Genomic DNA, 56525 nt, shown 5'->3' with positions numbered 1-56525 from the left:
CTTTACCGTTGCCGCGTGCATGGCACCGTTGTTATTCCTTATCCCCATCATCGGCCCGGTTGTTGCGATCGCCGATGCGACCACCTTTGGCATTCTAGCCACCAAGGTGAAGAAACAGATGGAAGATCTGCGCAATACGGTTTCCGGCCTGGAGGAGGACGAACAAAAGAAAGCAGCCTTGGTCCTCGTCCTCGGTAATTTCAATAAGTCAATTAATGATGTCGAGACTGACGGCACCGAATTCCTCAACGCGGTCAGCACTCTTGCAGGCGGTTGGGCCGAGTTCGAATCACAGATCAACCTGCGACTGCAAAGCCTAACGGTACAAGACGTCCAGGACTGGAGCGCCTTTATGGACAAAATCAACTTCAAGATTGCTGTCTCTGGTTGGAGTTTGATCGCGTCCAAGGCCGAAACATTCTACCAGGCAGGGTTGGTCACCTTCACTACCAAAGCAAGCATTGAAGGTTGATGCCAACCGCACGCAGGCCGATCCAAACAGGCAATCCAACTGAGCGGGGGTGATGAGTCATGACGAGCTGGCAACCTAGCTGGAACAATTTGAACGCCATTGCTGCGGCGTTCCTGGAATCCACGCCGCTGGCGGCCTCTATTATTTCGGTTACGCCGCCGGGCAGCTATGTCGCGACGGGCTTGCAACTCGACCTAGGCACGATTCTGAGCACGGCGCCGGCGAGCAATGTCTTGGTGGTCGCCGTCGACACGCTAACCGTTCCTGCGGGCACTACACGGATTTCTGCCACCGGCGTCGTCATCTTTGCCCGCTCGGTACAAGTCGCCGGCGGCGGTTCATCATCGCTGAACGTGAGCGATGCTGGCGCGTCATTGCAATTGATGACCGCGGAGATCATCGGTAGCTTATCGGTCACTCTTGGCACTAGCGCGGCGGTACCATTCGTACTTGGCGGGGTGAAATCGCCGCAAATCCTCACGCTCGATGCGTCCGCCCCGATGACGCTGGCGATCAAGGCCGATAGCGTGAGCGTCGCCGACATCATGCATTCGCCTTGGTGCCTGCTTTCCCTGCAATTGACTAGTGCTATTGCTGGCGTGCTCGCGGATCAGTTGGGTGCCGGGCCAAATGCGCTTGCGGATCTGATGCTGCGCTGGGTCACGGCCAACGGTGCCGCCCTGCTCGCCAACCAAGCCAGCTTCCCGGCCCTCGATTGGGCCGACATCGCGTCGATGATGGCCAGCGCGGCGGCGTTGCTGGTGTCGACACAGACCGTGGCGTCAGGTGCGGTCTATGTGCCGATCTTGTCCACGGACCTGTATCAGGTGCAAGTGAACAGCATTCTTGGTCTGGCCCAGATCTACGACTCCCAAATAGACGCTTTGCAATCCCGGCAAAATGTTGAGCGCGATCTGGCGCAATTTGGTGCAACGCTCGGCGCCATTAACCAGCAGTCTGCTGGGCCGTTGCTCACGCGGCTACAGAGTCTGGCGAACGAAACGGGGATGCTGGAGATGCAACTGTTGGATGCGGCGGTTCAGCTACAACAGATCACAGCGACATTGCCCGGACTACAACAGGCGCTCACTGACGCAATTAATGATCAGTTTCAACGAGAGCTAGTGTCAACCGCGATCAGTACAATGTTCACCCTCGCCAGCCTCTATGTCGGCGGCGCCGCCTCGATTCTCGGCGATCCCGAAGTTTTGGCTGGAAGCAGTACGGCGATTATGAAAGCGGCGCTCGAAATCACGAAAAGCATCATAGACACCGCCAGTGTGCCGGTGCAAGCGGCCATCGCCGATGGTGTACAGGCTGCAGCTCAGGCGCCGTCTAGCACGGCCTCCGTCACAGCCCTACAAGGCGGGCAAGTGCTTGCCGCGTCGGTTGCGAGCTTTGGCGGCGCGATGAATGCCCTTTACGAGGTCGTTGGCACGGCAATTGCCAACGCGCCTGCCGAGATAGTGTACGCGCCGGACTTTGCCAGTAAACTCGCGGCAGCCCCCAATCTCAGCAGTTTTAGCACGGGTGGCCTTGATCCAGTAACGTATTGGAATGTCGTCGTGATCCAGACCGAGGCGGCTGTGCAGCCCCACATGGATCTCCCTGAGGTCGCCGCCTATCTGACCGCGGTTAAGCTCGTGGCGACTTATGGCGCTGCCGTCGGCGACTTGCAAATGAAGTTGCTAGACCTATTTACCGATGGCGTCTCAACCTTCGCCCAATTGCAAACAGTTTATCAAGCGAAAGCTGAATGGGGGCATCTTGAAAGCATGCTGACGCAACAGGATCAACAACTGCAAGCGGCGATCGGCATGCTGCAGCGTGGCTATCTTGACGTCAAGCGCTCCTTGGTTTCGGCGGTAGACAATTACCGGGCAGCTTTCTTTTATCAGTGGTTGCAGCATTCCAATATTTCTGTCGACGTCAGCATGGACTACGTGGTGCTCGCTCAGCAGGCGCAACTGTCAATCGACAGTCTCGTTAATGTGCTATCGGGCAACCCCAGCAAGCCCTTACGGCCGCGCCAGGATTTTAACGGTATCAGCTACACTGTCGTGCGGGATGACATCCCGCTGTTCATCGAAGACAACGGCATCGGACAAGCACAATGGTCAATCACCGCTGGCGATGCGTGGCTCTCCGCTCAGTTAGGGGGCAACACTGCGCTCTATCTTGACGAGGTTACGTTCATCCTTGAGGGCGCCACGCAGGTCGGCGAGGTCGAACTCCAGGTAGCAACGTCCGGCCGTTATGAAAGTATGATCGAAAATAGCAATTTGCGTTTTGTCTCTCAGGCTGTATTGATGAGCAACTTTTACAATCCCGGCACGCCACCGCAATTTATCAGTAGTTGGAAATTTGCTGATACCGCTGCCTATATGATGCCGACGCCATACACCAATTGGACCTTAACGGTTCAGCGGGGCGATTGGCAGAACGTCACTGCAATCACGATGACCATGTCTGGCAAGTTCCTGCCGAATACAACTGGAAAGCTGGCCGTTGCATCATAAAGGACTGACATGCGCATCGTAACGCCGCTGCCACAGAGGATCGCGACATGGGCGGCTTGACGAAAGCTGTTTATCAGAGCTTCTCATTCCACTGTCTGGATTAGGGGCACGAGGCCTCATTGAGGTCAGCGGAAAGTACTAGCAAGGTGTGTCGGCGAGCTGAGTAACATTGCTTATTGTCATTTTGGTACCTATTTGTCTCCTGTGGAACAGGTCTTAATTTGGCATCGTAATCCTCCGTGGTGATTCCAGCGTAGTCGCATGAGATCTTGAAGAAACAGAGGGGCTGGGTGGGCAGTAAGTCAGGGATATCGCAAAAAAACCGTTCCGCAACCCAAAACGGGCGCCTTGAATCCCGTGGGATGCAGACCTTTAAAAATCAGTAGCTTGCGGAACGGTAAAGCTGCTAAGCTATTGAAATAGCTAATTTTGTGGATGGATTGCAAATCCACCTACGCCGGTTCGATTCCGACCTCGGCCTCCACTATAAATAGCTCCGTAGATCACTGATTTACGGAGCTTTTTTATTTTCGGTAGGCAGCAAGATTTTGTCTTGAATTTGACGTCAGCGAACTTGCTTAGAGGAGAAGGGCTGTATATATTTCTTCCCTTGCTACACCGCACCAAAAAGGATTGATCGTTAATTTGATCGTTCTTGACGGCTTCACCGCGCTACCGCCCGAATGGCGAAACTGGTAGACGCATGGGACTTAAAATCCCCCGCTCGTAAGGGCGTGCCGGTTCGATTCCGGCTTCGGGCACCATGAATATCAAGGGCTTGCATGACATATCTCATGCAAGCCCTTAGTTCTTTTTTCCGCAATCAAAAAATCTTTTCCGCAATTCGTGACCGTCAGTCACTTCGTAGGGGTTACCTTCATCCCCTTTCGCATTCGGATGTACTGTTCTGTCATCCCGACGGTTGTATGCCCAAGCTGGTCCCGAGCTTCTCGGATGCTCCCTGTTGACTCCTCCTTATCCGTTGCCGCTTTTGCTCTTAGGTCACGCATCTGAAATTCTGCTTTTGGAATCCCGGCTGCTTCCCTCGCGTCATCGAACCTTTTTCTGAGCATGCTGGTCGTCATCGGCTGCCCAGAGTCGATTACTACCAGGCGTGTTGATCTGATTTTGTGTCCAGCCTTTCGCGCCATGATTCGATCGATTACGATTTTGAGCTCACCAATAATCTCGATCCTTCGTTTAGCCCCAGTCTTGCCTTGCTGGACGGAAAGCTTCCCGTCTTTTATGTCTCGCTCATCCATCTTCAATGTGTCTGCGACCCTCTGACCTGTCAGATAGAACAGGTCCAAAGCATCTCTCAATGGTTGATCGGCATGCTGATAGGCTCTGGCAAGTACGTCGTCTTCGACATATATGTCGCGACCGGTTTCTTTATTGCCCTTCACGCCTGAGCAAGGATTTGCCAGAGATGTATAGCCATTCTCGCGAGCAAAGTTCCAGATGGAACTGAGTAACGCTTTCTCCCGATTCGCACGAATAGGGGCTGTCTTACCGCGATGACGAAGGTACTGGCTGACATGTTTCGGTTCGATAGCTTCTAGAGGAGCAGGTGGGTCGTTGAAGAACAGAAGAAGGTTTTTCAGTTCGCGCGCGTTGTCCTTCTGGGTGGCATGGGCTTTCGTGGGAACCACCTCATTCATATAAAGCTCGGCTACGTAAGCAAAGGTAAGTACGGTTTGTGTCAGAGCTTGAGAGACGCGGCTTTTTTCGAGCTTTGCGTACTCTAAGATGGCTAGGCCGTAATCTGTACCCAGCGGGATTTCCTTGCGTGGTTTCCCGCCAGTGTCATAAAGGTAATAGGTGGTGTTGCCGCGTTTTCTCTCGCGCAGGCGAGGAATGCTCCCCGGCTTTGTTGGTCTTCGTCCCATTTATCCCACCAAGCGTGGCTGCCACGTCGGAGTTTCTGGCGCGTTTGTAGTTACTCCTGTTAGCGCCGAGGCAATCACGCAAGGCCAGCCATTTCGCTTGATGGTGTGACGAATGCCATTGCGCTTCAGTACAGTAATTTGACCGGCTTTAGTTTTGGCTCCGGTCAACTCGCAGACCTGCTCATGGCTAAGAAATTGAATGTTCATGCTGCCTCCTTGCTAGGAAATACAGAGCGCTTCGAATGCGCTTGCGGTGCGACGTTGCTGCCCTCGATTCCTGGTTGCAGCTGCGCAGCCATTGCATGCGCCTGTTCGCGCAGGGACCGAGCATCACGCTCGAGCTTCTTGCCGGTACGAAAGGCGCTGAAGGTCTCGGCGGAGATCCGCAGCAACTCGCTGATGGCGACCAGCGTCTGGTGCTCGACCGGGCCGAATAGCGGACCTGCTTCAAGCCGTTTGCAGGTTTGTGCCAGGCGCGTGTGATCGGCGCGGATGAACTGTAGGGAGGCCTGCAGTTCGCGGATAGTTTTGGCGCTTGCTGCGCGTTGGTTATCTTCACCTTCGCGCAGGCCAGTCTCCAGGCCATCGCTGCGGCCCATGATGTAACCGCCCCAGAGCAGCAGTGCGGCCAGAACTATCAGGATGACGAGTGCACCGATTTGTATTGGGGTCATCATGTGGTGTGCTCCAGGGATTGTCGTTGGCTGGTGGTGACAGCCGTCAGTGGTGTGGGGGCAGCATGGCGTTGACCGTCCTGCTGTCGCTGCATGTCTTCATCGGCCTTGTAGGCGCGGATGTCGATCAGCGAGGCGACGTGGCGGATGTGCGCGTACTTCAGCGCCTTGCGGCTGGTGTCCAGTGTGGTGATCGGAAGCTGGATCCGGCCGCTGTTGATCTCCGTCACGAACGACTGCTCGTTGAGGTTGCGAAAGTACTGTTCTCGCACCTTTTCCAAAGGAATCAGGACGTCACCGAAGATGCGATACAGCAGTTCGACGGTGGCCGATTCGGGCGCCGGATGCAGGCGAAGCGGATTCTGTGCAGCGTTACTCATGGCCTTGTCGAGCCTCCTTGCGTTGTTGTCGTGCCGGGTGGTTCCAGGCGTTCAGGCAGTGGCGTTTAGTCAGCTCGCGCAGATGTTCGGGCACTTCGAGGAGCGCGGCGTTGCGCTCCTCGCGTGTGCGCATGGCAACGATCTGGCGGGCGTACTCCCTAGGCCACGTCACGGCGGTCTGCCGGGATGGCAGGAAGATCGATGTCCAACTGCTCGGCCAGCCAGCGGATGCCGGCTTGCTTGACCCGGGTCGACTGGCTGTATTGCAGGCCGTACTTCTCGTCATACCAGGGGCTGTCCTTGACCCGCAGGTACGCTTTGTCGCGCTTCGGGTCCGCCGGCAGGTTTCCCTTGAGCAAACCTTTTTCCCGCATGAGAGCGATCAGTTTGGGGCGAGTGAGGCCGAGTTGAGCGGCTGTTTGGGCTAGGGTGCGTTCCATAAACCGATCCTCAAGCAGCATGCGCAGCAGGAGTGGCCGCTGCAGCAAGGTGGTTGATGGACTCAATGATCCTTGCGTAGATCTCGGTATCGGGGTCGTACAGGGTGAAGCAGCGCGTATGCGGGCTCTTGTTGCCGATGCTCAAGATAGCGGTGACGCCGCGGCGTGAATGGGTGCGATGCAGCGCCACATGCAGGGGAAGTTCGAAACCCATGTCGAGGCTCAGCACGCCGCCGGTGTGCACCAGTTCGAACACGCGCTGCTTGTCCTGGACTTCAAAACGGCCGTATTGACGATCGGCATGCGGGCGATGCACCAGGTCGCTGGAGTTGCTCGCGTCGAACGGACCGTTGGCAATCTCTTCGATGAAGTCGGCGAGTTTGTGGTGCATCTTCTTGTCGTTCTGCAGGGTCAGCGTGTGGCGTTCGCTGCCCAGCTCGACGACAAAAGTGCTTTCCACTGTGCCGCGATCAGCCTTGAGACGGAATGCCAGGCATTCACGCTTCGGCGCTGTGCGCAGCACGTGGTTGAAGGTTTCGGACAGGTTGACCTGGGCGTTGAGCAACTGCAGGGTGCGGTTGTCGATCTTGTACTTGATCATGCCGCGTGCCCTCCACCGTTCGGATCGATAGGAGAGGGCTGGCAGGACTTGGAAACAAGCTTGGGTTTGCTGTTATGAATGACGACCAGACAGCCCGTGGCGAGCTGCAGCTGTTCGATCAGTTTGCGATTGCTGACGCATGCCGGATGGACATGCAAGGTTGCGGTGGTGCGCATAGGTATTGCCTCGCTCTGTGGTAAAGAGTGAGGCAAATATCACGCAGTGTGCTTGTTTGTGTCAACACATAATGTGATTAGAATAGCGCGGCACTGTGTAGAAAGCGTGATGACTTCAGTATTCCGCCTACGAGATGGATTTCCTCCACCTCTTGTTCTGCTATATGAAGAGTTTCGTGGTCGGTATTGACGCTATCCAACCGGTACATTCCGTCGCGGAGATAAATAAACTCTTTGATCATGGCTTTGCCGGAGGACGTTCGAACTATGACCTCGTCACCGCTACTGAAGCGTTTGTTCGGCTCTATAAGCACAAACTCGCCATTCTTGATGCGGGGCATTAGGCTATCGCCCATGACTCTTATGCCATAGGCATCTGGGTCATCGCTATGTATGTTTAGGTAGCCTTCACCTTGACCAGGTGGCGGTTCTATCGTGTCGAAGAAGCCCTCATTCCCCAGCTGTGCGTTTGATAGCACAGGCACCTTTCCATCCTTAGCCCAGCCTACAAGGCTGCTAACAGGTTGGTCTTTGTCTTTCGATCTTCCGTAGTCCCTCACAAGACGGTCTTCAGACCGAATCCGACCTTGAATGGCGTCTGAGTACGACTCGACGTCGGAACGATTTTTTCCTGCTACCAAGTCTGGAAAAGACACTCCCAGTGCTGTCGCTATCTTTTGCAAGTCGTGGAGGTTGGGCTGGCGAGCCCCTTTCTCGTAATTACCTATCCGAGACTGGGATTCCCAGCCGCAAGCGTAAGCAAGGGCTTGTTGGCTCATGCCCTTGGCTTTGCGGTATTGCTTAATACGTGCGCCGAGTGTGTTCATGTGCTTTTTTTACCACGCTATGAAATTATTTATCATCACTTTGCGTGTTGAAATATCTACGATTCGTGATTAAGATGGCTGCGGCTAATTGGAGGGCATCATGAATCTGATCGCTGAACATCGAGAGAAAGCTGGGATCAAGCAAAAGGAACTCGTTGTAGCTCTTGGGTGGACTCAGGCACGTATAAGCAATTACGAAGCAGGACGTCGAATCGCAGGACTTACGGAGTGCAGAGCCATAGTCAGAGCGCTGAATAAGTTAGGAGCGCCGTGCAGTCTTGATGACGTATTTCCTCCGGAAATGGAAGAGTCCCAAGCCGCATAGAAAAAAGGCGACCCAAGGGTCGCCCAGTTCCTCCCGACAGCATCACCACAATGCAGTCGGGTCGCGATGTCAGAAGGCGAGCACACCACATGCCGCCGACTTTCATCGCGTTTCCAAGGCTCGGAAGCCTTGGTGTTGCTGCCGTTCTTACCACAGAGCTGGCAGCTGTTGCGCCAGGGGTGAACAACGGATTGTTCGCCCCAGCACGGTGCCGGTGTTGGTCTTACGAACCTAGCCGGCGTTTGGGCCATACCAAGCCACGCGGCAAATGTATCACCAACGTCTGTCGCGCGGCACTGGCAACTTTTAGGATTAATGCCATGAGCCGAATTGCTCTCAGTTCTCTTGAACGGGCGCAGCGGGAAATCCTGCCGCTCGATTTAGCGCTTTACCATGCCGCTCGTGATTATCCGGGCGGCGCTGCTGCCATCGCGGCCACCACCGGCCGCAACGCGACCACGCTGCAGCACAAACTGTCACCGACCCATCCGAGTCACTCCATCAACATTCAGGAGTTCGGCGAGATCCTCGAACTGACCAAGGATCGCCGCATTCTCGATGCGGTGCATGCGCTGGTCGGTGACACGATCTGGCAGGAACTGGCCGACACCTACACCAACGACATGCCCGAGACCCTCACCACGGGTATTGCCGAATACTTCCGGCAGGTCGCCGATCTGGCCGAGACCTGGGCCAGGAGCATCGGCGACGGCGTCGTCACCGATCAGGAACTGGCAGCGATTCGCCTGCAGGTGTTCCGTGGCATTCAAGGGCTGTTGGGGTTGTTCAACCGCGCCACCTACGTCAACCAGACGACGCGAGGTGCTGACCGTGGCTGACATCGCTGATTTCGCCAACGATCTGGTGCAGGAACGCATCGATCAGGCCATGGCCGCGCGCAGCGCTGCCAAGGCCGAAAGCACTTCCCATTCCTTGTTGTTCTGTGAAGCCTGTGACGATCCGATTCCGGAAGCACGCCGGCTGGCCCAACCCGGTTGCTCGCAGTGCATCAGTTGCCAATCCCTCTCTGAGCGGGGGATTCGTCATGCTCGATGAGGTATTGGGGCAATTCGCCGATTACGGTCTGGAGCCGGCGCAACCGCTGGTGTTCGGCAAGCTGACCCGCTGCAAGACGTCGCAGGACAAGGGCAAGGAAAAGAACGGCTGGTACGTGGTCCACGAGCAGCGCACGGAGAAGGGCGACACGCTGATCTTCGGCGCCTTCGGTGACTGGCGTTCGGGTGAGACGCAGAAGATCAAGGTCAAGGCCGGACGGATGTCGCCGGAAGAGCGTGAAGTGATGCGCGCCCGCCAGGAAGAAGCCAAGCGCCGCGCTGCGGAAATCGCGAATAACGCTGCGCGGCGGGCCGCGAAAAGGGCGCAGGGTTTGTTCGAGCGCATGCCGACCAACGGACGCAGCGACTACCTGGACCGCAAGCAGATCGTTGGCATCAAGGTCCGTTATGCGCCGCGCACCGGCGCCGTGCTGGTGCCGATGAACAATGCTCGTGACCAGATCATGGGTCTGCAGGTGATCTTCCCGAACAAGCAGGAAGACACTGGTCGCGACAAATCCTACTGGCCTTACGGGATGGCGAAGGAGGGCACCTTTCACCTGCTCGGTCCGCATCCGGTGCCGGGCGAACCAGTGCTGGTCTGTGAGGGTTACGCCACCGGCGCCAGCCTGCACATGGCGACGTCGCTTGCCGTGGCCGTGGCCTTTGATGCGGGCAACCTGCTGGCCGTGTGCAAGGTTATGCGCGAACGCTTTGCTGGCTGCCCATTGATCATCTGCCGCGATGACGACTGGAAGACCACCAAGCCCAACGGCGATGCCTGGAACCCCGGTGAAGAGAAGGCCAGCAACGCCGCTTTGATCGTCGGTGCCCAGGTCGTTTCGCCGATCTTTTCGGTCGAGCGTCACGAGAAGTGGACGGACTTCAACGACCTGCACGTCGCCGAAGGTTTGGACGCGGTGCGCCGTCAGGTGCTGGCCGTGGTGCGTCCACCGGCTGCCGGTGGCTGGAAAGATCAGCTCGCCCGCAGTGAGAGCGGCGCCCTGATCGCGCACATGCAGAACGTCGAACTGATCTTGGCCCACGATGAGCGCTGGGCCGGGGTGATCAGCTACAGCGCCTTCAGCTCAAAGATCGTCAAGCTGCGTGCCGCCCCGTATGGCGGTGGTACCGGCGAGTGGGCCGACATCGACGACGTGCGCGTAATGAAGTGGCTTGCGCAGCAGTACAACCTGCGCGTGAAGTCCTCGCACGTGATCGAGGCGGTGAGCGTCGTGGCGCATGACCATGCGTTTCACCCGGTGCGCGAGTACCTGAAAAAACTGGAGTGGGACCGTGTGCCGCGCCTGGAAGCTTGGCTCACCGACGTGATGGGTGTGCCGGCCTGTGATTACACCGCCAAGGTCGGCAAGCGCTGGATGATCTCCGCCGTGGCCCGGGTGATGAAGCCCGGCTGCAAGGCCGACTCGGTGATGATCCTCGAAGGTGCGCAGGGCGCCGGTAAGTCGACCGCCATGAGCGTGCTCGGCGGCGAGTGGTTCATGGACACGCCGTTTGCCCTCGGTGACAAAGACGGCTTTCAGGCGATCCGTGGCAAGTGGATCGTCGAGCTCGGTGAGCTGGACAGCTTCAACAAGGCCGAGAGCACCAAGGCCAAGCAGTTCTTCTCAGCCTCGACCGACACCTACCGCGAAAGCTACGGCCGCAGAACCATGGACGTGCCACGCCAGTGTGTGTTCGTCGGGACCACCAACCAGGACGAATACCTCAAGGACGCCACCGGCAACCGCCGTTACTGGCCGGTGGCCTGCACCAAGGTCGACGTGGCATTGCTGCGTGAGATCCGCGACCAGCTCTGGGCCGAGGCGGTGTTCTGTTACGAGGCAGGCGACCTCTGGTGGGTCACGCCGGATGAAGCCCCGATGTTTGCCGAAGCCCAGGATCAGCGCTTTGTCGTGGACGAATGGGAAGGGCCGATCCTGACCTGGCTGGAAGAGTCACAGATCGGTGAGACCGCCACCGGCAGTGAGGTGATGAGCCAGGCGTTGAAGCTTGACCCCGGACATTGGGGCAAGCCGGAGCAGATGCGCGTCGGGGCGATCATGCATCGCTTGGGCTGGCGACGTTTCCGGCTGGGCGCGTTGACCAAGAGCCGGCAGCGCCCCTGGGCCTATAAGAAACCAGAGGACTGGGGTAGGGCGTCGGTGTTGGAAAAGGATGCGTTCGAGGAGCCGTGCTTCGATGATTAAGGCAATCGATATGGCTCTGAAACAATGGGCGCAGGAACTGCACAGCGACGTCGCTGCTGCCGGCTATTCGGGCGGCAACATGGTCGCGATGATGATGGAAAGCGGTGGTCAGCTCGTGCGCGGCCGACGCGGGAGTAGGGTGCCGCTGGAAGCCTCTCTGGACATCGAGCGGATCCTCAAGAAACGTCTCGACCCCGAGCTGATGGCCGTGGTGCAGGTGCATTACTGTCAGCCAGAGGCGAGCCTGGCTTCGCGTCTGGCGCAGAGCGGCTGCAACCGCAACACCTACTACCAGCGCCTGCATGACGCCCACATCGTGGTCGAGCACTTCCTCTTGGGGGAAGCTGCTTGATCCTGGGCATCCCTCTGGCTTATGCCGTCCCACCGACCTGCGGCCGTCCCACCGCTTTTTGCGGTGGTGGGACGGCCGCAGGCCGCGTCGTTATTGGGCTGTCCCACCGTCCCACGTTTTTCCTATCTCCCACCCGTGTGTGCGTAGCGGGCACAGGTACGCGCGTTCACGCGCACGCGTGCTTTTTAAATTTCTCTCTTTACACGAGAAAGGAGAGATAAAAGTAGGACGGTGGGGCAAGCCCACACTCTGCGGGGCTTTCAGACGTCCCACCTTGTTTTGAAGAAGTGGGACGCATGGGACGCCACCAAAGCAAAAGACATCCGGGATAGATATTCACCGACATTCGCCAGCCGTTCACCGGGCGTAACCCACACATTCACCGGATGGCATTAAAACGGTCTTGCTGCCAGCAGAATCGACCTGTAAAAAGGGGCCATCTTCGATGGGTGCGACCGCAAAGCGTGGCAGGCAACCCACCACTTGACCCGGCCATAGCGCCGGGTCTTTTTGTTTAAGGGGCAGGGCAATGACGAACGAGCAACAGGCGCTGGCAGAGATGCCGATCTGGTTGGTGATTGCCCTGTCCCTGGTCGGTGGCGTGTCGGGCGAGATGTGGCGCGCCGACAAGGATGGGGCACGAGGCTGGGCGTTACTGCGCCGCCTCGCACTTCGGTCCGGTGCCTGCATCGTCTGCGGCGTGTCGGCGATGATGTTGTTGTTCGGCGCGGGCCTGTCGATCTGGACGGCAGGTGCCTTGGGTTGCCTGACTGCGATGGCTGGCGCCGATGTCGCGGTCGGCCTGTACGAGCGCTGGGTCGCCAAGCGACTGGACCTCAGCCAGGCCGAATCGAAGGCATGAGCCAGGTAGGCCGGGCGGGGCGCCGATTTTTCCGGGTCCTCCCCGAGGGCCGCCCCCTATACGGGTTATCGAACTCGCGGATTCTCTCTAGCTGAAACCTGCGCGGGGATGTCCGTCTTTCCAAATGGAAGACGTCACTCAGCACTGATAACGATCACGTATGTGCCGGTTGTAGTAGGAGCCTTTGGATGTGGCCGCCATCAAACCCTGATGCACTGCCGAGGGAACGCCGCAGAAGTCGTAGGAGTGGCCTTGTTCAAAGCGGATTTTCATTCGTCTCGTTGCTGGGTCGTAACCAACAGCGGTCATCGCACTGGAACGCACGGCAATCATTTCCATGACTTCTCTCCCTCTGACAGATCGTCAACTGAGACTAGTCGAGCGAGGCGGATCTGCAGCCCAGGTCACCAAAAAGGCGCCGGGGACCCTGGGGACTTTCAAAGGACACGGGGTCGGAAACCCGCGGGATCGTGTTAGTGGCAGGCTCGCCAGCTTACTGAAATTTCAACCACTGAAATCGTGAAAGGACTCATTGAAAAGCCGCTGAAAAGGAAGGCTCATGAGCATCCCCAACTACCTATCCAAGAGCGCCTTCGCGGCGCGGATTGGCAGATCGCCCAGCTACATCACCTGGCTCAAGGACAACGGCCGTCTGGTGCATTCGCCTAACGGCAAGCTGGTCGACGTCCTGGCCACCGAAACGCTCATTCGCGATACCGCCGACCCAAGCAAGGTTGGCGTCACCGCCCGTCACCATCAAGAACGGCTCCAGCGCGAAGTATACAGCGAGCTGTCACCCCTATCCGAGCCGACTTCCACGGCTGCGCCGCCGCGCATGGATCCCGCCCTGGGCAATCAACCAGACTTCCAGAAAGCCCGCACGCATCGCGAGCACTATATTTAGCGCAAATGGCTGAGATGGAGTTTCGCAAGGCCCAAGGGGAACTGGTGGAAATCAGCGTAGTGCAAAAGGGTGCCTTTCAGGTCGCACGCATGCTCAATGAATCGCTGCTCGGTATGTCGCCGCAACTGGCGTCACAGTTGGCCGCCATGTCGGATGCCTGGCACATAGAACGACACTTGGCCACGGCGTTGCGTCAACGGCTGGGCGAGGCTGCGCAAGTGTCGAGCGAGGACTTCGGCCTCAAAATGGACGTTGATGAGAATGAGGCGCCGTTTCTCGGTCGATAGTCGCAGTTTGCGGTGGCAGCTATCTACCCAAAGTTACTCTTCGCGAAAGACAGCTAACGGCCAAAAGCGGACCCCGCTTATCGGCTGCTCTCACCTGTAGATCTAACCGGTGGACGCTCCTGGTGGGCACTCTCGGGTGTTAGACTCGCACTTTTACCCCTACCTCAAGGTGTTATTGCGTGAATACGGAGAATCATTCCCAGACGGCCGCTTTCCTCTGGTCGATTGCCGACCTGCTGCGCGGGGATTTCAAGCAGTCCCAGTATGGCCGCATCATCCTGCCGTTCACCCTACTGAGACGCATGGAGTGCGTGCTGGCGCCGACCAAGGCTGAAGTCATCAAACAGACCTTCGCCCAGGAAGGACGCCCAGACACCGTACGCGAAATGATTCTGCTGCGCGCCGCTGGCCAGCAGTTCTTCAACGCCTCACCGCTGAACTTGGGCACCCTGTCCGATACCCAGACCGCTGCTGACCTCATGAGCTACGTGCAGTCCTTCAGCAAAGACGCCCGTGAAATCTTCGAGCACTTCCACTTTGAGGACTTCGTCCAGCAGCTGGCCACCGCCAACCTGCTGTATCAGGTGGTGCAGCGCTTTGCTGCCACCGACTTGAGCCCCGATTACATCAGCAACTTCGGTATGGGCATTATCTTCGAGGAGTTGATTCGCAAATTCGCGGAAAGCTCCAACGAAACTGCCGGGGAACACTTCACCCCGCGCGATATCGTGCACCTGACCACCTCGCTGGTGATTACCGGGCAGGACGGAAAACTCGCCCCTAACAGCATCGTCACCATCTACGACCCGACCGCCGGCACCGGCGGCTTCCTTTCCGAAGGCGACGAGTACATTCAGTCGATCAGCGACAAGGTTTCCGTGTCCCTGCACGGCCAAGAGCTGAACCCTGAGTCCTATGCCATCTGCAAAGCCGACATGCTGATCAAGGGCCAGGATGTAGCCAGCATTAAGCTTGGCAACACCCTCTCAGACGACCAACTGGCCGGCACCCGTTTCGACTTCATGCTCAGTAACCCGCCATTCGGCGTGGAGTGGAAGAAGGTGCAGAAGCAGATCACCGAAGAGTACAGCCAAAAAGGCTTCGATGGCCGTTTTGGGCCTGGCCTGCCACGGGTGTCCGACGGCTCGCTGCTGTTCCTGTTGCACCTGGTGAGCAAAATGCGTAGTCCGCGCGATGGTGGCTCGCGCATCGGTATCATCCTCAATGGTTCTCCACTGTTTACTGGTGGAGCCGGTTCGGGCGAGTCGGAGATTCGTCGCTACCTGCTGCAGAACGATCTGGTCGAAGCCATCGTCGCGTTGCCCACCGACATGTTCTACAACACCGGCATCGCCACCTATGTGTGGATTCTATCCAACCACAAAACTACCGAGCGTAAGGGCAAGGTGCAGTTGATCGACGGCAGCCAGCATTTCGCCAAAATGCGCAAATCCCTCGGCAGCAAACGGCAGTACATCACCGACGAGCAAATCAGCGAGCTGGTGCGCCTGTATGGCCGCTTCGAGCAAAGCGTGCAGAGCAAGATCTTCCCCATCGAGGTCTTCGGTTACCGCCGTATCACTGTCGAGCGGCCGCTTCGTCTGAACTTCCAAACCAGTGCCGAGCGCATCGGTAAGGTGTTGGACGAAAAAACTCTGCAAAAGCTCGACTGCGCTGCGCACCAGCAACTGCTAACCGCCCTGCAAGCCATCGATGCCAGCGTATTGCACCGTAACCGCGAGCAGTTCAGCAAGCTGCTGAAAAAAGCCTTGGCAGCGCACAACGTCAATCTCAGCGCGTCAGAGCTGAAAGCCCTGCTTAATGCCCTGAGCGAGCGTGACCCCGAGGCAGATATCTGCACCACTAAGGGCCAACCAGAAGCAGACGCTGGACTGCGCGACAACGAGAACGTACCGCTAGGCGAGTCGGTGTACGACTACTTCCAGCGCGAAGTTATCCCCCATGCGCCGGATGCCTGGATCGACGCCAGCAAAACCGACGTTCAGGACGGCGAGGTCGGCATCGTCGGCTTTGAAATTCCCTTTAACCGCCATTTCTATGTGTTCGAGCCACCACGCCCGTTGGAAGCCATTGATCACGACCTCAAGGTCTGTACCGATCGCATCAAACAGATGATTGAGGAGCTGTCGGCATGACGCTCCCGAGATATCCTGCGTACAAAGACTCCGGGCTCGCATGGTTGGGTAAAATACCCGAGCATTGGAGTGTGAATGCTGCGAAGAGAGGTATTGCTGTACTCACTGACTTCACAGCAAATGGGTCGTTCGCATCTCTTGCGGAGAATGTGGAATACCAATCATCAGGCTACGCTCGGTTGATAAGAATGACCGATCTACGCCAAAACCTTGAAACTGATGGTATATGGATTGACGAGAAAGCCTATAGATATCTTGAAAAGTCTTCGCTTGTAGGTGGCGAGCTACTTATGGCCTCCGTAGGCTCAGTTGGCTTGATTTATCTGATGCCACACGTTGATTACAAGGCATCACTAGCTCCCAACATGTATTTACTGAAAACCAACAATAGCTTGCAATCTAAGTTCCTTTACTGGGTCCTTTTGAGCAAGGGTGGTCAGGGTCAAATCCTCCAAGTTGCGACAACAACAGCTCAGCCGAAACTCAATAAAGATAATGTGAGATCCATCGTTGTTGCTTTTCCAAACATTCGAGAACAAATCCAAATTGCCCGTTTCCTCGACCACGAAACCGCACGCATTGACGCCCTGATCGAGGAGCAACTGCGCCTGATTGAACTGCTCAAGGAAAAGCGGCAGGCCGTGATCTCCCTCGCCGTCACCAAAGGCCTCGACTCCACGGTGCCGATGAAGGACTCCGGGGTTGAGTGGCTGGGTGAGGTGCCGGTACATTGGTCCATATCACCCTTAAAGTTTCTCGTTGACGAAAAGGTGGCTGGTCCATATGGCGCTTCGTTGACAAAGGCCATGTACACGAATTCTGGCTATAGAGTTTATGGCCAACAGCAAGTCATATCAGATGATTTCTCAATAGGTGACTACTACATTTCAGAGGAAAAATTCAATGAAATGCAGCGTTATACGGTGTTCCCAGGAGATGTACTAGTCTCGGTCATGGGGACGATTGGTCGAGTGTCTGTTGTACCTGCTGAAGTTGAAGTTGGAATAATAAATCCCAGACTAGTTCGATATAAATTCTGTCAAAGCAAGATAACTCCTGAATTCGTAAAAATATTGCTAATGAGTTTGAGATATCAGAGTAGGCTGCGAGAAGAATCACAAGGCTCAACAATGGAAGGACTTAATATGGTCATCCTTGGTGATTTGCCTTTAGTGTTGCCTCCGCAAGGCGTGCAGCATACGGTAGTCAATTTTGTTAAAAACTACGACTGTGACTTCAACGCTTTAGTTGATCAGGCTACGTCGGCAGCAGAACTCCTCAAAGAACGCCGCTCCGCCCTTATTTTCGCGGCCGTCACCGGTAAGATCGACGTGCGCGGCTGGCAGCTACCGGCCAGCGCGCAAGCCCGCGAATTAACACAAGAGGCCGTGTAATGGCGGATAGCAAGGAAGCACAGTTCCAGCAGGATATTATTGCCGCGATGGCCGCCCAGGGCTGGTTGGTCGGCACGGCCAGCGGTTACGACCGGCGCACGGCGTTGTACACCGAAGATGTACGGGGATACTTCAAGGAGGCCTGGCCGGAGCGCTGGGACAAGTTCAGTAAGGCCAACCCCAATGCCCCGGAAGATGTGCTGGTGCAGAAGCTGGTGCGCGAGCTGGAGCAGAGCGGCACCCTGGATGTACTGCGCCACGGCTTCAAGCTGCCGGCGGTGAAGGTGGAGCTGTGCAGCTTCCAGCCCGACCATGGGATGAACCCGGATACCCTAAAGCGCTACCAGTGCAACCGCCTGCGCGTGGTGCCGGAAGTGTCCTACTCGCCGCATTTTCGTGAAAGCGATGCTGGAGGGCAGAGCTATAACCCGCGGCTGGATCTGGTGCTGTTCGTCAACGGCATCCCCACTGCCACGCTGGAGCTGAAAAGCGAGTTCAAGCAGTCGGTGGAAAACGCCAAGCGCCAGTACCGCTACGACCGCCCGATCAAAGATCCGCTGACGCGCAAGCCCGAGCCGCTGCTGACGTTCAAGCGCGGCGCCCTGGTGCATTTTGCCGTGAGTCAACACGAGGTGGCCATGACGACCAAGCTGGCGGGCAAGAATACCTTCTTCCTGCCGTTCAACCTCGGCAGCGAAGAAGGCGGTGCTGGCAACCCACAACCTATGGACGACAGCCATTACGCCACCAGTTACCTGTGGCAACGACTGTTCCAGCCCGATGCCTGGCTCAAGGTGTTGGGGCGTTTTCTGCATCTGGACAAGAAAACCAGCGAAGGCTTCGATGGCCAGTTTACCACCAAAGAGTCCATGATTTTCCCGCGCTATCACCAATGGGAAGTGGTCAACACGCTGATCAACACCACTCGCGCCGAAGGACCGGGTAAACGTTACTTGATCCAGCACAGCGCCGGTTCGGGTAAGTCCAACTCCATCGCCTGGACCGCTCACCAGCTTGCTTCGCTGTATGGGGAGGATGGCCAGCGGTTGTTCAACTCGGTGATAGTGGTCACCGACCGCACGGTGCTGGACAACCAGTTGCAGAGCACCATCTACCAGTTCGAGCACGCCCAGGGCGTGGTCAAGCCGATTACCCGTGATATTGGCAACCAGAGTAAATCCGAACAACTGGCCGAGGCGCTGGCCGAGCAGACGCGCATCATCATCGTCACCATCCAGACCTTTCCGGCGCTGTTCGATGCACTGGACAAGTACCCCAAGCTAGCCAGCGGGCGCTATGCAGTGATTGCCGACGAGGCGCATTCCTCACAAACAGGCTCCTCGGCCAGCAAACTCAAAAGCATCCTGGGCAGCGACGCGCCGGACGGGGACGAAGTCAGCGCAGAAGAGTTGCTGGACGCCGCCGTGCAGGCACGCCAGCCGAACGAGCGCATCAGCTACTACGCCTTTACCGCCACGCCCAAGGCCAAGACCCTGGAGCTGTTTGGGCGCCCGGCTGACCCGACGCTGCCGACCAGCTCCAGTAACAAGCCGGAAGCCTTCCACCTGTACTCCATGCGCCAGGCCATCGAGGAGGGTTTCATCCTCGATGTTCTACGCAACTACACCACTTATAGCACCGCTTGGAAGATCGCCCATCCGGAGGGCGCGGACGACGAGGTGGACTCGAAGAAAGCGCGCATGAAGCTGGCACGTTGGGTGCGGCTACACCCGTACAACATCAATCAGAAGGTCGAAGTGATCGTCGAGCACTTCCGCACCAACATCCGCCATCTGCTCAATGGCCAAGCTAAAGCTATGGTGGTGACCAGTAGCCGCCAGGAAGCGGTTCGTTACCAGTTGGCGGTCAAAGCTTATGTGCAACAGATGGGCTACACAGACGTGCATCCACTGGTGGCCTTCTCGGGCAGTGTATTGCCGGATGAGGTGATCCCCGAAGAGGTCACGGAAAACAGCAGCCTACTCAACACCGGCTTGAATGGCCGTGATCTGGCTAAGGCCTTCGACACCCAGGACTTCAACGTGATGATCGCGGCCAACAAGTACCAGACAGGCTTCGACCAACCCAAACTGTCCGCCATGTACGTAGACAAGAAGCTGCAGGGCGTGGATTGCGTGCAGACCCTGTCGAGGCTGAACCGCACCTTCGATGCCAAGGAAACTTTCATCCTCGACTTCTTTAACGAGCCCCAAGACATCCTCGACGCCTTTCTACCGTACTACACCAAAGCCGAGCTGACCGACGTGACCGATCCGCAGATCATCTATGACCTGCAGAAAAAGCTGGATGCTGAGGGGGTTTACCACTGGGCTGAGGTCGAGTCCTTCGCCATCGCCTTCTTCGACCCCAAGGCTGCAGCCAGCAAGCTGAGTTACTACTGCCAGCCGGGCAAGGAGCGCTTTGCCAAGCGTTATGACTTCTCCGTGGAGTCACGCCAGCAAGCGCTGGATTACAAACGCACGGCTGAGGCTAATGGCGATAGTGCTGGTCTGAAAAAGGCCGAGCATGCGCTGAAGGAAGCCGGCGAGCAGGTCGATCAGCTCGACCTGTTCAAGAAAAACCTGCAGAGCTTCGTGCGTCTATACGAGTTCCTATCGCAGATAGTGCCCTTTGAGGACCGCGAACTGGAGCAGTTGTGCGTGTATGCAAAACATCTGTACCCGTTGCTGCGGGTAGATCGCCTGATGGAAGAAGATGTAGACGTGAGCGAGCTGCAATTGACTCATTACCGCCTAAGCAAGCGTGCCGAACATAAGCTACGTCTGAGTGAAGAAAGTGGCGACTACGGGCTTGACCCGGCTACAGCCGTGGGCAGCGGAAAGGCGCATGACCCGGAGAAGAAGCGCCTGTCGGAAATCATCGAGGCGCTGAACGATATCTTCGGCGCCGAAACGAGCGACGATGACCAGCTGCACTTTCTCACCGGTATTGCTCAGCGCATAAGTCGCCAAGAGGATGTAATGGCCCAGGTGAACAACCACACGACCGAGCAGGTGATGCACGGCCTTTTCCCCAAGCGGGTACTAGACACTGTTCTGGACGCCATGACCGACCACGAGAAATTGTCGTTGGAAGTGCTGGATAACGAGACCAAGAGCCGTGCTTTTGCATTGGTGATTTTGAAGATGCTGAAATCGGTGGCAACTCTCGATGAATCCGGCTTGCGCGATACCTGAAACCGTATAAATCACATCAACGAAATACGCGCCGACATCTGCTTTTTGCCGATTTCTACCCGTCGTCACCGGCAGCAATGGGTCGTTCGCGGCCTGTCGCGACAGGCAGAGGATGGCCAGGAGCAGCCATCCTATGCGTGTAGGACATCAGGGACGATTCATCGCTGACGATGTGCCCTGGAGAGAGTGTCCATTACTCAATGGAGCTGCTCAGCGTCCCGATCCAAAAGTACAGGGCGTTCAGGAGGGCTGCGATCATCCCAAGCATCGCTGCTTTTGTGTTCAACACGGCGGCCGCGGTGGTGATCGCAATAGCTTTCGCCTGATCGAGGTTCTGGATCTGGGCCACGTCTTCTTGCCATGTAGCAGAGATGTGCCAAAGCATCGCCGACAGGATCGTAATGATGATGCTGGAGACCACCATGAGCTTCTTCAGGCCAGATATGACCCACGGGTTATCCGCGCAGTAGTTGCGCACGAAACAGATGATGGCGCCAGCAATGTTGGCAGTGGTGCGGAACAGCTTGTACAGCTTCTTCATTCAAGAGCCTTATCAGTGGGTGCGGCGACCGACTTTCAGTCACCTACTTCACTGTTCGGCACGTTCCTCGGATTTATTTACTGCTTTTCTCAAATTTTTTCAGAAAACGCTCCGAGATCGACATCAGCTATCGCAGATCAATGACGTAGCTCGTCCTGCTTGGCCATCGAGATAAGGTGAAAAATGGGACATATCGATATATCAAGCAGACTGGCCGATTCTGGCCGAAAGCACCCTGTCGCGACCGCCCGCTTTGGGTCGATTTCGGCCTGTCACGACTGACCGAAATCGACCCCAAACGGTCACTGGGACTGTGGCCAATGATCCTGAATTTCATACCATGTTGCCTTGGACACCACTTCTATATGTTTCTGCTTGTCGGAAGTGAACGTGGAGTCCAGAGTGCCCATCGCTATCGAGATCCACTCGGCGTACTCACCTTGGCTTCTTGACCAGAATAGCGACGAACCGCACTCGGCGCAGAACTGGCGAAGTACTGATTCAGAGGACTGGTACGACTTGATGCCATCGGCGCCTTGGACAAGATGCAGGTGGCTACGCAACACGCTGCCATAGCTGGCAAACGCCGCTCCATGGCTTTTGCGGCATTGGCTGCAATGGCAGTGAGAAAGGGCTTTTGGTCGTGACTGGATTTCGTATTTGACGGCACCGCAAAGGCAGCTGCCCTGAAAGATGTCGGTCATATTGGACGCCGTTTGATAATCAAGACGGCAATTTAACCGGCGAGCTGTTTCGGTGTCGACCGGTTGAATCCACAGCCGAAAGCGGCCGCTCAAATTGGGAGCGCGGAATCAGCGAAGGCTTGGATCAGAGGCCTTTATTCTTGAGCTTCGCCAAACCTTGTTTAATGTGACCCGCATTCTCTCCGATCGTAAACAACGCACCACGAATATTTTCGCCGACTTCGGTCAGCCGTTGCTCCTCGGATTGAAGCGTCAACTCCATGAGGGCCGTCTCTAAAGCGAGTTGGTTTTGATACATCCTCTCGAGCACGTCAGATAGCGAGTAGTCACCCGGCATTTGCTTCGACTCCTTCGACAAAATCCCAGCATAGATGGAAAAGGCTGGACAACGGCTGGAAACCGGACCTTGAACAATGATGGTAGTGGAGCGTTCCTACGAGCATGGACGAAGGTAATACATCGATGCAGGCCGTGCGCCAATGGCCCTGTCGACATTTTGCCGTTCGGCTCGCGAATTTGCCCTTTCCACGGGACTGGCCGGGATGAACCCAGGGAAGTGGCAAACACTCAAAGAGGCCATGTTAAATTTGCGCGCAGGAGGATTATTAATGACAGATCGACTTACCCATGCGCGTATAAAAGCTCGTGGATCAGGTCCAGCTCTAGTTGCGTAAATTGCACATTGTTGAATTTTCTAATGTGCTCAAGTACTCCTCTGATGGGCACTTGGCGCGAAGGATCCTCAACCATCTCGATCAGGCGGTCGTGCTCAGGATCTTTGCCTTTCAGGTATTTATGAATCAATTCTTTGAGCGATAAGCGGGCCTGCTGGTCGGTCAGCACTTTTATTTCTCCGGCAAAATATTGATTTCATCAACTTTAATGTAAGTGGGATCGCCCGATTTTGGAATAAGTTGACTTGAGCCACCGATACGGTATTCAGGGTACGCCTTGGTGAAAGGCTCAAAATTCGGGCCTGCGCCACCTAACTCGTGCGGTACAGTAACGTTCGGCGTTCTGTCCTTGTAGAGTTGTAGTGTGTCAAATTTCAATCGCAGACGGCCATCACTCCACACGAGAGCCGGATCGGCTGCGAACACTGAGGTGTTCACTTACGATGCGAATACATTAAGCACGTTTGTTGCCGAATTGGAGGCCAAGACTGAGACGAAGAAGAAATTTAAGTATTTCGAAGTGGTGTTGGTCAAACCAATCCAGTAGTTGTACCTGTAAGGACGTCTTATGATTGACGGATCGACAGCACAAAGCCGATTATGCTCTTAAGAAGCTAAAAGACTTACTCTCTTTTCGGTGACTTTTCTTCGTCAGCCAAAAATAAACTCTGCAAGTCACCAGTTAGTGACTGTTGATTTGTGCCGTAAGCAATTGAAAATTCATCATTTGCGCCATCAATTGTACTAACTCCATCGATAACTCCCAAGATATTCGATGTGGTGTCAACCATTGTCTGCCTAATTACCTCAAGGAAAACTTCCTGCTGTTCCTTATGCAACGATTTGAATAGAGCCAATGCACGCTTCCAGTACTCGTTGGTTGCGTTCTCAATGGGTGTGTTAAAAAATAGATCTTTATAAATGGAAATGTTGTCGTCTACGACAGTGGTTTTGAGTCCGGTCACAAAGTCTTTTGGATTCATTTGGTAGTTGCTCCCTTGGAAAAAGCTTCAGGATAAGAGTCTTTGTTTATTTTTATTAATTTCTTTAGCTGTGCGTTTGGTACATCTTTATAAACTCGACGAAGTTAAAAAATATCACGTGCAAGCACCTGTCGTGGGTTCGAAAGTCCCGCTGTTCTTCGGGAGACGATACCATTTGGCCCTTTGGTTGTATGGCCAACCTTAGGAACAAGAATTGACGGTGCCGTTGCTGGATCATAGCCGGAGATCATGTCTTTCATTAGCGCTTTCTGCCCGACGTGATGAGCATCAAGACCCGGTACAGCCATTATAAGGACCTACCGTATATTTACCTGGTACTTCTGGTTTCCCTTCATCTACTTTGGCCGCAGCAGTCGGATCCTCCGCTACGCTTATAGGCGTGTAGTTGGGGCCTCCAGGGTAGTTAGGGGCAGACCACGTTTGTGGATGAGGGCAACGATTGAAATAATGTGCGCTGCCCTCTTTTTAAACTAAATTATTCTCTGTATTCGAAGTTCCCCAAGAAAAAAAATTGCTTGTGTCTAATTGAGTTTGTTAAGGGGGCTCCAGAGAATTTATAGTCGTAAACCAAAGCTAATGTATCTATTTCATGTATGGGTGATGAGATGTTTTTTTGTTTGATGTCAGCAAAAATATCAACGTCATATGAGAAGCCATCAATTGCTTCAGATAATGACTTCGTCAGCTTGACTTTATCGGCTTCAATCGAGTCGTCATCAACAAACCCTAATGAAAAAGCGTTGGTGAATTCGGAGCCAAGAAAGTCTCCGTCTTCGGAATATGCAGGGTTCATTACCTCTCGAAGTGTGGACTCTTCCCAGTTTGTATTTGCAACCCAAATCGAGACGGACTTGATCAACCCCATTTCTAGCTCCTTCAATCTTTGAATCCTGAAGGTAGGGCGTCTGCTCCACCTTCAAGCCTCCGTCCAGCCCATTCATTCAGGCCTTTTCGGAATCCATCATAATTTTTCGATTTATCAATAACTTCAAGTATTTCGTTGTGTGCCTTTGTAGACCCCTTGCCACCATGACGGCCTGCCGGATTTACGAATTTCACATCAGCGATTGCTGATCGTAGCTCATAAATTTGTTCTGCACTGACACCCCAACGCTTGAACGTATCAGCTCGGGAAACCATGTGCCATTCGTGCATTCCGCCTGGATGCCGTAGTCGGGACTTTATGGAGTCCTGATAAGCCTTGTTTGACCAAACCGTGTCGAATTCGTCTGGGGATAATTGGTTAAACCATTTGCTGAATGCCCCATCCTTAACGCTAGGAACGCTACCTCCGGGAACGAGCTCCTCTAATGATTTTGCTTTCGGAGCACAATTAGGGCCGCCCGGGCAGACAACTGGTACTGTCTCCAACCCCAACGGATCCACCCACCCTGTCGGGTTAGGCACGTACCGGTAGTTGTTCAACCCACCCGCAAGCTTGATCGGGTCCGGGGTCAAAAACCGTCCAGTCCCCGGATTGTAGTAGCGATGCCGGTTGTAATGTAAGCCCGTCTCGGCGTCGAAGTACTGGCCCTGGAAGCGTAGCGGGTTGTCGATTTCGGCGATGTCGAGGGTGGCGAGGTTGCCATAGGCGCGATACTTGGCGGACCACATGATCTCGCCGCTGTAGTCGGTGAGTTCCTGCGGGGTGCCGAGGTGGTCGAGTTGGTAGTAGAACGGCTCGGCCTTGAGCGGGCCTTCGCCGTTGAGCATGGCCAAGGGGCGGAAGGTGCCGGGTTCGTAGATGTAGCTGCGATAGCGGTTGTCGGCGCTTTCGGCGATCAATCGTTCGCCTTGCCAGAGGAACTCGGTGGTGTGGCCATCGACGGTTTTTGCGATGCGGCGGCCGAAGGCGTCATATTTGTAAGCTGCATTGCTGCCGCCAGGCAGGCTGGCGCCGATCAGGCGGTGCTGGCAGTCGTAGCGGTACTCGGTGACCAGTTTTTGCCCGGTGCCGCGACGTTCGCGGGTCTGATTGCCGTAGGCGTCGTAGTCGTAATGGCGGTCGCCCTGCATCAGCAGGCGGTTGCCTTTGACGTTGGCCAGGTTGGCGGCGGGCTGATCGCCTTGGCCCAGCAAGTTACCGGCCGGGTCATGGGCGAAGCTTTCCGGGGTGCTGCCGCGCACGTTGATCAGCCTATCGAGCGGGTCGTAGTGGTAGCTGCGATTTCCCTTGCGGCTGTCATCGATGCCCGCAAGGTTGCCGTTGGCGTCGTAGGCGTAGCGGCGCTGGAACAGGTGGCGGTCCTGCTGGCTGACGCTGTGCGCCTGCAACCGGCCTTGTTCGTCGTACTGGTATTGGCTCAGCAGCAGGCCCTGCTGGCGTTGTTGTTCGCGGCCGGCGCTGAACTGGTGGGTGGTCAGGCGCGAGCCGTTGAGGTCGATGCTGCTCAGGCGGCCGCCAGCTTGGTGGCGGTAGTCGAGTGTGCTGCCGTCAGGCAGGCGGCAATGGCTCAACTGGCCGAGCGTGTCGTACTCATAACGCAGGGTGCCCCAGCCTTGATGCTCAGTGATCAGGCGGTCTTGCAGGTCGTATTCGTAGGCGAGCGGCCAGTGACCGTCGTCGACATTTACCAAACGACCGAGGGCATCGTAGCTGTAGTGAACTTCCTCGCCATCGGCCAGGGTTTTCACCAGCAAGCGGCCGGCGGCGTCGCGCTGGTACTCGGTGACCCGTTCGCTGCCGTCGTCACCGAATTCGGTTTTCTTCAGCAACTGGCCGTTGAGGTCGTATTCGTAAGCGGTACGACGCCCGTCGAAGCCGGTTTCCTGCTGGATCAGGCCATTGGCGTAGTAATCGAGGTGGTAGTGCTCGCCACGTTCGTTTTCGATCTCGCTGAGCAACAGCCGCGAGTTGTCGTAGCGATAACGCAGTTGGCTGCCGTCCGGGTTGATGCGGCGGCTGACGAGGTGCAGGTCATCGGCGTATTCGTAGCGGGTGACGCGGCCCAGCTCATCGCGTTCGGCGGTGACCCGACCATAAGAGTTGTAACTGAAGGCCCGGGTGGCGCCGCCGGGCAGGGTGATTTGCGCGAGGCGGTTGGCTTTGTCCCATTGGTAGTGGGTGATGGCGCCGCTTTCTTCCTGACGAGTGATCTGCCGACCGAGTGCGTCGTAGCGGTATTTGCGCTGGCCGCCGTCGGGCAGGCGCTCTTCGAGCAGTTGGCCGAGGTTGTTCCAGCCCAACTGATGACGGCTGCCATCCGGGTGGCGGATTTCCAGCAGGCGGCCCTTGCGGTCGTAGCTGTAGTGAGTAGAGTTGCCGTCTGGGTCGATTTGTTCGGTGATGTCGCCTTGGTCGTTGCGCCAGTATTTCCAGGTCGCCTGACCCCGATTCACCACACGCACAAAACCGTTGTAGTACTCGTAAGTAGTCGGTGCGTCTTCCGGCGGGATGACAGCCACCAGTCGGCCGGCTTCGTTGTACTGGTATTCGGTCACTGCGCCGAGTGGATCTTTCTCTGCAATCAAACGGCCTTTTTCGTCGTAGGCCTTGAGGTGTTCGGCGCCATCCGGGTCGACCTTGGCGACCAGTCGAGCCTGATCGTCGTGGGTATAGACCTCTTCGCTTCCGTCGGCATTGGTGACGGTGACACTGCCCTTGTCATCCCAGACGTAGTGCGCGTCCATCTGCGAGAAACTCGCCCAGTGATGGATGCAGCGTGCCGACTTGCCTTCCTTTTCCCATTCCCAGTAGAAGCTCGCGCCACCGGCCAGTTGCCGTTCGAGGATCACGTTCTGCTCGTTGTAGGCGTAGCGCTCGGCTTCGCCAGCGGCGTTCTTCGCCTCGATCAGACGCCACTGTGCGTCATAGCCATAGGTGACGACGGTCTGGACCGTGCTCCAGGCGTCTTCTAGGTTGTCGGCCGGGCTGAACTGTTGATAGTCGACAGCAACGATGTGCTTGCGGTCGTAACGCAAGAGCAGGGCGCGACCAGCGCCGTTATCGACCCGTTTGATGCGCCCGTGAATGTCGCGGGTGATGTGCAGACGGTTGTCGTAATCGTCGCTGATGGCAATCAGTGTCGCGCCCTTGCTGTTGTAGCGAAAGTGGTAGAACCGGGCGCGTTCACCGGCCTGGGTGAGGATCAGCTCGGAGGGATCGTCACCGAGGAAAATCGCCGCTTCCGATAGGCTGTTGGTAATGGCCGGGCGTTGCACGCTTGGTAGCGGGAACGTGGTGACGCGGTTTTCGTGGTCGGTCCAGACCACCTCGTCGCCTGTGATGTCGACGCGTTGCGCCAAGGCGTGACTCCAGCCGTAGCCGAGGCCGCAATCGATTTCCGCGGCGCTGGTGCGGTAAAGGCGAGTCCACTCGAAAGGCAGCAAACCGTTGAGCTGACCATCGGTCAGGGTCAGCAGTTCTTCACCGGTGACCATCGACACCGGGCAGTTGTTGGTGCAGGTATTCTTGGCGCAGGTGGCGCTTTTCTCGTCGGGGTTTTTCGACTGGGCGGGGGCGTCGTCGACCTTTTCCTTCTTCTCCAGGGTGGTTTTCTTTTCTGTTTTTTTCCGGGCAAAGGCGGAGGCGTTTTTCTCCAACTGCGTAGGGGTATCGGTGGTTTTCGGCACTGGGCCTTTAGCGGTTTTCGCAGTCGCTTCTTCGATCTTTAACGCAGCGGTTTTGGACGCGCTCATCGGTATGCTTTGCGCGCTTGCAACGAGAGGTTTCACCGTCTCGCCGTGCGCTTTGAGCGCATGGCCTTTGCTGACGCTCAGCAATTTTTCGGCGAGTTCCTCCAGCATTTTGACCGCTGTGCCGGATTTGACCTTGGCCAGGGTTTGTGTGCCGACGCGTACTGCCAGGCCAACACCACCGGAAAGGCAAATGCCCAGTACAACGTTGATCAAAAAGGAGCTGCTGATCGCGGTGATCACTTCGACACAGATTTGTGGCGATAGCATGCCGACCCAAGCGATGATCGCCGACACATAGATGAACATCAGGGGTTCATCGCTAAGAATCAGCAGGCCGGTGGCAATGGCTTCCTTGGAGGCGGCGTAGAGTTTGTCCAACTCCTCCTTAGTCAGGTACTGGGCGAGTTTTTTCGCGGACTTGATCGGGTCGGCGAGCAGTTCGAACAGGTTTTTGACGTCGTCCCAGAGACCCAGCAATGCTTTTTCCAGGCTGTCGAGCGCTGACTTTACAAGAATTGCAGATCTGCCCATGCGGTCAACTGCCGAATAGCTGGCCCATTGTGGCTGGAACTTGTCCGACCATTCACTTTTAAGCCAGCCATCGAGGTTGCCGATGACGCCCTGGTAGGAGGCATACAGCGCCTTGACGTTGCTTTCAGAGACGTTCGGGAAAAAAGTGATGCGGTACAGCTGACCCCGTTTGCAACCCTTGATGACTTCAATACCACTGGCGCCGATCGTTGCGGTGACCACGGGACCGACCACGTCGTACCCGATCATCGCTTTCTTGACCGGTTCGAGTTTGACCGGGGTGTTGCCAATGGGCACGAACCGCGCGGCCTCAAACATATGGATCAGTGTGAAATCACCCAGCAAAGGACAGGTGGCGAATGTTTCAACCGCTCCTGTCTTGGTTTTTCGCTCACTGACGCTGACTTCGTTGCCCACCTTGAACGTCTGGTTTACATCCAATGCCCAGCCGGTCCAGAAACTGTCGGCCCAGGCTTTGTAGTCGCTGAGGCAGTTATTGAAATCCTTGAGAATGACACTCACGTCAGGAGTCTTGGCGTCCAGAACCTGAAGGACCAATTTACCGATGGGATCAATCATGACGTGACTTCCTTTGTCAGCTGAGCCGCAAGACGCTCGGCCATATCTTCTGTATTGGGTTGTTGACGGACGAAGCGTTCGACCTTGTGGCGCAGGTTGTCCTCAGGGAGGGCGAAGTACAGTTCCGGGCAGTCCTCTCCCAGCCACTGCATCAGGTTGTCGACGACGGTGGTGTGGTCTTTTTCCGCCAGTGCATCGAGCAGCTTCTGCGGCACTTCCCACCACGGCCACGCCTTGGCCGGCGGCACGCCTCGTACACCGACTTCCAGGCTTTGGCCATTGATCAGGTAGCGCTCAAACACCGGCAGAATTTCACCCGCCCCAGCGCCGAGGCCTTCAAGGATCGGATAGATATGCCGCCCATCCCAAAACCGGAAAAATACTTCAGTCCCATCCGGCATGCGCACCTGGGTCAGGCTGCGCAAGTGTTCGAACACCACGTCCGGTGCACTGCTGGAAACCGCCAGCCAGCCCCAGTCTTCGGCGTCGGTTTCGGCAATCCATTCAAGGAACGCCGAGCCGGGTTTCAGCTCGGCGAGGTACGGCATTACCGGCTGCCAGTCGGCGTAGGGTGTGCCGCCCCAGATCGGGATCAGTTCGGTGGTCGCTTCTTGCTGGTAAAAGTCGTTGAGCGGAGCCGCATCGCTGGCGTTGCTGATGATCAGGTACAAGCGCTCGCCGGTTTGCAGCGGGCGGTTGGCGAGCCAGTTGCGGGGAGTCAGGCGATCAGATGGCACAGGCACCTGCCTTGCACTTTTCGCACTCTTCACAGAACGGCGCGTTGCGCTTGAGGGTGTTGATTTGCGCCGGGGTCAGCACTGCGCCGGCCTTGTCGGCGTCGGCCTGCTTGAGTGCGCCGGGCATCAGTGGTGCCGCGCCGGTTCCGCTGCCGGGGCTGCCACCGCTGTTCATGTTGATGGCCGGGCCGCTGAGGGTCACGCCGCTGGCGTCGATCTTGATGAAGCTGCCGCCGCCCTTGAGGGTCAGTTCGCTGCCGGCTTCGAGCACGACTTTCAGGCCGCTGCTGAGGTGGATTTCCTGACCGGCTTCGATGAACTGGCCGGTGCCGATTTTGATGTGCTGGTTTACGCCGACGGTCAGGTGATCGTTGGCGCGGGTTTCGACTTTGCGGTCGGCGTAGACGGTGTGGTGCTCTTCGGCCTTGAACTCGCTGTAGCTGTTGGCCTCGACGGTGTCGTGGCGCTCGTTGCCGACGCGGATCTTCTGGTCGTGTTCGATGTTTTCATCCCAGTCGCGCTGGGCGTGCAGGAAGATCTGTTCCTGACCTTTCTTGTCTTCGATGCGCAGCTCGTTGTAGCCACCGCCACCGGGTGAGCTGAGGGTTTTGAAGGTGCTGCGGGTCTTGTTGGCCGGCAGGTCGTAGGGGACGACGTTTTCCTTGTGGTACAGGCAGCCGCTGATCAGCGGCTGGTCGGGGTCGCCTTCGAGGAAGGTGACGAGCACTTCCATGCCGATCCGCGGGATGGCGATGCCGCCGTAGTGCGCGCCGGCCCAGGCGGACGAGACGCGTAACCAGCAGCTGGTCTTGTCGTCGGCCTGACCTTCGCGGTCCCAGTGGAATTGCACCTTCACTCGACCGTACTGGTCGCAGTGGATCTCTTCACCTTTGGGGCCGGTGACCACCGCGCTCTGGCTGCCGAGGATGCGCGGCTTTGGGTGTACCAGCGGCGGCCGGTTTGGCACGTCCCACGGCGTGGCCTGAAAGCGGTTGCGGTAACCCTGGTGGAAGTCGTCCTTAAGGTCGGTGGTGTCGCTGGTCACCGACTCTTCGAGCACTTGCGGCTGTTTGCCTTCGTGGAGAATTTCGGTGAGCAGCCAGAGGTCGTTCCACTTGGCTTTGGGGTGCTGACTCAAGGCGAGGAAATGCCCGCTGACCAGCAGCGGCTGATCGCTTTTGCCTTCGGCCAGTTGGTAGTCGCTGCGGTGGCGTTCAAGGCTTCGCTTGGCCAGGTGCTTGCCGCGTTCGCGGTCGATGAAACGGCCTGGGTAGTCGTAGTCTTCGAGGTCCGGTTTGGTGTCCCCACGGGACTCGCTTTCGAGGGTGATGCGCGGTTTTTCGAAGTCGTAGTCGCGACGGGTGGTGCGGCTGGTGCGGGTTTCCAGGCGCAGGTCGAAGCGCTTGATCACCGGGTCGTTGGCGACCATGCCGGAGTCTTGCTGGTAGGCCACGGGCGCGAGTTTCGGGAACACCGTCTGGTCATCGCCGAACACCAGCTTGTGCGCGGTGGCGCTGTGCTGGAAGTGGTAGTGGATACCTTCTTCCTCGCACAGGCGCTGGATGAAATGCAGGTCCGATTCATCGTACTGAACGCAATACACGCGCTCGGGATAAATCGCCCCGACGTTGAATTCATAGGCATTGCTTTGGATGCCGTGCTCTTCGAGGACCTGGCCGATGATTTTCGGCACGCTGAGGTTCTGGAAAATGCGCTGGTTGATGCGGTGCGCCAGGTAAGACAGCTGCGGACGCAGGGTCACCGAATAGCGAGTCAGGCGTTTACCGGCATCGCCTTGGGCCACGCGATAGATCTGCCCGTGAATGCCGGTGCCGTTTTGCGCGAGCTGTAAAAACGCCGGTTTGTGCAACAGGCTTTCGAGGTCCAGGGACGGTTGTTCACTGACCAGTTCGACGTCGAACTGAAAGGGCTGACTGATGGCTTCTCGACCGGTGAGGGCGAGTACCTGAAGATCGTTCGCAAGACCTTCTACGGTCAGGCTGAAGTGAGTCTGGTTGGCCGGCGCGAACATCCGTTGTTCCTCGTGCAGTGCAGCAGCATCCGTCGAGGCCCACGTGGGCGCTCAACGAATGCAAGAATTCTTGGGTGGCGCAAACAACATCGACCAGCAGAGCTGGCCGATGTTTTGTAACGGTCGGCCAGACTTAGCCAGCGACCGGGGAACGCCAGTCATCGGAACCCGAAGTACCGGATACTTCGTGGGTCCAGGTGATTTTGCGGTAGGTGAACTCTACGTCTTCCAGGTGAGTGAAGTGCGAGTTCGCCGGGTCTTGGCAGTTGTGCATGTAGTCTTTGATGTCGACGATGATCGCGTCTTCAAGCTTGGTGGTGAAGTAGTGCTCTTGGGTGCCGGCAGCCGAGGTGCGGTACCACTTGATTTCGATCGAAGTCAGACGCTCGCCGGAAGTCAGAGCCGCCAGCAGCAGTGGCGAGGACTTGTCGAAAACCTTGGTGATTTTCACTGGCTTGTGAACGCGTTGGCCGGTTGGTTGGCCGGACTGCGGGTCACGCGGGATGATCACTTCGTGTTGGAAACCCTGAACCATGACCTGGTCTTCGTGACCTTCCTGGTAGGTGTTGCCAACCGAATCAGCGGTGAATGCACCGGCGGTGATCAGACCTTGTTTGGTGCCAGTGATGGACATATACGCTGGTGTAGCCATGGATGCTCTCCTTGCTAAATAAATGAGGGTGCCCGGGAGGCGAGATCGCCCGGTGGGTACTCCTACACTTCAAGCTTCGTGCCATGTAGTGCGTTTCGCATATAAATCAAGGAGATATGCGTTACCTGCGTCAGACATTCCCTGTTTTGATGTAGGAAGAGTCGCTAAAGTGCGCAAGAAGTTGCGCAGTGCTGCGCAACTTCTTGCGCACTTGGCTACAGGCCTTGTGTGACATGGCCTGGAGCAGGATAGGGCAGTGTTTTCAGGACGGTGAGTGCGCAACTTCTTGCGCATCATGTCTATTTGCCATCATTGGGGGTGGCTAACGTTTATGTCTGCCTACGGTTAATCCTAAGACAGATGGAAATGCACGCTTACCGAAACCCATCTAGAGATGCGCTTTAAAGCGTTTGTCGAGTGACCTCATCAAAAGCTGTCGGTTAGGAAGGGCTGCATTCGACCCTTATCGAACCTTGGAAGGTAGCTAGTTGACCTAATGCTTTGCGGTGTTTGAATCGGATAGGATGACGACCGGTTGAGTCTGTGGATCTCACGGACTTAGCCATAGGAATAGCGCCATGAAGAGCTCGGTGGCTGCAGTGTCGCACTGTGCCGCAACTGTCACGGGAAAATGCATGTACTAAACGACCTTGCAGATAGAGAATTGTTGCTCGCGAGAACAAGGACACACTGACACTGGAGCAACCAATCGCAAATGACCGGGGACTGGCCGAGGATTGTCGGTCACGATCGTTCGCCTTTGGCCGATTTCTGCCAGTTGCGAAGGGCAGCAATCGACCCAGGATGGTCGTTCGCCAAGGACCGCTTTCGGCTGTGGATTCAACCGGTCGATGCACAGATTGGCTAAATCGTAAATTTTCGACAATGCTGGCACCATGGTTAATACTTCATATTATGTAGGTTAAAAAATGAATGATGATAGTGGTTCTAGGGTTGGGGAGTTAGAGTTTGATTGGGACGAGAACGAGCGGGAGTTGGAGGCGGCCTTAAGAGACATGGATTTCTGGGGAGGGCAGGTAGAGGAAAGCGGCGAGTGGGTAAGTTTGTTGTTGTCAATGCAGGATAAGCTTTTCCAATTTAAAGACAATATGGAATCGATAAGCATTTCATTCCCGGTGATGGAAAGCTCCGCAGAAAAAAGCAGTCAATTTCTCTGTGGGGTTATGATGGTCGGCATCGTCTCAGCATATGAGGGCTTTGTTCACGATTTGTTTTCTGTAATTCTTGATAAGTCGAGCCATGCTGAGCTAGCAGTAAGCCAGATTGAAAAGTTAAATGATAAAGATAAAGCTTACTTAAAGCTTAAGGGCTGCCAAAGTTATGAGGTCTTAAAGGCTGCTCTATCAAGAGCAACGCTCCATGATCCAAATCAAATTGCTAGGCTTTCTAGTGTGCTGTTCAACGTAATTCTTCCCAGCTTGCCGGATGATTTCTGTGCCAAGCTTCTTAGAATTAGAAATGACTATTCGCATAATAGTGGCTATGACGGGCACAAGAAGCATAAGCTGTCACCATTAATGGTTGTTGATGTGTTTAATTTTATTATGGGTCTGGTAGGTTCCTATGCTGATATTATTTTGCAATATGCCGATCTTTTTCTAAAGAAAGAGGAGGATGCCGAGTTTTCAAGCTGATTTACGATGACACTTCTAATCTATAATCACTTCGAGCATCAAGGATTGGGATTTGCTGAGGCTAGCGACGGATTAGTCCGGTATCAACATGGCCTCTGTGAACTGCGCCATCGAGCCGCCTTAGCCGATAGCTACGTCCTGGCTGACAGCTTCGAGTCGAAAGCTGCCCTCCATAAGCGGCAGCTATCGGCCAAAAGCGGTCAGTCGTGATCGGCTGATATCGACCCAACGCTATCCTTGGTGGGGGGCACTCGGCTATTAGCCGACAACCGTATAAAACTGAGGAGGATGGCTGTTTACGAAACGTAGGAAGGGTTAAGCGCTAGCGAGCCAGGGCGGCCATCAAGCTGTCTCAGAAGTAAGTGCGGCATTAAAAAACCACGTTCATTGTTAAGCTTAACTCCTCAGAGGCGCTAGCGACCTCTCTATAGTTTGCCTGAATTCCAATATTTTTTATTGGTAAATTTAATTTTGCGGCCACGCTCAGGCTTTTGTTGGCTTCCCGTGTTAGGTTGATACAAATATTTTGATCCTTTATTTGGTTGCTTTGATGACCGCGCTGCTCTACAAGCCCACGTAGCACAGAGTCATTCCAAAGCAGGTTTTTACGAAGGTACTGCTCGGCCCCTGTAATGTCAGGTTGTCCGCCGGAATAGCTACTGCTAATTGAAAACACGTTTTTTAGAACTTTTGAAATTGAGCTTTCATAACATACTTCGGCTGTCGCTAGAGTAGTGCGGCCTTCTAGATTGAGAGTGGAGGTTGCCCCTTCTTTTGTAATGTCCACTTGCTTGATCTGCACCTTTGACGCACCTAGAATCTGGCAAAGCCTAGTAAAGTGGCGCATTTTTTCCATTGAAAATACTTCTTTAGCCTCCGGCAGTTCAGCATATACGTCTCTATCGTAAGGGCTTTGGATAAGTATATTGCCATGCCTTACCTGATCAGAGTCAAGGATGTTGGTCAGGGCAAGGCATTCTTCTTTTGAAGATAGCGCGGAGGTCGGCAAAACAAACGCTTCTTCACTATATAAAAAACTCCGCTCGTCTGGTGGCAGGTCGTAGCGACAGTGCTCGATATCTGACTCGTTAAGGACTAAGATCGCTCTGCGCTTGGAGTGACTTTCCGGAAACAATGACATTCAGATTTTTACTCTCGTTTACTAGTGGCGACTACGAATGAATCTAACTATCCAGCTGATTATTTCCTGGATCCATCTCATGCTTCCTGCCAAAGAATCGCGTTGAGATCTTTTTTTTTGATAAATTCGCAGATTCTGGAGAAGCTCATCTAGTCTTGGTGCATCGACTGTCCGGTTTACTCGGGATAGAAACGTTTTCATTTGAATATCAACATCAACATCAACATCATCAGGACTATTTTGACTATCAATCAAACACACAATCGGTGCGGATCTTCCGAGCGAATCACTTTCGGATGTTGTTATCTGCGCTACGAAATAATTTTTAAGATGGAATATTTTCCATCCATCTCCAGAGGCTGCTAGTTTCCCGTCTGCGGTCACATGGGATATTTTCGACAAGGTTTTCTGTCTCTGTTCTGAGACTGAAATTATCTCGCTGTTTTCGTTGAGCATAGTGTCGCTAGACCTATTGTCGAGCGCCTGCGCGTAAAACGCTAGAGCTTTCATATAGACCCCATGACCTGGATTAAATGCTGAACTGTCGACTTCATTCTGGAGTCGACATCAAATGATCCGAGGATTATTTTTGGTCGTGTATTTAGCTTATGAACGAGCCCCATGAAAGACAGGACACCGTTTCCCCCTTACGATAAGGGATAGGCAAACGGTTATGTTTATGACTAACAGCAACGATAAGAGTGGGGAGCTTTTGGGCCAGGAGCGGCGGCGCCGCTGGAGCCCAGAGCAAAAACTGGCCATGGTTCGCGAGAGTCTTGAGCCAGGGCAAAGTGTATCGGTAGTCGCTCGGCGCAACGGCATCAATGCCAACCAGTTATTCCTGTGGCGCAAGCTGTATCAGGACGGCAGCCTGTCGGCGGTCAGCGCGGGCGAAGCCGTGGTGCCGGCCTCCGAGCTGAGCGATGCGCTCAAGCAGATCCGTGAACTGCAACGGATGTTGGGCAAGAAAACGATGGAAGCGGAAATCCTCAAAGAGGCCGTGGAGATCGCCCGGTCGCGAAAATGGATTGCGCACTCACCCTTGTTGCCGGGGGACGACCAGTGAAGCTGGTCAGCGAATGTCTCGGTGTGGCGCGCTCGCAATTAACGGTTCGAATCAAGCAATCGGTATCACCCAAGACACGGCGAAGCAGGCCTGTGAACGACGCTGAGTTGGTGGCCGAAATCCAGCAACAGGTCAGCGAACTGCCCAGCTATGGCTACCGTCGAGTCTGGGGATTGCTGCGTCGCGCCCGTGAAACCCAGTTGCTACCCGCGATCAACGTGAAGCGGGTTTACCGGGTGATGCGTGATCACAACCTGCTGCTTGAGCGCCGGATCAAACAACCCGGCGTGCCGCGTCGGCACGAAGGCCGTATTGCGGTGCAAACCAGCGATACGCGTTGGTGCTCGGACGGCTTTGAATTCCGTTGCGAGGACGGCGCCAAACTGAGCGTGACCTTCGCCCTGGACTGCTGTGATCGCGAAGCCATCGGCTGGGTCGCGAGCCCAACCGGGTACAGCGGCGATGACATCCGCGACTTGATGTTGGAAAGCGTGGAGAAGCGCTTCAGTGATCAACTGCCTGCAACGCCGGTGCAGTGGCTCAGCGATAACGGTTCGGCCTACACCGCCGAACAGACGCGCCTGTTTGCTCGACAGATCGGCTTGCAGCCGGTGACCACACCGGTGCGCAGCCCACAGAGTAACGGCATGGCAGAGAGCTTCGTGAAGACGATCAAGCGGGATTACGTGGCGCACATGCCCAAGCCGGATCGAGAAACGGCGCTGCGTAACCTGGCCATTGCCTTCGAACATTACAACGAGCAGCATCCGCACAGCGCCTTGAACTATCGCTCGCCGAGGGAGTTCAGGCGCTTCGCAGTAGCATCAATTTAACGGGGAGTTGGTGTCCGGTTTTATAGGGGCAAGTCCAGCTTAGAAAGCCCGGCCTCAAGCTGCACTCTTATGAAGTTGTCTCTAAAGTCTCCCTTGATCGCAGAGCTGGCAGTAAGATAGCCATCAATTTTATCCATGTGAGTGACTATCACTATAAGAATCGGTGCCTTCTTGCCGTTGTCCTTCAGCGCTTTCTGCCACACTTCTGCAAGCCCTAGGTCTCGCTGGACACGACTAACATCAATAGAAGAGGCTTTGATTAGGTACAGGGCGTAGTCAGCTGTGTTGTATAGCCTATGCCAATCCTCTTTAGCATCTGCGCCACCAGGGACGTCAAGCGTTGCTTTGAGTTCGAATTTTAAATCTTGCAAAGAAAGTCGATTGGACGCAACTCTCTCATTCGAAACTGTTTGGGCATTCACTGTATTGAGGGTGCCAGTGCTCAGAAAATGTAGCAAAGTGCTTTTTCCGGCACCCCTCGCTCCAAGCACGGCGATTCGCTTCCCCGCAATCTTGATTACGATTTTGTCCCAAGCGTCAGTTATAATTGTGAAAGGCGAGAGAATTGCTTCAATGACGTCGTCGAACATGCTCATGAGAGATTCCAATCCGTGGTGCTTAAGCAGTTTTCGGCTACCTAGCCAGATACTTTAGTTGTTGGTGCAGGCTGTCTATAGATTTGACCCGCCGCTGTTGCTGTCAGTTGGGGCCGAAGGCAGAGGGGCGCCAAAAGCTTACGAAGCAAACGTCCAGGTAGACCCCATGATACCATTCGCAGTGGATGCATTCTGCTCTTGCCAACGCAGGAAAGCACGGTCGAGTCAAAGCACTCCGCGAGGACGATTGAGCGCTCACGTTGAAAACGTCATAACGAGCGCCCCGACTCCTGGCCAAACTGTGAACCTACAGCCTTGGGATGAATGTCCGCAATGGGTTGTGGATTCAACCGGTCGATGCAACAGATTGGCTAAATCGTTCAGCGGGCGTTTCGTAGTTTAGTGTTTTCCGAGGGCGGCTATTTAGCTGCCTTGCCACTTCATTGAGCGTGGCTTGCGAGTGATCCGCCAGGTCAGTTCCTTTCGGGAAGTACTGCCTTAACAGCCCGTTGGTGTTCTCATTCGATCCCCGTTGCCAAGGACGATGAGGATCGCAGAAGTAGACCTTTATGTCGGTAGCCACCGTAAAGCGCTTATGGTCAGCCATCTCTTTGCCGCGATCCCACGTCAGCGATTTGTAGAGTTCTTGGGGTAGCTCGAGGGCGTTTTCGATCAGGGCGCTGATGACCGTCTCGCTATCCTTACCGACCAACTTCACTAGCATTACGTAACGGGTATGACGCTCCACAAGAGTTGCAATTTGGCTGTTCCTGCTACCGCACAGCAGGTCCCCCTCCCAGTGACCTGGCACCGCCCGATCTTTAACCGTGGCCGGGCGTTCGCGGATCGAAACCGCATCTGTAATTCGACCGTGATTTTCTTTCTTCTGGGTGTGATGGCGCGAGCGACGCATGGCTCGCGTTCGCCGTAAATGCTCAAGCAACTCCTTCTTCAGAGCCCCGCGAGCCTGTATGAAGAGGGTGCGATAGATCGTCTCGTGTGACACCTGATAGCTCGTATCGTCCGGGTAGGTGCGCTTCAGCCAGCCGGCAATTTGTTCCGGTGACCACTGCAATTGAAGCTTGTCTGCAACAATTTGCGCCACCGTTCGGTTCTCAACAAGCTTGCAGACCTTAGGTCGATGGGCGCGATCCCAGGCAGCCTGATCAGCTTGATCAGCTTGATTAGCTCGGTAACATCCTTGACCACCGTTGCGTCTGATCTCACGGCTAATGGTAGAGGTTGCTCGCCCTAGCAGCGTCGCTATGGAACGGATCGAGTTACCTGCCACCACTGAGCGCGAAATCTCTTCGCGCTCGGCCAGCGTCAGCGCCAATCTGGACCTGCGGCGTACAGCGGGTCTGATACCGCCTGTTTCCGCCAAGATGCGCTGTATTGATGAGTGGTTTCGTTCAAATAGCTGGGCGATCTGCTGGAGAGAGTCGCCTTTCTGCCAGTGATCCCACATCAGTTTTTTCTGGCTTTCGGTGTAATAGATCCGAGGTCTCTGCTTCATCTGCAACACTCCTTCTGCTTACACAGAATTTAGTTGTGTTGCATCGACCGGTTGAATCCACAGTCGAAAGCGGCCATCCAGCAGCTGAGAATCAAGCTGGGCACCAGCAACCCTGACGATTGCCAATATAAAATATTTTGATAGAGCGCTTCCGACCCGCTTCCGTCATTCAGAACTGGCTTATTGGCAAAAGCCAGACAATTGGGCGCGTCTATGAAATCAGGGGCGATTCACTCACTACCACGGAACCTAATAAAGTTCACATCGGGTGTGCATCATATTGGATGAAAATTGAACAGCACGCCAAAATGCTCTTTCACTGCCGCCAGAAGCATTCAGAAGGGATGGTTCATAGCCCGATTGCAACCCCGCCAAACGATACAATTCCCTGTACGTTTCGGCCCCCAGCTCCTGATTGCAGGGAGCGCAAAGCGTCACCAAATTCCTAAAACTGGTTTCTCCCCCCTTGGAATGGGGCCTAACATGTTGAAGAGTCAGCTGATCCCGTCCTGTACATAGGACACATTGGTTATTGTCTCGATCAAGTATTCGCTTCTTGAACTTCCCCCGAAAGGTGCGCCTCCTAATGGATGGAGCAGCAATCTCAATATCAGTGAAGGAGCCGTATGGGGAAATCAGACACTCGCGTTTTTTGAGCCAGTGACTCATGTGTTCCCTAGCAAAATCAGAGCCCACTAATGCCCAACCCTGAACACAGGGCCAGTCATAATAAGTGCGTTCGTCGTCAACCCACATGTAGTTGAATCCAAGGTCATCCAAGGCAACACCGAATCTCTCCTTGCTCACCTGCGATGGTGTGCGAAACTCAAGCCCATCAGGGCCTGGTTTACTGCCCAAGGTGTCAGTTGAAAAATAGGCGTAACCTCCACATACCAGCTTCAAATCAAATGTATAGGCCGCGCTCATCTTTATTGCCTCCAATTCTTCATACGAATTTGAATCGCCCCCTGCTTTTCTAGACACTGTGGGGGGGCCGCAATGAGTCGATTCCTACCACTGGTGAAAGGCTACAATCGCCCCAACGCAGCCGGTCAGCACCACTAGAAACCGGTGAGTATCTGCCCTTCGCTTCGTCTATCGGCCACAACCCAAGTCATCGGGGCTACTAGTCCTTGAAGCTTTTCGAGAATTTAAGACTGAACCTGTTAGGACTGGTGATGGCTTTGGACAGTTTCGTGCCGCTGCCGATTCGTTTGAAGTAGCCGATATCCCGTTTCATATACTTGTCCAAATCATCCCAGTCCGGTGCACGTCCCAACGAGCGTGCGGAAAAATCGTTCTTCTCCAGTACCCCCAGCATCTCGGGGTAGCGCTGCTTGTAAAAATCCCAAGCAGCCAGAAACTTAGTGCGGACATGCGGCACTTGATGGTTGCGCATTTGATTGTATATGTCTTGGAGAAAACGAACCTGCCATGTGACGTAAGGGGCAATATCCCCCATATGCATCTGGTAGTCCTCAACCGGGAAACGGCCACCGGCAAGTTCATTCAGCTGCTCCAATGAGCGGTTGAGATATACGAAGGAATAGTCTGCGTTGAACGGTGCCAAGCGGAAAAATTGGTTGTACTTTGCGCACTCGTGGTCCATGAACAAGCCAAGCGACGGAATGTCCTTTTCGGCCAAATATGCTGAGATCAACGCAGTGCCGTAGAAACACTCAACGTGCTTCAGATCGTAGTGGGAGAAATCGCCGGCTACGAGAGCCGCACGGAAATAGATATCCTGACCGGTAAGACGGTGGTGTAAGTCCTCGGCGAACTCCGTGAGGTACCAGACTAGGTACTCTCTCTCGGCGTCGTTGGAGGCCGGCTCAATATTGTAGACCAGTACCGTGTCTGAGAAAACGATGGTCTTGAAGCTATTATGTTTGTGTACATTCAGGCTATCTAGAATCGAATAGGTGCGCGCTACCTTCCTTGGTTCTTTGCGCACCATATCGGTAAAGCCCAGAATATCTATGTAAAGGAGAAATCGGTCCGTCATCCCAAGGTTCCCTGTCTTACTGGAGGCAAGCATCATCACCAGTTTTGAACCGTTTTAATAGTCCTACGTGCCGCTCGCTATGGCTCCGTGACTTCAACAAAATCGTCGGAGAGCTGAGCGCCTGAATGCCCGCGCTGGGTTGAGGGTTCAACCGGTCGAAAGCGGCCATCCAGCAGCTCGCATTCGAACTTGCTGTTGGTTGTCGGGCTATCTTGCATTAGCGGCACAACAAAAGTGCGAGGATGAGGGGATGGGCCGTGGCCAGAAAAAAGCATTTTCAGCGACTGAAGGAAACAGAAAAGTTCGCGCCCAGGAAAGATTTCCCCGACTCGCAGGCCAGCGAGAGCCCGCTAGCGATTGCGATGAAGAAGTTTTACCAGTTTCTAAATACCCGTCTTGGCTGGCCTTTGGCGGCGTTTCTGATAGCTAGCGTGCTGGTTTGGTACAACTGGGAAAAGGCGGTCCAACTCCCAGGCGTGAGTGGGGCACTGACCACGATTCGCGAGCTTAATCCGCTTCCACAGGCCAACCCGGAGCGTTTTTCCATCGCCATCGCAAGACTGGATAACGACAAGGACGATGTACACCGGAGGCTCATACGAGATGCTCTGACCAGCCAGTTCAGCAACAACGAGGTAGAGATCCTGTTGTTCGACAGACTCATCTCGGTAGGCAATAGTGAAAAGCCCCAAGAGGCCATTAGGGCGGGACACGAGCGAGCTAAGAAGCTGCTTGGCGAATCCCATGCTCAGGCCATGATCTGGGGTGAAGCGTTCGACGTACAGCCAGACGCTCCAATGCGCCTGCACTGGACAGCGGATAGTGGGGTTGAGCTAGGGAAAACTTCCGAGAAGTACCAGCCAGCCAGCGGCAGCTATGACCTGCCTAAGCTTTTTCGCAATGATTTGAACGACGTACTGTTGTTGTTGGCTAGCAGTCAAGCAGCGTCGTTCTCCGAGCAAAGTGGAAGCTTTGTTGCTGACCGCCTAAAGCCATTCATTATCCGTGTGCGATACTTGATTGAGAACGGTTCCGTAGCTGGGCCGTTCCAGGCGGACTTAAGGGTTATTCTCGGATACGGCCTCAGTACCTACGGCGAGCAGAGTGGCGACAACGGTGCGATGAGAGATGCAGTGGCGATGTACCAGGAGGCACTGAAAGTAATTACTCGCGAACGCATGCCGCTGGACTGGGCGATGACGCAGAATAACCTGGGCGCCGCGCTCGCGAGTCTGGGCCAGCACGAGGCGGAGACGGTCCAGCTGGAGCAGGCAGTGGCGGCGTTCCAGGAAGCACTGAAAGAATACGCGCGCGAACGCGTGCCGCTAGACTGGGCGAGAACGCAGACCAATCTGGGCAATGCGCTCTGGAGTCTGGGCCAGCGCGAGGCGGGGACGACCCGGCTGGAGCAGGCAGTGGCGGCGATCCAGGAAGCGCAGAAGGAATACACGCGCGAACGCGTGCCGAGGGAGTGGGCAAGAACGCAGGCCAGCCTGGGCGATGCGCTCTTGAACTTAGGTAAACGCGAGGCGGGGACGACCCGGCTGGAGCAGGGAGTGGCGGCGTACCAGGAGGCGCTGAAGGAATACACGCGCGAACGCGTGCCGCTGGACTGGGCGAGAACGCAGAACAACCTGGGCAACGCGCTCTCGAGTCTGGGCCAGCGCGAGGCGGGGACGACCCGGCTGGAGCAGGGAGTGGCGGCGTACCAGGAGGCGCTGAAGGAATACACGCGCGAACGCGTGCCGCTGGACTGGGCGATGACGCAGAACAACCTGGGCACCACGCTCTCGAGTCTGGGCCAGCGCGAGGCGGGGACGACCCGGCTGGATCAGGGAGTGGCGGCGTACCAGGAGGCGCTGAAAGAATACACGCGCGAACGCGTGCCGCTGGACTGGGCGAGAACGCAGAACAACCTGGGCACCACGCTCTGGAGTTTGGGCCAGCGCGAGGCGGGGACGACCCGGCTGGATCAGGCAGTGGCAGCGTACCAAGAGGCACTGAAGGAAATCACGCGCGAACGCGTGCCGCTGGACTGGGCGATGACACAGAACAACTTGGGCGGCGTGTTGCTGGAGCTGGGCCAGCGCGAGGCGCAGACGGTCCGGCTGGAGCAGGCAGTGGTGGCGTTCCAGGAAGCACTGAAGGAATACAGTCGCGAACGCGTGCCGCTGGACTGGGCGAAGACGCAGAACAACCTGGGCACCGCGCTCTGGAGTCTGGGCGAGCGCGAGGCGGGGACGACCCGGTTGAAGCAGGCAGTGGCGGCGTTCCAGGAGGCACTGAAGGAAATCACGCGCGAACGCGTGCCGCTGGACTGGGCGATGACGCAGAGCAACCTGGGCGGCGTGTTGCTGGAGTTGGGCCAGCGCGAGGCGGGGACGACCCGGCTGGAGCAGGCAGTGGCGGCGTACCAGGAGGCACTGAAGGAATACAGTCGCGAACGCGTGCCGCTGGACTGGGCGAAGACGCAGAACAACCTGGGCACCACGCTCTTTAGGCTGAGCGAGCGCGAGGCGGGGACGACCCGGCTGGAGCAGGCAGTGACGGCGTACCAGGAGGCACTGAAGGAAATCACTCGCGAACGCGTGCCGCTGGACTGGGCGATGACGCAGAACAACCTGGGCAATGTGCTGCTGGCGCTAGGCGAACGCGAGACGGGGACGGTCCGGCTGGAGCAGGCGGTGTCGGCGTACCGGGAGGCGTTGAAGGAATACAGCCGCGAGCGTATGCCGCTGGACTGGGCAATGACGCAGAACAACCTGGGCAACGGGCTCTCGAATCTGGGCGAGCGCGAGGTGGGGACGTTCCGGCTCGAGCAGGCTGTTGCGGCGTACCGGGAGGCGTTGAAGGAATACAGCCGCGAGCGTGTGCCGCTGAAGTGGGCGGCGACGCAGAACAACCTGGGCAACGCGCTCTCGAGTCTGGGCGGGCGCGAAGCTGGGACGAAGCGGCAGGAGGAGGCAGTGGCAGCGTACCAAGAGGCCTTGAAGGAATACACGCGCGAGCGCATGCCGCTGGACTGGGCAATGACGCAGAGTAACCTGGGTAATGCGCTGCTGGCGCTAGGCGAGCGCGAGGTGGGGACGGTCCGGCTGGAGCAGGCGGTGATGGCGTACCAAGAGGCGTTGAAGGAATACACTCGTGAGAGTGTGCCGTACTACTTCAACGTTGCCAGTCGCGGACTCAACAATGCTCGGAGCGCGTTGTTCGCTCGTAAGGAGCACAAGTAGGTTACACACGGGAGACGTCAGTGAACGTAACTATCACCACGATTCTCTGGTCAATCCCGCTCAGTGCAGTACTTGTCTCCGGACTGATTTGGATGCTTAGGAGTTGGGTGATCGAGCGCCTGAGCAATTCGATAAGCCTGTGCAATTACCCAGCTGTACCGATGGCGCAACAGGTCATTAGTTTACGCTAAGGTTAACTCCCAATAGATTTTATCAAGGGTGGTCACGGGGGGCTTTCGACCGCATCCCGCTGACTAGTGGCCGAATTAAACGGAGCTGCTTAGTGAAGTTTCTAGTTCGTCCATGACGAATTGATAGCGACCTGTCCCATCGCAATGGATCAATTGCGATGGCTGAGTATCCTCCCCCTGCTCTGGGGGAGAGGCCGCTTTTGGTCGATTGTTTTGTTGTGTTCCTATAACTGCCGTAGCCGCATGATGGCGTCTGTGATGCCTTGAGCATTGGTATCCAGCGTTTCCATGGTCGCAATTGCGTTAGCGGCGACATTCCCAGCTCCGTTTTCAGAGAGCCACTTGGTCACCTCTTCAATGGCCGCACATATGGCGTGCTGGTTGTGCAGCAGCAGTGTGAGAGCGTCTGCTGAGGCTATGTTCGCTTCAGAGCGATCCGGCATGGGTATGGTCCCTGAGTAGCTGGTGCGGGAAGACTAGCTGAACTTTCCGCTGGCAGCAGTCATTTCTCCGGACCGGCATCCGACTGCCTGGCTCTGGTCGAGTGCGGGCACCGCAGCAGCTAGGACTTCATTCCGCAATTTCTTTCGAGGTCCTGATTTTACTGGCTTGAAACGGTGAGAAGATTTGTGATGTGCGGAAAAATAAAAACTCTAAATATCTGATTTATAATGGAAAAATAATGGACTTAAAATCCCCCGCTCGTAAGGGCGTGCCGGTTCGATTCCGGCTTCGGGCACCATCTAAAATCAAGGGTTTGCGAGCGAAAGCTAATGCAAGCCCTTGTTTGTTTCTGGGTCGCAATTTTAGAGTTGGGTCGCAATTCACTTGGTCGGCGATACTTTCTTGCCTTTGCGATTGCGGATGTACTGCTCTGTCATAACCACCGTGGTATGCCCAAGTTGATCTTTGGCCTGCATGATGTCGCCACTAGATTCAGCTTTGTCAGTTCCTGCTTTGGCACGCAAGTCACGCATTTGAAACTCGGACTTCGCGACTCCGGCCGCTTTCCTGGCCAAGTCAAATCTTCCCCGCAGCATTGCCACCGTCATTGGTGTGCCATCCTCTGAAACGATCAGCCGCGTCGAGCGGACCTTGTGTTCTTTTTTCCGGGACATAATTCGATCAATCAATACCTTCAGCTCTCCAGTTACCTCAATTCGGCGTTTCGCGTTGGTCTTGCCCTGAAGAACCCAGATCTGACCGTCGCGGACATCGCGTTCGTCCAATAAGCGGGTGTCGGTCACCCGCTGCCCAGTCAGGTATGCAAGGTCCATGGCATCCTGAAGGCCGACATCCGCTTTTTCGTATACGCGCTTGAACAATGAGTCCTCGATGTAGATATCCCTTCCTGTCTCTTTGTTGCCCTTGATCCCGGCGCACGGGTTGGCCAAAGCTGTATATCCAACGTCCCTAGCAAAGTTCCAGATAGCACTGAGCAAGGCCTTCTCACGATTCGCCCGAACAGGCGCAGCCTTGCGCCAGGTCAGATACTGGCGGACGTGCAGCGGCTGGATTGTCTCGAGTGGAGCCGGCGGATCGTCGAAGAACGACATCAGGTTTTTCAGCTCGCGGACGTTGTCTTTCTGTGTGGCGGGCTTTTTCGTTGGCACGACATCGACCATATACTTCTCGGCCACGTATCGAAACGTGATGACCTTTGCAACCAAGGCTGTCGCTGTGCGATCGCGCTCCAGCTTGGCGTACTCCATGATTGCCAGGCCGTAGTCGCTACCCAGCGCGATCTCCTTGCGGTCCTTGCCGCCTGCCTCGTAATAGTAGAAAACCCGGCCGCTGGCTTTCTTGCGCTCTCGCAGCCGGGCTATTGAGCCGGGTTTACTTGGTCGTCGTCCCATGTCAGCTAGCCTTGCGTGGTTTCCATTCGGGTTTTTCTGCTTCAAGCATGCCGACCGCTGTTACGGCCATGGCCGTGACGCTTGGCCAGCCATTCACTTTAATGGTGTGCCTGACGCCGTTTTTCTTCAGATTGAGAATTTGACCTGCCTTGGTCCGCGCGCCGGTGAGCTCGCAAACCTCCTCGTGGGAAAGAAACTGGATGTTCAAGAGCTGCTCCATGCCGCGCGTGGCGGCAGAAGGTGGGGATGGGTTAGGTGTAGTTTTTGCTGATGCGCTTGGCGATGTCGTCGAGTTGCTCGGCCATGTACCACATGTCGTTGTTGTCGCGGCGTGACACAACCAGCGACCGGGTCATGTTCCGGCCCATCAAGATTGCGATGGCAAGCCGGATCAGTGCAGTCTCGAACTTTCGGCGTAAGAACCCTTTGCGAAGGATCATCGCCGTGGCCCCGTGTAGATGAGCCAGGCCATGTAGGCGAGGGCGATCATGCGGTCACCTCCAGATTGCCGAAGCGCTCCAGCAGCTCCTGCTCAAGCTGTGCAGCAAGGCTCTCGTAGTCGCTGAGCTGGATAGTTCGCATGCACTTCTTGACCTGATCAAAGCCGGCAGGCACGCCGCGCTCTTCCCACCAGTTACGCGCAAACCGGAACACGTCCATAGCTGCGTCGGTGCAGAACTCGTAGGCATTCCCGGGGTGCCCGCGCCATTGCAGGTTGTCACCGCCGATCAGGGCTTTCAGGCGGCGCGCGAGTTGCCCCTTGCTCAGCGGGATGCCGAGGCCTCCGCGACTGATCATGCTCTGGTACTGGGCGTAGTGACGGTCTTGCTCTCTGTCACTTTTCAGGCCCTTGCTGCCGCCGACGTAGTTGGTGATCACGCCCTTGGCGGTTTTCTTGACCTGTGCCTGCCAGATGGCTTTCAAGATTTCTGCATCGGTGACCTTCATGCCGTTACCTTCTCGAAGTGAAAGACCACCTCCGCACCGGTCTCGGCGATCAGCCCGTACGACTTGGCCAAGCGGTAAATGGCGTGGTAGTTGTTGAGGCTGTTGACGTGCCCTGCGATCCATTCACGCCAGCCTTCCAGCGTTTGCCGACCCTTGCTGATGTTGCACGGCGCGCAGGCGGGCATCATGTTGGCGAGGTTGTGGTTTCCCGGGCGCTCGGTGGGCTTGTCCGGCTGCCGAATAATCGGTTCGAGGTGGTCCTCGTGCCATTTGTTGCCAACCAGCACGACACCGCAGTAGGCGCAGTGGCCGCCGTATTTCAGGCGCATTTGCTCGCGCTCAGCTTTCTTCAGGCGCATAGATTTCCTTGCCGCTATAGCGGCTGACTTTGAAGGGGGGGAGGGAGTTACAGAGTGCTGGAGTACAGATGTACTCCTGTCATGATTCGACTGATTCTGCCGGGTTTAGGTCGTCCAAAGTGGCGTACCACTCGTCATCGAGATATTGGCCGGCGATATCGAGTTTTATGGCGCGCTGTATCAGTGCCATCAGTTCATCAACCCGCTGATCCGCTGCGTTCAGGCGCTGTTGCAGGGCGTCACGCTCGGCGGTCACTCGGGCGAAGTCTTCGAACTCAACAAAGCGGCCATCGCTGATCGGCGTCATGTCCGCACAACCCTCGTCGGTGTCCCGGTCCAGGTCGTAACGCATTACCTCGTTCATTCTGCAATCTCCATCGATACCAGATCATGGGCATCCACAACCGTCATGCCGAGGCGTTCAGCAGCCGGGCGCCCGAATGCTCCCAGCCAGGGAGCGTGGCCACGGTGCCCCAGTCCATCAGGGCGGCGATTTCGCGGCGCATCGCCGTCAGGGTCGATCTCGGCGGGGAAGTAGAGGCCCGGCAGGCCGGTCATGGAGCTGCTCAGGTGGTTATTCTTGCGAGTTCTTCCGCGCTTGAGGCATCCTCCAATATTTGGGGTAATCGAATAAAACGGAGAAAAACAGTGAGCGACAGTATTGATGGTGTCGAAAGCAGCAACGAGCCTCTGATATTTTTCTCTAATGCGGCAATGCTTTCTCATCTCACTAGGGCCCACCATAGTATTAGTAGGCATATTGAAATAATCCGGACGCAGTCTGGGGCGGATGACACCTTCAATGCTTTGTGTTTTGTTCGTGAAGCGCTGAATGAAATGATGCTAATGCCAGCAATTTTTGATTTGTCATGCGATTACAATATTAAGCATGTGGGGGCTAAGTTTACTGAGAGTGTTCAGGAGGTTAGTGCAGCCGAAAGTTATGAGATCGACTCCTTGTTCTCGTTATGTTATAGGTTTGTGGTAGAATTTGAGCTGAAATCTTCTACAAGCATGTCATCGGGGTTGAGATCTGCTTGGATCGAACTTGCCGATATGGATCTAAATGATCTCAAGAGCGCGTCATTTCAAATCAGATGGGCAAAAAATCACATGGCGATTCAAATGCTGCGTGAATACATAAACCATCCGCATATGACTAGCTTAAAAGATCTTCCTAAAGCCATCCAGGCTTCAGAGGATGCGCGAATCAAGTCAATTGACGAGCTTTCCCAAAGGGAAGAGCGTGTCAACGCTTTAGCTGACAAGCTGAAAGGCTACGAAAATGCTTATAATTTTGTTGGCCTATATCAAGGATTTTCAAATCTAAGAAAAGACAAGGCTAGCGAAAAAGATCTAACGTTTAAATTTATGGTTGTGCTAGGTATATGCTTGGTAATTGTTCCTCTACTCAAGGTTTTAAATGTAATTGAGCACAGTAGTGATTTGGTGAAGGAGTCCTTTGCGATAGCTGCTCTGCTAGCTTTCGAACTTATGGTGGTTTATTTTTTTAGAATTACACTGCAAAATTTTCGATCAACGAAGGCGCAATTGCTACAGATAGACTTGAGAATGACGCTCTGTCAGTTTATCAATAGCTATGTTGAGTTTGCCTCCGATGCTCGAAAAAGTGATAAAGAACTGCTCACAAGATTTGAACAAGTCATATTTAGCGGCATAGTTACGGATGAAAGTGTTATCCCTTCCACTTTTGATGGCCTAGAGCAAGTTGCCAAAATTGTCGAAAGCTTGAAACCAAAATAAACTCGAGCTACAGCGGCTAGTTTGCGCAGAGAACTACGAAATAGGTAATAGTGGCTCATGCAGCGAGGCGTTGATAAAGCTCGATGATGTCGGCGGCGTTGGCTCTGACCAGGGCCTCGGCTTCATCCGGACAGACGCTGTTGCCGATCAGCCGCACCTGGTCGGTCTTGTTGATGTCGCGCCATTCTTTGGCACCGGTAACCGGGTCAACGAAAAGCCCGCGATCAATGATGTAGTCCTTGTCGAAGCCTTGCGCTGCCTTCAACTCTGGCGGTTGGAGCATGCGCAGGGTTATGTCCACCAGCACATAGCCGCCGACCATGACCATCTCGGCCGGGTCTTTGAAGTGCTCCGGCAGGTGTTCGTGCATGAAGGCAGCACAGCGGCGGGCACCTTCCAGTTGCTCCGGCGTCAGCGTGTTCGGCACCTGTACGACCTCAATCAGCGCCACCCGATCTTTTGTTGGGAGCGTGTGCATTGGCTCGGCCAGCGATATCCCGTCTTTTTCATTGCCGTAGTACTTCACCAGGTAGGCGTTCGCCAGCCGCTGGTTGGCGCCGGACTGGCAGATGGTCGAGAGCGGCGAGTCGGCAGCGCGGCCGTCCCCGTCGTAGAAACCACCGTTAGCCTGCTCGAAGAACGCCGCCGAAACTGCGTGATGGCCGGTGCTGGTGGCTACCACGCCAAGTGGGCTGGCAACGTCAGCCCCAACCGAACCTATCCGCAAGGTGACCATGTTCGCAGCAACAAGGGCTTGCTCGCCGCGGTTGGCGCCGGTGATCGTGCGGAAAGAGTCATCCGGGGAATACCCGCTGCGCTCTCCGTGGTGCGTGAGGTGGGTCAGGTGACAGGCAGCCAGCGCGAAGTGCCCGCCCTTGACCTGGGCAACCTGCGTGCGCAGCGGCTCTATCGCGCTGAAGTTGCGTTGCGCTGAACCGTTGGCGCACTCGGTGAGGAGCGGCGCGGCAACTGGCTGCACCAGTGCGTGGTGCGTACCACCGGCGCTGATGGTTGAAAGTGATTCGTCCGTACCGTGAGTGCTGGTGTGAGCCGCCGAGGTGCCACGCATCGGAACTATGAACGGCTTCATGCTGGTTAGTACGTGCCGCCAGCAGCCCTTGGCCACTCGGCGCATCGTGTTCACCGCCATCGGCTTGTCGCGGAAGATCGTGCGGCCCAGGTTGTTCCAGTCGATGCACTCCGCAGCTGCGCGCCAAGGCTGCTGTTTTCCCGTCGGAACTTTGTGGCGCTTAGGTGCCGGCCAAACGATCGGCTTGCCGTCGCTGCGTGCTACCAGGTACAGGCGCTTGCGGATGGTCGGCGCGCCAGCGTTGGCCGCGATGCGCTCGCGCCATTCGACGTTGTAGCCAAGGCCGCGCACCAGCGCTTCCGCCGGCACGAACTCGCCGATCGATTGCAGAATCTCCGGCATGTCAGGGTGATCAGCGGCCAGCCCGGTGCTTAGCGCTGCAATGAATGATTTGAAGGTGCGGCCGCGCTCGGCCTTGATTGGCTGACCTTCCTCATCGATAGGCCCCCAGTCGCAGAATTCTTCGACGTTCTCCAGAAACATCAGGCGGGGCCGGGTAGCGTGGGCCCAGCGCACAACCACCCAGGCCAAGCCTCGTACACCGCGATCGCGCGGCGCTCCGCCTTTGGCCTTGCTGTGGTGGCGGCAGTCGGGTGAGGCCCAAAGGATGCCGACTGGTTGGCCGCCGGTGGCCAGCACGGGGTCAACTTCGAAAACGTCCGCGACGTAGTGGGCCGTTTGCGGATGGTTGGCGCGATGCACAGCCAGGGCGATTGGGTTGTGGTTTACCGCCACATCTGGCTCTCGGTACGCCCGGGCAATACCGGTGCTGGCGCCACCACCACCGGCGAACAGGTCAACTACCAGTTCTTTTTCGAACGGCAGGCCCATGCTTGGCTGGACATGGATGAACTGGGGTTTCTTCTGTTGTGCGGACATAGGGGATCCTCGCCGGCTGGCGTGATTCGTTGAAGTGGGGTATTTGTGTTCGACCCGGCATGGGGCCGGAGAGGGGTATCAATGAGCCTGTATCTTTATCTGAATGAACACTGGCATGCAGATGCTTGGGTGGCTGGCGGCCTGATACCGATTAATCCTGCAAGCACGTACAAAAGCATGGAGCGTGCTGGGATTTTTACTCCGGATGAAAATTTAATTCATAAATCGGTAGTCGATATCCGCTCGCTTCGCGGCTGCGTAGATGTCAATCCAGCTCTTGGAACTAGAGGGCTTACGATGATTGGTTGCGAAATAGACGGTGTCCCAATACCGGATTTTTTCAATGCAGACTATTACGAAGATGACGGGCTGATTTTGTCGTTCAGCTCTCGGCTTACTGGCGATTTAGCTCGAAAAATGAAAAAGAAGGCCTGCGTCAAAATCATCGATATTGAGGGCTTGAGGCGGCACTTGGACGAAACCTTAGGGGCTCAATCCACAGCGGGTTTCTGTGAATACACCGGGGATCATCAGCGAAATCACTTTCTCAAGTCTGAACTGGATAGCTGGCAAGCTGAGTACCGCCTCTTCTGGCCGATCAGAGAAAGAGTGGAGGTGCAACTAAGGCCCGGAATCGCCGAACTGGTATGTACTTGGTGACGCTCTAGTCAGGCGCCGCCCTTCGTTCAGCGCGCGGCGTAGCGGTGAGCGTCAGGCGGCTGCCCGCTTGAGTTGATCGGTGAGTGGGGCGGGCAATTTGCGCAACGTCAGCGTGCCGCTGGCTTCGTCGAAATCGACCTTGTCACCGAGCAGGTGCTGGTCAAAGCTGATCGACAGGCCATCGGCGCGCCCGGTGAAGCGTCGGAATTTGTTGAGCGTCTTTTTGTCTGGCGGGATCGAAGCCGAAAGGCCGTAGTCCTTTCCCTGGATGAACTCGGCAAACGCCTTTGGCTGATCGTCGTCGAGTACTTCGGATAGCTCGTCGAGCGTGATCGGCTCGCCCAACTTGGTCTGGGCCATTGCGTAGCTGACCAGCGTATTGGTCTTTTCGCGGGCCGATTCCTCGCCGAGGTCTTCGCTTTCAACGAAGTCACTGAACGCCTTGAGCAGGGTGCGGGTTTCGCCCGGTCCGTCGATACCTTCCTGAACACCGATGAAATCGCGGAAGTACTCGTTGAGTTTGCGGCCCTGCTTACCCTTGAGGTACGAGATGTACTGACGCGACTGCGGGTTGTTCTTCCACTCACTGAGGTTGATGCGCGCGGCCAAGCGGATATGGTCCAGGTCGAGGCGCTTGACCGTCATCAGGTGCAGCTCTTCGGTCATGGTCACGGCTTCCGTTTCCTGCACCAGGGCGATGATCAGGTAATCGGTCAAGCCTTGCCGATAGTGACAGAAGAGGGCGTGCCCGCCGGTGGTCAGGTTCGACTCTTCCATCAGTCGGGTCAGATGCTCGACGGCTGTTCGAGTGAACGACAGAAAATCATCGCCGCCGGCCAGGTACTTGGCGAGCCAGCCACTGAACGGGTGAGCACCCGAATCCGGATGAAAGAAGCCCCAAGCCTTACCGGTGGTGGCGTTGTAGTTTTCGTTGAACTGCTGAACCAGATTGTCGCGAGCCTGGCTCTCGACCTGTTCGGCACTACCGAGGAACAGAACAGCCGGTGTGCCGTCGGGCTTCTTGTCGATCTTGTGGATCACGCTGTGGAGAACGGGCATTGCGATTACCTCGGGTAGGCGCCGCCCTCCGTAACGAGATGGCGACTTTGTAAATTATGGTTAAAGCCTTTGTAGGCTGGCGCCTCAGATGAAGATAGAATTCGTATCGTGTGACGTATGACTTTAGGAGCTGTTATGTGGGGTAGTGATGAGTTATGGGCGTGGCTTAACCAGTTTGGTATAATTTGCACTATTGTTGGCTTTGCTCTTGCTGTTGTTACCTTCGTGTATGTAAGGAAAGTAAGAGTGCTTCTTGTAAGCAAAAGTAGGCTTCCAGCTGTTTATGGTGACATCACTAGGCTTATGCCAGAAGTAAGAGCTGGTCTGAAAACGTGGGAAGATTCAAAAGAAGACGTCATTCATAAACTCTATGAGGTGCGAGGGCATATACAAAATATACGCCCGAGCTTAGGTAGTAAAGAGAAGGCCTTGGCTGATGTTCTTATTTCTTTGCTTGCATATGAGCGTAAATGGTATTCTTCTAAGGTGTCTGAAATGTCTAGAGATGACGGCTGGTACATTTCTAGACGTATGACTGAGTTTGAGGTCATGCTTAACGGATTAGATAAAGATAATGAGGCGGCTAGAATATGATGGACTCATCAACTAAGAAAATGGTTGTTCGCTTAATAGAAGAAACATCTACAAGGCGACTGCGCTGGCAAATTAAAGATGCGCCAAATCCCGTTACTGTAGGGTCGGATGATGTTATTCCTTTGTATTTTGAGTGTGATTTCAAATCTCAAAATCTTTGCGTATATAAAGTTAGAGTTAAGAAGTATATAGATGGTCGGGATCATTATTGGAATGAGTCTTTGGTGATCGGTATTTTGGATCATGAAAGTAGACTCGTTTGGATGTATGAAGGAAATGATTCTGAGTTGAGTGAGCTGTTCTCAGATGTACGACGCTCTGTTTCTAATGTTGATCAATTTTTAAGCTATTTCAGATGATGCGGTGAGAAATATTCATCTTCTGGATTTTTCTTTAGCTCTCTCAAGCTTTCATTATCAAAAGCCCGCGACACGTTTTCGCTAAATACGATTTTGTGTCGCGGAATACGCAGATACTTTGCAGAGCCCTCCGGCCCGGCCGCATGCGCGCACAGAATCAGCAGCTCAATCACATGCTTTTGGCTGGCGCCGTGCAGGCTCTCGGCAACCTCATTCAGCCGCTCGAGAGCTCCAGACCTGACGTGATGCCGGATCAATCCAGGTGGTGACGACGGAAGCTCAACCGCGGCCTGCGATAGAGCCGCAGCCGGGTCAGCATTCAATATCAGCAGTTGCAACGCCTCGCCAGCTTCCTCTATCTCGTTCCATCGCATCAAATCGGCCAGCATCTGCGTGATGCCGTCGCGCACCTTGTGACGCAACTCCACTTCCTGCCTCGCCTTCCGCTTCAATGCCGCCTTGGCAGATCGCGTCCTTCCATCCACTGCCATGGCCTACCTCTTCGATTCCGCTGGCCGGCAGGTCCAGCCAGGACTGCCGGCGTCGTTGATTTACTACTTGCTTGATCTTGCTCATGCCGCAGCGTTCACCAGGGTTACGCCGGCCATGCTGAAGAGCGAACCTTGCTGAGCAACTAGGGCATCCAGCGCTTCCCATTTCACGGTCAGCACGCTGAGCGGGGCGAGACCACCGGCGACGGCGTGCACCAGTGCTTCCAGATCCGTGACTTCTGCTCGGTAGGTCGCCGGCTTTGCTGTGGCTACTGCGGGCTTCGCAATTGCAGCAACCGCTGGAGTGGCTTTCGCCGGGGAGGGCGTTGATGCTGGTTGTGCAGGCGCCGGCTCGATGACTGGTTTCGCTTCATCTGCAATTCGCTGCAGTTCTTCCTTACGAATCCGCTCGCGCTGCGCCTCTTCGTTGGCGGCCTCGGCTTTCTGGTGCTCTGAGATCCGTACCTTGATCAGCGCGACCAGGTCGTCATTGGCCTTGAGCACCAGTTGCTGGACGTCGTTGAACAGGAACACGTAGTCGGCGGCGAGCTCGACCAGGCTGGCCAAGTTGGCGCGGATGCTGTCGCCGATTTGGCTGGCGGCGATTTTCGCCCGGGCCAGCTCCGAATCGGCAGCATCGCGAAGACTGCTGATGCTCTTCTTGCCTTTGATGGCGCCGGCGAAGTCTGCAGGTACCGCTGGCATGCGAGCCTTGCCGCCCAACGACGTGTTGATCTGGTCGATGTGGGCTTGCAGCGCCTTGGCGGCATCCATGACGATGTCTTCGCGGATACTGAGCTTGCGGGCCTTTACGAGCTTTTCTAACTCCAGGCGCTTTCTGCGAACCTCAGCGCTGATTTCGGTAATGGTGCGGAAGAGGACGTCGATGCTTTCGGTTTGGCTCAGTGCATGCTGCTTGGCCGCCTCAAGACGCTCTTCAACATCGCCACACCATTTGACTCTCTTCTCGGCGTCGGCAAAGTGCTGGTCGGTTTCCAAGACGGTATTGATCGACTCAAGTGCCGCCATCGAATGCACCTTGAACTGCTCCAAGTTGCTGGCGGTGACCATGCCGGTGACTTCGATGCGCAACGCCGGCAGGCTTTCAGGTGTCTTGCCGACGGCCTCAGGCAGAACATCAGCAGGTGTGAAGTCGACTAGGTCGGCTTGGAACTGCTTCCATCCGGCAACGAGTGTTGCGGCACGACCTGGGACCGGCGCGTATTCCATCGACACGAAGTTGTCCTCGGTGCCGTCGGAGCAAACGAAGATCACTTTCTCCGCGCCGCTCACCAGCAGTTGTTGCTCGAGCTGCCAGTAATAGTGCGGGTCGAGCGTGCCGGCGAGTACGTCAGCGGCAAGCTGCTCATTCCACATTTTGTGTTCGAACAGCGTTTCACCGAGCATGGTGCAGCCGT

55 protein-coding genes, 1 tRNA gene and 1 pseudogene (2 of these 57 cut by a window edge) are annotated in these 56525 nt (G+C 55.6%); 20 read left to right on the top strand and 37 right to left on the bottom strand.

The features are described from left to right. The 3 genes from BLL42_RS02490 to BLL42_RS02480 all read left to right on the top strand — a co-directional run. Positions 1-472 carry the end of a hypothetical protein gene (locus tag BLL42_RS02490; RefSeq protein ID WP_071550642.1) on the top strand. The gene continues 707 nt to the left of window position 1, outside the view, so the window shows 472 of its 1179 coding nt (coding positions 708-1179); the start codon falls outside the window, past its left edge; the stop codon is at positions 470-472. A 59-nt stretch (positions 473-531) separates the two neighbouring features. Continuing rightward, entirely contained in the window at positions 532-2991 is a 2460-nt protein-coding gene (locus tag BLL42_RS02485) for a hypothetical protein (RefSeq protein WP_071550641.1), read from the top strand. A gap of 677 nt (positions 2992-3668) precedes the next feature. Further along, positions 3669-3755 (top strand) — tRNA-Leu (locus tag BLL42_RS02480). Positions 3756-3848: 93 nt separating this feature from the next. Here BLL42_RS02480 and BLL42_RS02475 read toward each other — a convergent pair. The 9 genes from BLL42_RS02475 to BLL42_RS02440 all read right to left on the bottom strand — a co-directional run bounded on the left by BLL42_RS02475 (position 3849) and on the right by BLL42_RS02440 (position 7978). Next, the gene (locus tag BLL42_RS02475) at positions 3849-4880 is read right to left on the bottom strand and encodes a site-specific integrase (RefSeq protein ID WP_071550640.1); all 1032 of its coding nucleotides are present in this window, start codon (positions 4878-4880) and stop codon (positions 3849-3851) included. Further along, the gene (locus tag BLL42_RS02470; RefSeq protein ID WP_071550639.1) at positions 4881-5087 is read right to left on the bottom strand and encodes a DUF4224 domain-containing protein; all 207 of its coding nucleotides are present in this window, start codon (positions 5085-5087) and stop codon (positions 4881-4883) included. Then, positions 5084-5557: a hypothetical protein gene (locus BLL42_RS02465; protein ID WP_071550638.1), complete on the bottom strand. Its 474-nt coding sequence runs from the start codon at positions 5555-5557 to the stop codon at positions 5084-5086. Before BLL42_RS02465 ends, BLL42_RS02470 begins: the two co-directional genes overlap by 4 nt. Beyond that, entirely contained in the window at positions 5554-5934 is a 381-nt protein-coding gene (locus BLL42_RS02460) for a pyocin activator PrtN family protein (protein ID WP_071550637.1), read from the bottom strand. The genes BLL42_RS02465 and BLL42_RS02460 overlap by 4 nt, the downstream gene beginning before the upstream one ends. Further along, positions 5927-6067 carry a hypothetical protein gene (locus BLL42_RS30175; RefSeq protein WP_167368525.1) on the bottom strand — a complete coding sequence of 47 codons (141 nt, stop codon included), beginning with the start codon at positions 6065-6067 and terminating at the stop codon, positions 5927-5929. The genes BLL42_RS02460 and BLL42_RS30175 overlap by 8 nt, the downstream gene beginning before the upstream one ends. Positions 6068-6092: 25 nt before the next feature. Beyond that, entirely contained in the window at positions 6093-6374 is a 282-nt protein-coding gene (locus BLL42_RS02455; protein WP_071550636.1) for a phage antirepressor KilAC domain-containing protein, read from the bottom strand. A gap of 10 nt (positions 6375-6384) precedes the next feature. Then, complete coding sequence (locus BLL42_RS02450; protein WP_071550635.1) at positions 6385-6975, bottom strand: hypothetical protein; 591 nt, start codon at positions 6973-6975, stop codon at positions 6385-6387. Beyond that, positions 6972-7151, bottom strand: a complete 180-nt coding sequence (locus BLL42_RS02445) for a hypothetical protein (protein WP_071550634.1) — start codon at positions 7149-7151, stop codon at positions 6972-6974. The genes BLL42_RS02450 and BLL42_RS02445 overlap by 4 nt, the downstream gene beginning before the upstream one ends. 77 nt (positions 7152-7228) lie before the next feature. Further along, a complete protein-coding gene (locus BLL42_RS02440) occupies positions 7229-7978 on the bottom strand; it encodes an XRE family transcriptional regulator (protein WP_071550633.1) in 750 nt (249 codons plus the stop codon). Positions 7979-8078: 100 nt separating this feature from the next. On the opposite strand from BLL42_RS02440, the gene BLL42_RS02435 reads away from it, so the two are divergent. From BLL42_RS02435 to BLL42_RS02410, 6 genes are all read left to right on the top strand, one after another. Then, positions 8079-8303 carry a helix-turn-helix transcriptional regulator gene (locus BLL42_RS02435; protein WP_045123078.1) on the top strand — a complete coding sequence of 75 codons (225 nt, stop codon included), beginning with the start codon at positions 8079-8081 and terminating at the stop codon, positions 8301-8303. A gap of 320 nt (positions 8304-8623) precedes the next feature. After that, on the top strand, positions 8624-9142 hold the full coding sequence (locus tag BLL42_RS02430) for a phage regulatory CII family protein (RefSeq protein WP_071550632.1): 519 nt from the start codon (positions 8624-8626) through the stop codon (positions 9140-9142). Next, entirely contained in the window at positions 9135-9359 is a 225-nt protein-coding gene (locus BLL42_RS02425) for a TraR/DksA family transcriptional regulator (RefSeq protein ID WP_071555678.1), read from the top strand. Before BLL42_RS02430 ends, BLL42_RS02425 begins: the two co-directional genes overlap by 8 nt. Next, positions 9349-11568: a VapE domain-containing protein gene (locus BLL42_RS02420; RefSeq protein ID WP_071550631.1), complete on the top strand. Its 2220-nt coding sequence runs from the start codon at positions 9349-9351 to the stop codon at positions 11566-11568. The genes BLL42_RS02425 and BLL42_RS02420 overlap by 11 nt, the downstream gene beginning before the upstream one ends. Then, positions 11561-11920, top strand: a complete 360-nt coding sequence (locus BLL42_RS02415) for a PA0613 family protein (protein WP_071550630.1) — start codon at positions 11561-11563, stop codon at positions 11918-11920. Before BLL42_RS02420 ends, BLL42_RS02415 begins: the two co-directional genes overlap by 8 nt. A gap of 529 nt (positions 11921-12449) precedes the next feature. Continuing rightward, positions 12450-12782, top strand: coding sequence for a phage holin family protein (locus BLL42_RS02410; RefSeq protein WP_071550629.1), 333 nt, complete (start codon positions 12450-12452; stop codon positions 12780-12782). Between the two features lie 138 nt (positions 12783-12920). Here the strand turns inward: BLL42_RS02410 and BLL42_RS02405 are convergent, their stop codons facing one another. Beyond that, on the bottom strand, positions 12921-13121 hold the full coding sequence (locus tag BLL42_RS02405) for a KTSC domain-containing protein (RefSeq protein ID WP_071550628.1): 201 nt from the start codon (positions 13119-13121) through the stop codon (positions 12921-12923). Positions 13122-13341: 220 nt separating this feature from the next. On the opposite strand from BLL42_RS02405, the pseudogene BLL42_RS02400 reads away from it, so the two are divergent. The 4 genes and pseudogenes from BLL42_RS02400 (at position 13342) to BLL42_RS02385 (ending at position 20720) form a co-directional block, all read left to right on the top strand. Next, a pseudogene (locus BLL42_RS02400) lies at positions 13342-13973 on the top strand (terminase small subunit). Between the two features lie 179 nt (positions 13974-14152). Continuing rightward, entirely contained in the window at positions 14153-16129 is a 1977-nt protein-coding gene (locus BLL42_RS02395) for a type I restriction-modification system subunit M (protein WP_071550627.1), read from the top strand. A gap of 188 nt (positions 16130-16317) precedes the next feature. Next, positions 16318-17523: a restriction endonuclease subunit S gene (locus tag BLL42_RS02390; protein WP_161492339.1), complete on the top strand. Its 1206-nt coding sequence runs from the start codon at positions 16318-16320 to the stop codon at positions 17521-17523. Next, on the top strand, positions 17523-20720 hold the full coding sequence (locus BLL42_RS02385; RefSeq protein WP_071550625.1) for a type I restriction endonuclease subunit R: 3198 nt from the start codon (positions 17523-17525) through the stop codon (positions 20718-20720). The genes BLL42_RS02390 and BLL42_RS02385 overlap by 1 nt, the downstream gene beginning before the upstream one ends. Positions 20721-20913: 193 nt before the next feature. On the opposite strand, the gene BLL42_RS02380 is transcribed toward BLL42_RS02385, so the two are convergent. From BLL42_RS02380 to BLL42_RS02330, 11 genes are all read right to left on the bottom strand, one after another. Next, a complete protein-coding gene (locus tag BLL42_RS02380) occupies positions 20914-21261 on the bottom strand; it encodes a hypothetical protein (RefSeq protein ID WP_071550624.1) in 348 nt (115 codons plus the stop codon). 302 nt (positions 21262-21563) lie between these two features. Continuing rightward, positions 21564-21965, bottom strand: coding sequence for a GFA family protein (locus BLL42_RS02375; protein WP_071550623.1), 402 nt, complete (start codon positions 21963-21965; stop codon positions 21564-21566). Between the two features lie 124 nt (positions 21966-22089). After that, entirely contained in the window at positions 22090-22302 is a 213-nt protein-coding gene (locus BLL42_RS02370; protein WP_071550622.1) for a hypothetical protein, read from the bottom strand. Positions 22303-22586: 284 nt separating this feature from the next. Beyond that, complete coding sequence (locus tag BLL42_RS02365; RefSeq protein WP_071550621.1) at positions 22587-22808, bottom strand: hypothetical protein; 222 nt, start codon at positions 22806-22808, stop codon at positions 22587-22589. Positions 22809-22810: 2 nt separating this feature from the next. After that, positions 22811-23065, bottom strand: coding sequence for a hypothetical protein (locus BLL42_RS02360; RefSeq protein ID WP_071550620.1), 255 nt, complete (start codon positions 23063-23065; stop codon positions 22811-22813). A gap of 197 nt (positions 23066-23262) precedes the next feature. Then, positions 23263-23622: a hypothetical protein gene (locus tag BLL42_RS02355; RefSeq protein WP_071550619.1), complete on the bottom strand. Its 360-nt coding sequence runs from the start codon at positions 23620-23622 to the stop codon at positions 23263-23265. A gap of 496 nt (positions 23623-24118) precedes the next feature. Beyond that, the gene (locus BLL42_RS02350; protein WP_071550618.1) at positions 24119-24508 is read right to left on the bottom strand and encodes an immunity 22 family protein; all 390 of its coding nucleotides are present in this window, start codon (positions 24506-24508) and stop codon (positions 24119-24121) included. Between the two features lie 11 nt (positions 24509-24519). After that, complete coding sequence (locus BLL42_RS02345) at positions 24520-29391, bottom strand: RHS repeat-associated core domain-containing protein (protein WP_167368524.1); 4872 nt, start codon at positions 29389-29391, stop codon at positions 24520-24522. Beyond that, the gene (locus tag BLL42_RS02340; RefSeq protein WP_071550617.1) at positions 29388-30128 is read right to left on the bottom strand and encodes a DUF4123 domain-containing protein; all 741 of its coding nucleotides are present in this window, start codon (positions 30126-30128) and stop codon (positions 29388-29390) included. Before BLL42_RS02340 ends, BLL42_RS02345 begins: the two co-directional genes overlap by 4 nt. Next, a complete protein-coding gene (locus BLL42_RS02335; RefSeq protein ID WP_071550616.1) occupies positions 30118-32160 on the bottom strand; it encodes a type VI secretion system Vgr family protein in 2043 nt (680 codons plus the stop codon). Before BLL42_RS02335 ends, BLL42_RS02340 begins: the two co-directional genes overlap by 11 nt. A gap of 133 nt (positions 32161-32293) precedes the next feature. Continuing rightward, entirely contained in the window at positions 32294-32812 is a 519-nt protein-coding gene (locus BLL42_RS02330) for an Hcp family type VI secretion system effector (RefSeq protein WP_071550615.1), read from the bottom strand. Positions 32813-33741: 929 nt separating this feature from the next. On the opposite strand from BLL42_RS02330, the gene BLL42_RS02325 reads away from it, so the two are divergent. Next, positions 33742-34467, top strand: coding sequence for a HEPN domain-containing protein (locus tag BLL42_RS02325; protein WP_071550614.1), 726 nt, complete (start codon positions 33742-33744; stop codon positions 34465-34467). 370 nt (positions 34468-34837) lie between these two features. On the opposite strand, the gene BLL42_RS02315 is transcribed toward BLL42_RS02325, so the two are convergent. Beyond that, a complete protein-coding gene (locus BLL42_RS02315; RefSeq protein WP_071550612.1) occupies positions 34838-35608 on the bottom strand; it encodes a hypothetical protein in 771 nt (256 codons plus the stop codon). Between the two features lie 21 nt (positions 35609-35629). Then, positions 35630-36118: a hypothetical protein gene (locus tag BLL42_RS29475; RefSeq protein ID WP_129586927.1), complete on the bottom strand. Its 489-nt coding sequence runs from the start codon at positions 36116-36118 to the stop codon at positions 35630-35632. A 169-nt stretch (positions 36119-36287) separates the two neighbouring features. On the opposite strand from BLL42_RS29475, the gene BLL42_RS29195 reads away from it, so the two are divergent. Further along, a protein-coding gene (locus BLL42_RS29195; RefSeq protein WP_408004014.1) for an IS3 family transposase occupies positions 36288-37507 on the top strand; the annotation gives its coding sequence in 2 pieces (ribosomal slippage) (positions 36288-36627 and positions 36627-37507; 1221 coding nt in all). A gap of 20 nt (positions 37508-37527) precedes the next feature. Here the strand turns inward: BLL42_RS29195 and BLL42_RS02300 are convergent. The 4 genes from BLL42_RS02300 to BLL42_RS02285 form a co-directional block, all read right to left on the bottom strand. Beyond that, positions 37528-38103, bottom strand: coding sequence for an ADP-ribosylation factor-like protein (locus BLL42_RS02300; RefSeq protein WP_071550610.1), 576 nt, complete (start codon positions 38101-38103; stop codon positions 37528-37530). Positions 38104-38449: 346 nt separating this feature from the next. Then, entirely contained in the window at positions 38450-39619 is a 1170-nt protein-coding gene (locus BLL42_RS02295; RefSeq protein WP_071550609.1) for an IS30 family transposase, read from the bottom strand. 249 nt (positions 39620-39868) lie between these two features. Continuing rightward, a complete protein-coding gene (locus tag BLL42_RS02290) occupies positions 39869-40546 on the bottom strand; it encodes an HNH endonuclease (protein ID WP_071550608.1) in 678 nt (225 codons plus the stop codon). Positions 40547-40745: 199 nt separating this feature from the next. Next, positions 40746-41624, bottom strand: a complete 879-nt coding sequence (locus tag BLL42_RS02285; protein WP_071550607.1) for a hypothetical protein — start codon at positions 41622-41624, stop codon at positions 40746-40748. Between the two features lie 257 nt (positions 41625-41881). Here BLL42_RS02285 and BLL42_RS02280 point away from each other — a divergent pair, with 257 nt between their 5' ends. Further along, positions 41882-44857, top strand: coding sequence for a tetratricopeptide repeat protein (locus BLL42_RS02280; protein ID WP_201788748.1), 2976 nt, complete (start codon positions 41882-41884; stop codon positions 44855-44857). A gap of 415 nt (positions 44858-45272) precedes the next feature. Here BLL42_RS02280 and BLL42_RS02275 read toward each other — a convergent pair whose 3' ends face one another. The 6 genes from BLL42_RS02275 to BLL42_RS02240 form a co-directional block, all read right to left on the bottom strand. Then, complete coding sequence (locus BLL42_RS02275) at positions 45273-45491, bottom strand: hypothetical protein (RefSeq protein ID WP_071550605.1); 219 nt, start codon at positions 45489-45491, stop codon at positions 45273-45275. Between the two features lie 381 nt (positions 45492-45872). After that, positions 45873-46904, bottom strand: coding sequence for a tyrosine-type recombinase/integrase (locus tag BLL42_RS02265; protein WP_071550604.1), 1032 nt, complete (start codon positions 46902-46904; stop codon positions 45873-45875). Between the two features lies 1 nt (position 46905). Further along, positions 46906-47112, bottom strand: coding sequence for a DUF4224 domain-containing protein (locus tag BLL42_RS02260; protein ID WP_081427347.1), 207 nt, complete (start codon positions 47110-47112; stop codon positions 46906-46908). Positions 47113-47390: 278 nt separating this feature from the next. Beyond that, positions 47391-47852, bottom strand: a complete 462-nt coding sequence (locus BLL42_RS02250; RefSeq protein ID WP_071550601.1) for a hypothetical protein — start codon at positions 47850-47852, stop codon at positions 47391-47393. Beyond that, positions 47849-48211: an HNH endonuclease gene (locus BLL42_RS02245; protein ID WP_071550600.1), complete on the bottom strand. Its 363-nt coding sequence runs from the start codon at positions 48209-48211 to the stop codon at positions 47849-47851. Before BLL42_RS02245 ends, BLL42_RS02250 begins: the two co-directional genes overlap by 4 nt. Before the next feature lie 79 nt (positions 48212-48290). Then, the gene (locus tag BLL42_RS02240; protein WP_071550599.1) at positions 48291-48575 is read right to left on the bottom strand and encodes a hypothetical protein; all 285 of its coding nucleotides are present in this window, start codon (positions 48573-48575) and stop codon (positions 48291-48293) included. A 26-nt stretch (positions 48576-48601) separates the two neighbouring features. Between BLL42_RS02240 and BLL42_RS02230 the strand changes: the two genes are divergently transcribed. Next, positions 48602-49975, top strand: coding sequence for a hypothetical protein (locus BLL42_RS02230; RefSeq protein WP_161492338.1), 1374 nt, complete (start codon positions 48602-48604; stop codon positions 49973-49975). Between the two features lie 55 nt (positions 49976-50030). On the opposite strand, the gene BLL42_RS02225 is transcribed toward BLL42_RS02230, so the two are convergent. Continuing rightward, on the bottom strand, positions 50031-51944 hold the full coding sequence (locus BLL42_RS02225) for a DNA cytosine methyltransferase (RefSeq protein ID WP_071550596.1): 1914 nt from the start codon (positions 51942-51944) through the stop codon (positions 50031-50033). Between the two features lie 81 nt (positions 51945-52025). Here BLL42_RS02225 and BLL42_RS02220 point away from each other — a divergent pair, with 81 nt between their 5' ends. Next, on the top strand, positions 52026-52604 hold the full coding sequence (locus BLL42_RS02220; protein WP_071550595.1) for a hypothetical protein: 579 nt from the start codon (positions 52026-52028) through the stop codon (positions 52602-52604). A gap of 51 nt (positions 52605-52655) precedes the next feature. Here the strand turns inward: BLL42_RS02220 and yejK are convergent, their stop codons facing one another. Continuing rightward, positions 52656-53663: a nucleoid-associated protein YejK gene (gene yejK, locus BLL42_RS02215; RefSeq protein ID WP_071550594.1), complete on the bottom strand. Its 1008-nt coding sequence runs from the start codon at positions 53661-53663 to the stop codon at positions 52656-52658. A gap of 135 nt (positions 53664-53798) precedes the next feature. Between yejK and BLL42_RS02210 the strand changes: the two genes are divergently transcribed. Both BLL42_RS02210 and BLL42_RS29470 read left to right on the top strand, forming a co-directional pair. Next, positions 53799-54257 (top strand): hypothetical protein, encoded by a 459-nt coding sequence (locus BLL42_RS02210; RefSeq protein ID WP_071550593.1) that lies wholly within the window; start codon positions 53799-53801, stop codon positions 54255-54257. Beyond that, positions 54254-54616 carry a hypothetical protein gene (locus BLL42_RS29470; RefSeq protein WP_129586925.1) on the top strand — a complete coding sequence of 121 codons (363 nt, stop codon included), beginning with the start codon at positions 54254-54256 and terminating at the stop codon, positions 54614-54616. The genes BLL42_RS02210 and BLL42_RS29470 overlap by 4 nt, the downstream gene beginning before the upstream one ends. Here BLL42_RS29470 and BLL42_RS02200 read toward each other — a convergent pair. Then, a complete protein-coding gene (locus BLL42_RS02200) occupies positions 54604-55107 on the bottom strand; it encodes a hypothetical protein (RefSeq protein ID WP_071550591.1) in 504 nt (167 codons plus the stop codon). The two genes, BLL42_RS29470 and BLL42_RS02200, sit on opposite strands and share 13 nt — an antisense overlap. A gap of 81 nt (positions 55108-55188) precedes the next feature. Continuing rightward, positions 55189-56525 carry the 3' portion of a YqaJ viral recombinase family protein gene (locus tag BLL42_RS02195; RefSeq protein ID WP_071550590.1) on the bottom strand. The gene runs 295 nt beyond the window's last position, so the window shows 1337 of its 1632 coding nt (coding positions 296-1632); its start codon lies beyond the right edge, outside the window; its stop codon occupies positions 55189-55191.

It is taken from the genome of Pseudomonas frederiksbergensis, assembly GCF_001874645.1.
Lineage (GTDB): Bacteria > Pseudomonadota > Gammaproteobacteria > Pseudomonadales > Pseudomonadaceae > Aquipseudomonas > Aquipseudomonas frederiksbergensis_B.
The sequence above is the reverse complement of the archived record's forward strand: the minus strand, read 5'-3'. Positions and strand labels throughout refer to the sequence as shown.

What these genes read in the sequence shown, in the direction of transcription:
- BLL42_RS02315 (WP_071550612.1), bottom strand. Translation starts at nt 35,608, where the DNA reads ATGTCATTGTTTCCGGAAAGTCACTCCAAGCGCAGAGCGATCTTAGTC.
- BLL42_RS02455 (WP_071550636.1), bottom strand. Translation starts at nt 6,374, where the DNA reads ATGGAACGCACCCTAGCCCAAACAGCCGCTCAACTCGGCCTCACTCGC.
- BLL42_RS02380 (WP_071550624.1), bottom strand. Translation starts at nt 21,261, where the DNA reads ATGAAGAAGCTGTACAAGCTGTTCCGCACCACTGCCAACATTGCTGGC.
- BLL42_RS02210 (WP_071550593.1), top strand. Translation starts at nt 53,799, where the DNA reads ATGTGGGGTAGTGATGAGTTATGGGCGTGGCTTAACCAGTTTGGTATA.
- BLL42_RS02230 (WP_161492338.1), top strand. Translation starts at nt 48,602, where the DNA reads ATGGGCATCCACAACCGTCATGCCGAGGCGTTCAGCAGCCGGGCGCCC.
- BLL42_RS02370 (WP_071550622.1), bottom strand. Translation starts at nt 22,302, where the DNA reads ATGCCGGGTGACTACTCGCTATCTGACGTGCTCGAGAGGATGTATCAA.
- BLL42_RS02355 (WP_071550619.1), bottom strand. Translation starts at nt 23,622, where the DNA reads ATGAATCCAAAAGACTTTGTGACCGGACTCAAAACCACTGTCGTAGAC.
- BLL42_RS02460 (WP_071550637.1), bottom strand. Translation starts at nt 5,934, where the DNA reads ATGAGTAACGCTGCACAGAATCCGCTTCGCCTGCATCCGGCGCCCGAA.
- BLL42_RS02465 (WP_071550638.1), bottom strand. Translation starts at nt 5,557, where the DNA reads ATGATGACCCCAATACAAATCGGTGCACTCGTCATCCTGATAGTTCTG.
- BLL42_RS02285 (WP_071550607.1), bottom strand. Translation starts at nt 41,624, where the DNA reads ATGACGGACCGATTTCTCCTTTACATAGATATTCTGGGCTTTACCGAT.
- BLL42_RS02335 (WP_071550616.1), bottom strand. Translation starts at nt 32,160, where the DNA reads ATGTTCGCGCCGGCCAACCAGACTCACTTCAGCCTGACCGTAGAAGGT.
- BLL42_RS02225 (WP_071550596.1), bottom strand. Translation starts at nt 51,944, where the DNA reads ATGTCCGCACAACAGAAGAAACCCCAGTTCATCCATGTCCAGCCAAGC.
- BLL42_RS29475 (WP_129586927.1), bottom strand. Translation starts at nt 36,118, where the DNA reads ATGAAAGCTCTAGCGTTTTACGCGCAGGCGCTCGACAATAGGTCTAGC.
- BLL42_RS02385 (WP_071550625.1), top strand. Translation starts at nt 17,523, where the DNA reads ATGGCGGATAGCAAGGAAGCACAGTTCCAGCAGGATATTATTGCCGCG.
- BLL42_RS02415 (WP_071550630.1), top strand. Translation starts at nt 11,561, where the DNA reads ATGATTAAGGCAATCGATATGGCTCTGAAACAATGGGCGCAGGAACTG.
- BLL42_RS02405 (WP_071550628.1), bottom strand. Translation starts at nt 13,121, where the DNA reads ATGGAAATGATTGCCGTGCGTTCCAGTGCGATGACCGCTGTTGGTTAC.
- BLL42_RS02350 (WP_071550618.1), bottom strand. Translation starts at nt 24,508, where the DNA reads ATGGGGTTGATCAAGTCCGTCTCGATTTGGGTTGCAAATACAAACTGG.
- BLL42_RS02200 (WP_071550591.1), bottom strand. Translation starts at nt 55,107, where the DNA reads ATGGCAGTGGATGGAAGGACGCGATCTGCCAAGGCGGCATTGAAGCGG.
- BLL42_RS02485 (WP_071550641.1), top strand. Translation starts at nt 532, where the DNA reads ATGACGAGCTGGCAACCTAGCTGGAACAATTTGAACGCCATTGCTGCG.
- BLL42_RS02325 (WP_071550614.1), top strand. Translation starts at nt 33,742, where the DNA reads ATGAATGATGATAGTGGTTCTAGGGTTGGGGAGTTAGAGTTTGATTGG.
- BLL42_RS02245 (WP_071550600.1), bottom strand. Translation starts at nt 48,211, where the DNA reads ATGCGCCTGAAGAAAGCTGAGCGCGAGCAAATGCGCCTGAAATACGGC.
- BLL42_RS02420 (WP_071550631.1), top strand. Translation starts at nt 9,349, where the DNA reads ATGCTCGATGAGGTATTGGGGCAATTCGCCGATTACGGTCTGGAGCCG.
- BLL42_RS02470 (WP_071550639.1), bottom strand. Translation starts at nt 5,087, where the DNA reads ATGAACATTCAATTTCTTAGCCATGAGCAGGTCTGCGAGTTGACCGGA.
- BLL42_RS02240 (WP_071550599.1), bottom strand. Translation starts at nt 48,575, where the DNA reads ATGAACGAGGTAATGCGTTACGACCTGGACCGGGACACCGACGAGGGT.
- BLL42_RS02290 (WP_071550608.1), bottom strand. Translation starts at nt 40,546, where the DNA reads ATGAGCGCGGCCTATACATTTGATTTGAAGCTGGTATGTGGAGGTTAC.
- BLL42_RS02390 (WP_161492339.1), top strand. Translation starts at nt 16,318, where the DNA reads ATGACCGATCTACGCCAAAACCTTGAAACTGATGGTATATGGATTGAC.
- BLL42_RS02300 (WP_071550610.1), bottom strand. Translation starts at nt 38,103, where the DNA reads ATGAGCATGTTCGACGACGTCATTGAAGCAATTCTCTCGCCTTTCACA.
- BLL42_RS02450 (WP_071550635.1), bottom strand. Translation starts at nt 6,975, where the DNA reads ATGATCAAGTACAAGATCGACAACCGCACCCTGCAGTTGCTCAACGCC.
- yejK (WP_071550594.1), bottom strand. Translation starts at nt 53,663, where the DNA reads ATGCCCGTTCTCCACAGCGTGATCCACAAGATCGACAAGAAGCCCGAC.
- BLL42_RS02410 (WP_071550629.1), top strand. Translation starts at nt 12,450, where the DNA reads ATGACGAACGAGCAACAGGCGCTGGCAGAGATGCCGATCTGGTTGGTG.
- BLL42_RS02435 (WP_045123078.1), top strand. Translation starts at nt 8,079, where the DNA reads ATGAATCTGATCGCTGAACATCGAGAGAAAGCTGGGATCAAGCAAAAG.
- BLL42_RS02345 (WP_167368524.1), bottom strand. Translation starts at nt 29,391, where the DNA reads ATGATTGATCCCATCGGTAAATTGGTCCTTCAGGTTCTGGACGCCAAG.
- BLL42_RS02375 (WP_071550623.1), bottom strand. Translation starts at nt 21,965, where the DNA reads ATGACCGACATCTTTCAGGGCAGCTGCCTTTGCGGTGCCGTCAAATAC.
- BLL42_RS02220 (WP_071550595.1), top strand. Translation starts at nt 52,026, where the DNA reads ATGAGCCTGTATCTTTATCTGAATGAACACTGGCATGCAGATGCTTGG.
- BLL42_RS02295 (WP_071550609.1), bottom strand. Translation starts at nt 39,619, where the DNA reads ATGAAGCAGAGACCTCGGATCTATTACACCGAAAGCCAGAAAAAACTG.
- BLL42_RS02430 (WP_071550632.1), top strand. Translation starts at nt 8,624, where the DNA reads ATGAGCCGAATTGCTCTCAGTTCTCTTGAACGGGCGCAGCGGGAAATC.
- BLL42_RS02250 (WP_071550601.1), bottom strand. Translation starts at nt 47,852, where the DNA reads ATGAAGGTCACCGATGCAGAAATCTTGAAAGCCATCTGGCAGGCACAG.
- BLL42_RS02330 (WP_071550615.1), bottom strand. Translation starts at nt 32,812, where the DNA reads ATGGCTACACCAGCGTATATGTCCATCACTGGCACCAAACAAGGTCTG.
- BLL42_RS02275 (WP_071550605.1), bottom strand. Translation starts at nt 45,491, where the DNA reads ATGCCGGATCGCTCTGAAGCGAACATAGCCTCAGCAGACGCTCTCACA.
- BLL42_RS02265 (WP_071550604.1), bottom strand. Translation starts at nt 46,904, where the DNA reads ATGGGACGACGACCAAGTAAACCCGGCTCAATAGCCCGGCTGCGAGAG.
- BLL42_RS29470 (WP_129586925.1), top strand. Translation starts at nt 54,254, where the DNA reads ATGATGGACTCATCAACTAAGAAAATGGTTGTTCGCTTAATAGAAGAA.
- BLL42_RS02445 (WP_071550634.1), bottom strand. Translation starts at nt 7,151, where the DNA reads ATGCGCACCACCGCAACCTTGCATGTCCATCCGGCATGCGTCAGCAAT.
- BLL42_RS30175 (WP_167368525.1), bottom strand. Translation starts at nt 6,067, where the DNA reads ATGCGCACACGCGAGGAGCGCAACGCCGCGCTCCTCGAAGTGCCCGAA.
- BLL42_RS02440 (WP_071550633.1), bottom strand. Translation starts at nt 7,978, where the DNA reads ATGAACACACTCGGCGCACGTATTAAGCAATACCGCAAAGCCAAGGGC.
- BLL42_RS02475 (WP_071550640.1), bottom strand. Translation starts at nt 4,880, where the DNA reads ATGGGACGAAGACCAACAAAGCCGGGGAGCATTCCTCGCCTGCGCGAG.